This is a genomic window from Candidatus Woesebacteria bacterium, assembly GCA_016700095.1.
In the GTDB taxonomy this organism is placed as follows: domain Bacteria; phylum Patescibacteriota; class Microgenomatia; order UBA8517; family UBA8517.
The window spans coordinates 979,509-1,037,179 of record CP065002.1 but is presented as its reverse complement, the minus strand read 5'-3'; the positions used below and the strand labels follow the sequence as shown (position 1 = coordinate 1,037,179).

Genomic DNA, 57,671 nt, shown 5'->3' with positions numbered 1-57,671 from the left:
ACTCCTTCAAATTCCAAATTCGTTATGCGTTCCAAGTTTTTTAGTACGATTACAACATTTCCCGCACTGGCTCCCTCGGATAACATATTTTGGATTGCTACTTTTTTATCATTGTTGTCGGCAATTCCTTGAGTAAGTTTCACAATGCTTACCTCGACCAAACGTTGATACTGCTTGTCGAGTTTTTTTGCAAGTTCAAGTAATAAAGTTTTTTTCCCAACTCCCGGCATTCCCACAAGTAACATGCTAGATTTTGAGGAAAGGATGCGATCTATTCGCGCCATAACATCATCTCTACCTCGAAGCATGGGAGCTTTACTTCTTTCATATATTAAATCGCTTCCTATCTGGTCAATGACGGGAGTATAACCAAACAATAAATTAGCACCGATGCCTTTTATGTAGGTAGTTGAATTGGAATTGTCACCGGATTCAATTAGTCTACGTGTATCCCAAATCTCTGCGGCAAGCAACATGTCATCGGAGTGTATATCATTGTCGCGCCAGAAATTTTGAGAAAATAACCCACCCTGGATTAAATGAGCAAGTAGTTGTGCATATCCTACGTACTTATTTGAATAATCAAGAGCAATGTGTGATGACGAGCTTGTCAGTACGGTTTCGATATCCAATCCCAAATGATCTAAAACAAATTTTCCGGCTTGATTGTCGAAAATATTTTTTGTCGGATTATCGGATTTGAAGGCTTTGTCGACGATGTCCGCTACGAAATACTCAGGTCTTTTTTGTACACTTTTATATTTAGAATAACTTGCTATCGGAAACATTATCCACATAAGTAGACCAAATACCCCGAAAGTCATTAAAAACATCAGTACAATTACAGCAGTCACAATAAGTGATGTGCGAGTAAGAAAACCTACGACTCGGGAAGCAAAATTGAAGCTTAAATCATCTTTGAATTTGTCCCAATTGAACCCAGAACTTTTTTGCGTTTTGCCGAGTCTCTTCCATGGTGAGAAGAGTGTTCTAAAAAGAATAGGAAAGGAAAAGTATTTGAGCGTGGACTCAAATATATTTTCCCAGCTTTTTAGGTAATGACTAATTCCCTTACTGTAATGCCATCTGACAAATTCCATATTTTCGGTTAATAAAAAAATTATTCACGACCTTTCGGTTGTTACTTATCAAATTCAGTCTTTGACGAGATTAGGTTAATTCAATTCGTCCGTGACTTATTCACTTTTTGTGAATGAATTAAAATGTTAAAACTATTATATCAGGCTCGAGGTGGATCCAGAAATGGTATAACGATTTTGAAATTAGTTGGCGTTAATGTTGTGAGCACGTTTAAATAAATGTACCAAATTAAGTTTGAGTAAAACTTGACATATTTGGTGGATAATTTACAACATCTAATGAAACTCTCTGAGATTGGTGATTTGCCCTCATGTTTGGAGGTGGCATTAAGGATTGGATGTAATCTTTTAGCGCATTAATTTATAATTGCGAATTACGCCGTCCTGTAAATTGAAAAGTAATATTAGTGATTATAATTTTAATATGTATTAATTATGTCAATACTATACCCGTATCAATTTTTCCAACCAGGGAATGTTCTCATTTTTTCTTTTCCACCACAGATCTTCCCAAATATAATGAACCGCCAGCTGTTTAAACATTCCATATTTTTCAAAATGACTTAAGAGTTTTTCAACAGGGATTGGTGTTTCCGGGTCTTGATCAAAAAATACTTTAGAGTATATTTTTTGTTCCCAGGGAGATATGTGATTGAAGAAATCCCAATGATGAAATACGTCAAATAAAAGATACCAAACAGTAGCCGGTCCGACACCATAGAGCTTAAGAAGCTCAGTCCTCTGAAATTCTCTGTCTTTTTTTCTTAGTTCCATTTCATTAATAGTGCCGTTGGCGAAATAATCGTCAATTTTTTTAAGTGATTTTGCGCGGTAGCCTACCTTCAAATTCCTTAATTCTTGTTCAGTTGCGTTTTGCAAATCTCCCTCATTCCAGAAACACCAAAGTTCTTTGTTGTCGTACTCTAGTTTTGTTCCGTAGTTTTCAAGTAAAGCAGTAAACATTTGCATAGATCTTTTGACTGTTGCATTTTGAAGTACTATTCCGATAATCAAGTATTCGTACAAAGAACTGGGATGTCCCGGTCTCATACCGTAAAATTTAGTAATAATTGGTTGAAGTACTTTGTCTTTCTTGAAATGTGTATAAAAACCGCTAAGGTCTAGATTGAGGTTGTATCTGTATGTAATTTCTTTAATTAAAGTGGCAATAAATGATTTTGACAGTTTACGGGAATAATAAATTTCAACTTGAATTTTAGGTGTTTGCACACTTTTGATATTTACGAACTTAAGACCCAAAGTCTTGTTTTGCCAAACAAAAGTCTGCCATTTAACTCCTTTTTCCCAATAATTATCACCACTGGTGAAATGATCAGGTTTATGAAATGTGGCATCAAAATTAAATGGAGTTGTTGGCGTGATTATTGCAGTTTCGACTAGTGTTAATTTCATTTATGTTTAAAGTTGTTTAGAACGATTTTCTTATAAGCAGCTAATGATTTTTCTCGACTAACTTTATATTCAGACAAATGTTTTATAACCTTTTCCTTTCTTTTATAGTTACCGCAATATTTTGATATGTTTTTGTCCAGTCCAACATATTCGTAGATATTTTCCCACACTTTTCTTCTTTTGATAAACTTGTCTACTGAGTCTTGTGTAATTTTCCATACTTTGCCATCCAAACCAACTCTCCAGTAAAGCCAAAGTTGAAGGAAATGAAAAATGTCATGCAATTCTTCCTTCATACCTGATTTGTTAAATCTAACAACCTCGTGAAGATACTCATTTATTTCGGCAATTATGTGTTTAACGGTAATACGGTTTCCTGCAGTGTAATTTTTTATGTAGTTACTAATTTTCATTTGTTTATGTAGTATTTCTTCCCCTTAATTTTTTCGGGCAATAAACTTTCTTGCGTATAAGGCTTGTATCCCTCTCCATACTTTAACTTTTTCATTAATTCAGTTGGAGCATTACGAAGATTAAGAGGAATTGGCAAATTTCCATGTTTTCTAACATCTTCTAAAGCTTTCATGTAGGCATTGTACGCCCTGCGGTCTTTTGGAGATTGAGCCAGATAGACCGTACCTGCCGCTAAATTTTCCTGACATTCGGGATAGCCAATTTGCTGGCAAGCTTGGAAGACTGCGTTTGCAACCACAAGTGCAGTTGGGGAGGCAACATCTTCTGAGGCAAAAACTACCATTCTTCTGGCAATAAACAAAGGATCCTGTCCCGCTTCTACCATGCGAGCCAGATAATAAAGCGCAGCATTTACATTACTCGCGCGCATTGATTTTATATATGCTGAAATTATATTGTAAAAATCTTCACCATTTTTGTCGAAAGTATATTGCCGTTTTTGGAGAGCATTTTCTATCTCCGTGAGTTTAATCGACTCCGATTTTCCAATATTAGCTGCAATTTCTAGTACATTTAAAGCTACCCTTGCATCACCGTTTGCAGAGGTTGTGAGAAATTTTCTGGCGTTAGATTCCATTGTTATATGTAAAAATTTTTCTCCGTTTCGTATAATTTTTCTAATATCTTTTTCCCCAAGCTGTTCTAGGACTAATACGCGGCACCTTGATAGAAGCGGACCAATGACCTCAAACGACGGATTTTCGGTTGTAGCTCCGATTAAAACAATTTCACCTTTCTCCACGTGAGGTAATAATCTGTCCTGTTGGGCTTTGTTAAAGCGGTGGATTTCATCCAAAAAAACAACCGGTGACGCAAAAATAGAAGACTGGTTATGTTTCGTCTTCTCATCTCTTACCACCTTTTGAATATCTTTGACCGATGTGTTTACAGCAGAAAACTCGATAAACTCACGATCGAGTTCATTGGCAATAATTCTTGCAAGTGTAGTTTTCCCTGATCCTGGAGGTCCCCAAAAAACGAGAGAGGGGAAAAAGTTGGTTTTATTGGCGTTCTTAATTAAATTATTAATAATCTTGTCTTTACCCACAATATTTTTCTGACCGATGTAGTGTCTAAGCGACTTTGGTCTAAGTTTTTCGGGAAGTGGGGTATTGTCCATGTAAAAATTATAATCCGAATAAATACCGAAGTAAATAATTATCTCGATTCACTAAATACGCACAATACCTTTTCTAAATTTAAACGTCCGATTTTAACTGTGATGCTAGTCAAAAATTATAATCAACACTTAAGGTGTTTACGTTGAGATAATGATATTATCAATATATGGCAAGCCGACATATAAGTAGCAGATTTTCTCAAATAATATTTACACTCAAAAACATAGCTATAATCGTGTACCGAACACGGCCGAAAATGTTTGTCAGTGTAATACTCCTTAACGCTTTGTGGGGTTTCTCGTCAGTTCCAGGATTTTATTTAGAAAAATTAATGATCGATAACCTAATTAAGGGTATTGGAAACGGTAATCTTCAAGCCGTTTTGATACCGATCGGATTTATTATTTTCGCTTATCTTGTACTTGAATTAACCAGAAATACACTTAGTGGATTTAATAGATTGTTCCAGAGAAATTTATCAAGAATATTGGACGTTGAATTGACAGCCTTAATTGGGAAGAAACTTACCCAAATTGATATGTCGATGATCGAGAGTCCGAAATATCGGGATCGTTTTGAGAGGATTCAGAAAGAGGCGGGAAGGAGGGCTTGGGGTTTGATGTTTGCCTTTTCCGATATTCCTAATTACCTTGTAGGTTTTATTACGGCACTTGTTGTTTTGTTAGTTGTAAATCCCATTGTTTCTTTGGCGATAGTCGTGTTTTCATTACCGAAGTTTTTCGCCCATTCGAAATATATCAAGAAAGATTATGAATTACACAAAGAATTATCCTATCACAGGAGAATTTGGGGAAAGCTCGAATATTATCTATCAGGGAACAATAACTACATGGAATTAAAAGTTCTCAATTTGTCTGACCATCTATCAAACAAATTGCATAACATTTTTAACTTCGTATTGCAGAAGGAAATTGATCATTCAACCAAACGCGAAAAAGCGCGGTCATATACAGATATTCCCTTAATTATAGTGGAGTTCGTGACTTATATATATCTGGCAATACTTGTATTAGTATCGACCATTACTCTAGGTAGCTTTCAGCTCTATATACAATCTTTCAGATCCGCACGTTCAAACTTATCCGGTCTGGTATATGCCTTCCTTGATATTTTTGAAAATTATATTTACGTGAAAGACCTGGTTTGGTTTTTGAATCTAGAACCCAAGATAGAGAAGGATAATCCCGACGCTATAAAAATTGATACGGTAAACAAAATCGAATTTAATAACGTTTCTTTTAGATATAAGAAAAGCTCCGATTGGATATTAAAAGACATTGACTTTCATATAAAAGCTGGGGAGAAAATCGCGATAGTAGGTGAAAATGGTGCCGGAAAAACTACTTTAATCAAACTTCTTGGAAGATTTTACGATCCTCAAAAAGGTCAAGTGCTTATCTCCGGAGAGAATATAAAAAATATTGACTTAACCAGCTGGCGTAAAAGGCTAGCCATCTTATTTCAAATGTTTGAACTTTATCCATTTTCTGCCAAAGAAGCGATTGGATTTGGTGACATCGAAAATATCGACAACATCGACGAAATTAAAAAAGCTGCCGAAAAGTCGGGAATTGACAGGTTTATCGAAAAATTACCTTTAAAATACAATAATCCTGTATCACCTGAATTTGAGCACGGTGTGCAGCCGTCGATTGGACAATGGCAAAGATTTGGTATTGCCAGAATGTTGTTTAGAAAAAATGCCGATGTAATCATACTTGATGAACCGACTAGTAATGTAGATCCGGAAGCCGAGGAAAAAATATTTCAAGAATTAAAGGAATCAACCAAAGGGAAGATATTAATCTTTGTGACACAGAGATTTTCTACTGTAAAGATAGCCGACAGGATATTTGTACTAGATGATGGGAGAATTATTGAAAAGGGGACGCATAGTTTCTTAATGGCTAAAAATGGTAAATATGCTAGACTTTTTAAATTACAGGCTGATAGTTACAAAATGTAAATAGTAATATGAGTGCAATTGATTATTTGGCAGGTAGAAAAATACTCGAGAAAGAAAATTCAAAAGTTAATGGTGAAATAACTGTTGTTAAAGAATTGCTCTGGGGAGTAAGTATCTTTGCAGGTGGCTTACCACAATCAGGAGGTCTTGCCAAAAAAATCTGGATGAAGCCGCTTGTGGAAGTCAAAAAGATTACCAAATCAAATCCGCCCAAAAATGTTTTGATACTTGGATTTGCAGGAGGAGGAATGTCGCATATGGTCCGTAAGCATTGGCCAAAGGCAGAGATTATTGGAATTGACATTGATCCGATCATGGTAAAATTTGGAAAAAAATATTTGAATTGGGAGGAAAGTGGGGCGAAAGTAAGGATCAAAGATGCGATTTCATTTATTGAAGAGACGAAAAAAAATGGCAATAAGTACGACCTGATATGTGTTGATATGTATGTTGGTGCAAGCGTTCCCGAGCAATTCAATACATTAAAGTTTGTAAAAAGTGTTAAAGCAATTATGAGCAATGAAGGTATTAGTGTTTTTAACAGATTATATGGAAAAAACAATCGAGAGATTGCCGATAAATTTAAAAAGATTTTACAAAATGTATTCTCAAAAGTTCGTGCTGTTCGGCCAGAAGCAAATATAATGTTTATTTGTAGCAACATAGTTTAAATCTTCATATACATAAATTTTAATTATTGACACGGATTATTTTTAGTGCTTAGACTAGAGGTAACCAAACTTTTCTTATGAAACCAAAGAGACAAATGTTTGCCACCTTGTGGCATGTATGGAAGATATTGTGGGATACACCGCTTGTATATATTTTCTTTTTATTGCTTCAAGTTTCTTTTGCATTACTTACACCGACATCGGTTGAAGCATCCCCGTTTACATATATAGGTGAGTATTCGACCAATGTAAATGATGCTGACGTTGAAGGAGAATATCTGTATGTTGCGGCGGTTGAAAAAATAGAGGTATTCCAAATCCACAACGAGGATCAGATTACAAAAGTAGCAGAGTACGTAGAGCCAGGGTGTAGCTTTAAAGCGATAGATGCTGTAGGTAAAAGGGCTTATGTAACTCAGGGTGATTACGATTGTAATTACAGCATGGATATAATCGATTTTTCTGAATTTGCAAATCCCCACAAGTTGCTCGATGAATCACTCCCCCGAGGCGCAATTGGTACGCAAGAAATAAAAGTTGTAGGAAATATGGTTTATACTGTGGGCAACCTTTCAATTGTTGATTTTTCAGATATTCATGACCCGGTTGTTTATCCAAAATACACTCCAAGAAATGGACTTACCTTTAATGACCTGGAGGTATTGGGGGATTTGGTGATTATTACAAGTGCGACCGGTGGTTTTTATGTTATAAATATTTCCAATCCTGCAATGCCTTTTGTTGTAACGACTAAAGATTTGCCACCTGGTCAATTAGCTAATCATCATCCTGTCGGTATTTATAAAATTGGCAATTATGGGTATATACCGATACAAGAGAGTGCCTTGAGAGTTTATGACTTATCTGATTTTGGGAATATAAGTCAAGTATCATCGTTAACTATTCCGTCAGATTCAAGATATATAGAAGGATTAGATAATTTTGTATTTGTTGCATCGACAAGATATGGAATAACTGCTGTTGATGTAACTAACCCATTCGATCCGCAATTAGTTGATACATATCTTCAGGATGGTGCAAAATTTCAAAAGTTAGCTTTAGGAAAGGGGTTAATTTTTGGAGTAAACACAAATGGAGGGGTAACTGCTCTCAAGTTTGAAGGTATGGAAACACCACCGGATAATACACCAGGTTTTATGGATTTACCGTGGGACTACACAAGCGATAATTTAAGTTTTTCGCAAGCAGCTCTTGCAATAAATTCTTACTTCGATCATGAATACCCGTTATTAAGTGTGAGACATGTGTTGGAGGAACCTTTAAGCGCAAGATCTTCAGTTCTGCCGTTTTTCAGGTCATCGATTGATCTCAATATCAACTATTCAAGTCATGACGGTTATGATTGGGGTAGAAAAGCCGGTGCTCATTACGGTGATAATATACTTGCAGCAGCGGGTGGAATAGCTACATATACAAATTCCTGTGCGGCTTGCGGCAATGCGGTTTACATCGACCATGAAAACGGCTATCAGTCCCGATACTATCATCTGATGGACGAAGGATTAATCACCAGTAACCTACAAGAAGGCGTGCGTGTTATAAAAGGACAAAAAATTGGACAAGTCGGTTTTAGTGGAAACACCATGCCGGTGGGTCAAAATGGAGCACATATTCATTTCATGGTAATCAAAGATAAAAATGCCGACGGACAGTTTAATGACAATATTCCCGATGGTATTGTTGATCCCTTTGGTTGGTTGGGAGACATACCTGACCCATGGACAAATTACACATTTACACTAAATGGAGTTGTCAAAACTGGAATAGCAAGTGAATATTTATGGTCGCACGATTTGACTGGTAAGAAAGAAAATGTTCCATCGACAGGAAAAGAAGTTCAGATGGAACAAATTAAAGTTGTGTTCCCGGAGAATTCGTATTCGACTAACTTTCGTTTGAATATGAATTCATCTCCGATAGTCGTATTGTCACAAACAACAGAATCAATCGGCCCGGCAGTTAGCTTGGTTGCAATAACACAAGAAGGAGATAGTATTACTCACTTTGATAGTCCGTTTAAAATATATTTTGATTTCAGTAGTTTTGATACCACGGATTACAATTTAGATACTCTTGCAATTTACTCAAGTAATGACGGAACCAACTGGGATAAAGAAGTTACACAGATAAACCAGAATGAGAAAATTGCGTGGATCGAGATAAATCATTTAACGTACTTTGCACTTATGGGAGATAAAAACGATATCGATAAACCACAAACAGCGATTGACATCGTGGGTGAAAAAGGAGAGGGGAATTGGTATTCCTCAAACGTAAGAGTGCAATTAGATGCAACCGATAACTTTTCGGGGGTGGATTATACAGCCTATAAGCTAAACGACGGTGATTGGAAAGAGTATGTTGGTGAAATGGAATTTGATAGCGAAAGCCATTATGTAATTGAGTATTACTCGGTCGATAAAGCGGGTAATGTCGAGGAGAGTAAAATAATTGAATTTAATATCGACAAAACCAATCCCGAAATAAGAGTATATTTCGATCGGATAACTGAAAGAATCAAGGTTATTCCGACTGGCGGAAATGATCAAATAATCAGAGAAAACAAAAAATTTGGAAAAGCTAGATATCGGGCAACAGACATTGCCGGTAATTTTATCGAAGTCGATGTATATGAAATGAACCTACTATTAATTCATGGTTTTAGTATAGATACAATTACATATGATCACGAAGAGACAGTAAACATCAATAATAATTATTTCTCAACTGTGTACGATACAAAAAAGGGAAAGATCATTGTTTTTGGCCAATCGTGGTTGTTGGGTAACAATCTAATTAAATTAGTATATCAACCGCTTAAAAACAAGACTTTGGTAATTGACACATCTGTTTCAAGTAAAATCGAGACGAACGATGGTTTGTCGATGTTGTCAATAACTTCTAATAATGGTAGTTTAAAAGTTGAAAGAGAATGAACAAAAGAATTTTACTAGCCCTTTCAATTATTGTTACTTCCGTTTTGGTATTTAGTTTTCATTTATTTGATACAAACAAAAACAACGAAAACAACATTTCACCAACGCGTGAGGTGTCATCCGGGAAAGAAACAAAAACCTTTACATCGTCAAATGTTTTAAATTTCAGCATAGTGGTACCTAGCGAATATGATGTAACTGAATCCGTAGCAAGTGTAGATATAATAAATAGTAATAATAAAATATCGATAATTCGAAATAGCACTAATCATGCGAACTTAATTGACTATCTGTCGTACCATGATTCACTTAGAAATATTGAAAATACACTTACTATTGAAGAAATGATAGACGGATACGAAAGTGCTGCGAGAATTAGTCATTATACAGATATTGATAAACATGTTAAGTCATATTTTATATTTATAAATAGTGATGTATATATCCTATCCACCGAGGATGAAGAAATGTATGAGGATCTTGACCGAATCGCTAAATCATTTAAATATCTTCCCTGATTTACTTCTTCTCAAAGTGTGTTTGTTTGAAATAAAGTAGCAGTGACCCTAAGCCAACGAGCAGGAAACCAAGGGATGATAAAAATCCAACAACAGGAATAACCTTAAGAATCGAATAAACGAGAAAACCTACTACAAACATTTTCATTGGTGTTTGTGCTTTATTTATTTTCTTCAAAATAAGTGCCCCAACCCACGTCATTGTAAAGAATTTAGCAAGGTAAAGTGCCATGAAATAAGCAAACATTAAAAATGTTGCCGTTGGTATGCCGACGATGGTGATAAAAACTAATATAATTAATATTGGAAGCATAATAAAAGACACGAAACCATACCCCAAACTAAGCCAAGGCTTTTTATCAATTACATTAGCTATATTTGATATGCATTTTGAGAACAATTTTACAAATATTATGCCAAACAAGAATGTACTAACAAACCAATAAACGCGAAATCCATGATTAACCGTTTTTGCTATTGCAAGGTCGTCTTGTGGTGTGGATGGAACAATGGATACTTTTTTCGTAACCGTACCGCCTACTGTTGCAGTTTCGTCAATTGAAGCGTCATAGTAGCTCCAGTAAGTCAGATCTCCGGTAACAGAAGCTTTTGAGGTAAGTCTTAAGTCTTCGACATTTGATTCCACATTACCACCAACAACATTTGACAGCGTGAGAGTTCCGTTACCAGTTTTTATGTCACCATCGATACGACCCGACAAATATGTATTTCCACTTGCCCCGACTATATTTCCAAGTATATGTGCGGATTCAGTCACATTAACATTTCCTGCTCCAAAAGATAGATTGCGCCCTACGTCACCTGTTACACTAACGTTTCCACCGAGTACTCTAACGTTTTGACTCACACTTCCTCCAATGATAACTTCGCCACCGGCGACGAGAACATCTCCGTTTATTTTTCCTTGTACTATTACTATTCCTCCGGCTGCATATACATCACCATTTACCGTACCATATATTTCTACACGCTCACCAAATGCCAAATAGTCACCATCTATTACCTTATCCTGAGAAAGTGAGGTAATTTTAGGAGACTCCGAATGATCACGGGCGTAAATAGCGGTGGTAGTAATTGGCACGACCAGTGATAAAAGTAAAAGGACGATAAATAACCTGAATTTTTTCATATAGTTATCATTTTATTTAGAATACTTAGTTTGGTCAATAGCCACGCACCAAATGATTTGGTACAATGTATTGTTATGTTTACAAATGTTTTCAGCAAATTTCTGGATGTAAATAAAAAGGAATTAGATAAATTACAGAAAACGGTCGACGAGATAAATAAACTGTCAAGCGATTGTAAAAAACTTAAAGATAGCGACTTTCCCAGAAAAACATTAGAATTCAAAAACAGATTAGACAAAGGTGAATCCCTCGAGAGTATTGTTGTTGAAGGGATGGCGCTTGCAAGAGAAGCTTCTTTGCGTAGAATCGGTTTATATCCTTACGACGTGCAAATGATGGCCGCTGTAGCACTTTTCCAGGGAAAAATAATCGAGCAAAAAACCGGTGAAGGCAAAACACTTGCTGCGGTTCCCGCTTTGTATTTGCGAGCTTTAGCCGGCAAGGGTGTTCATCTTGTGACTGTTAACGATTACCTTGCCAGACGTGATGCTGGTTGGAATGCTCCTGCGTTTCACTTGTTGGGGCAAAGTGTGGGGGTAATTGTTCAGGAAGGAAAATCACTTATTTTTGATATCAATTTTATTGACAAAACTCATGGTGACGAAAGACTTCAGCACTTGAAACCTTGTGGGCGAAAAGAAGCTTATGCTGCAGATATCACATATGGAACAAATAATGAATTTGGATTTGATTACTTACGTGACAATATGGTTCAAAGCTTGGAAGACAAGGTTCAGCGTGGCCATTATTATGCAGTCGTTGACGAGGTTGATTCTGTCCTAATCGATGAGGCTAGAACCCCCTTAATTATTTCAGCTCCTGACACCGAGCCTACTGAAAAGTATGTGCAATTTGCCGGCATGGTCGACAAATTGAAACCGGATGTTGATTACTTGGTTGACGAAAAAACGAGAAGTGCCAGTTTAACCGAGCAGGGAATTACTAAAGTAGAAAAACTGATGGGTGTCGATAATTTGTACGAAAATGATTATACAACGATTCATCATATTGAAAACGCGCTTCGGGCAAAATCCCTTTATCGTCTGGATAAAGAGTATGTTATTCAGGAAGGTCAAGTGGTGATAGTTGATGAATTTACGGGTCGCTTGATGCCCGGAAGGCGTTGGAATGATGGCATGCATCAAGCTGTTGAAGCAAAAGAAAAGGTGCATATTCAACAAGAAAGCAAGACATTGGCAACAATATCATTCCAGAATTATTTTCGTATGTATGAGGTGTTATCGGGAATGACCGGAACTGCCGCAACTGAGGCTGAAGAATTTAGGAAAATTTATAATCGTGATGTAGTTGTCGTTCCGACAAACGAACCGGTTGCACGAGAAGATATGTCGGACTTGGTGTATAAAACTTTGAAGGCAAAGCACCAAGCGATCGTGGAAGAAATAGAGATGAAAAGAAAAATCGGTCAGCCTGTTTTGGTCGGAACAACGTCGATTGAAAAAAACGAAATCATTAGTCTTTACTTAAAAAGAAAAAAAATCGACCATAATGTTTTAAATGCGAAAAACCACGAGAAAGAAGCCTTGATTATTTCAGGTGCCGGTAAGCCGGGAGCGATTACTGTTGCAACTAATATGGCGGGACGCGGTGTCGATATTGTGCTCGGAGGTTCAAAACCAGAAAGACAAGATAATCAGAACGAGAGTGTTTATAAAGAATCTAAAGCCTACAAAAAATGGAAACAAGACCACGAGAAAGTTATTAAGGCAGGTGGACTACATGTGATTGGGACGGAAAGGCATGAATCAAGAAGAATAGACAATCAGTTGCGAGGTCGGTCGGGAAGGCAGGGTGACCCAGGATCTACGAGATTTTATTTATCTTTAGAGGATGACTTGATGAGGGTTTTTGGCGGAGATCAAATCAGGTCATTAATGGATAGATTAAAATTGCCGGATGATCAGCCAATTGAAAACAAGCTTATCTCTCGTGCAATCGAACAGGCTCAGGTAAAAGTGGAAGGTTCCCATTTTGATACCCGCAAAAATGTGGTTGAGTATGACGATGTGGCAAACCAGCAACGCGACATTGTGTATAAACTGAGAAACAAGATTCTTGAATCGGAAAATATAAAAGATGAAATTTATGAGAAACTAGAAAAGCAAATTGAAAAAATTATTGTTCTATCGTCAAGCTCCGGAAAATTTGACAGCGAAAAAGCGGTTGTAAATTTACTTGATATCATTCCTTTTGATGAAGCATCGCGAGATAGGGTGAAAATGGAACTTGAAAAAAGGAAATCGGACAATGACAGAAAAGAACTTATCATGAAAGTCGTATCCGATGTATACTCCTCGCGGGAAAAACAAGTTAGTGACAAGGTAATGCGCCAAATCGAAAAGTATTCCTATCTTAGTTCAATCGACCACTTGTGGATAGAGCATATAGACTTTATTGATGGTTTAAGGACGGCGGTTGGACTTCGAGGTGCGGCTCAAAGGGATCCAAAGGCAGAATTTAAAAATGAAGCCTTCAGTGCCTTTGAAGGTTTAATTGATCGTATCGATGCTGAATTAACAAACAGATTGTTTAGGACGCAAGTTACGTCACGTTTCCAGTCCGAGATTCCGCTTGAAATGGCGAGGACAAATGTCGATGCTTCGGACAATACCGGTTTGTCGGGAGATGCCGATTTCACAGCACTGGCGGGAAAACCAGCTTTCAGACCAAGTTCTTCAAAGCAGATACAAAATGCACTTGCCAACAAATCGCATGAGAACAAAAAAGTTAGCTCAAAGGCTCCAGGTAGAAATGATCCATGTCCATGTGGAGCTATTAATCCAAATACGGGAAAACCATATAAATATAAAAAATGCGGTCTAATCAATGCACCGTATCATAATTTATGAGTTTTTATGACAACCAAAAGGAAAGACAATAGTGAGAACATGTCAATTCAAAAAGCTGTTGATCTGGGTGAATATGACCCCGAAGTACTGTCCTTGTGTAAGGAATGGAGTGGTCTTAGTTACCATGCACAATTACAGTATATTAAAGAAGGATTAGACAATAGAAGGAAGCAATTGTTAATGCAATGGGCGGAAATGGATCGGGCTATTGATTTAAGACTAAAACCGAATTTAGAGATTGCCAAACATAATGTGGAAAAACAACTAAAAAAAATTGAGGATGATCGTGAAAAATTGTATTTTGAATATTCGAAAAAGTATTAACGACGTGCGGAGCATGTTGTTTTTTTTGAATGGCACATATTATTAACATAATTTATGGATAAATCAAAAATTCTCATAACCGGCGCCGGGGGGTATATTGGTAGTGTTGCAACTTATCTTGTTTTACAAAAAGGTTACAAAGTAGTCGCTTTGGACAATTTTAGTCGAGGTTACGAGGAACCGCTCAAACTTCTCCAGGACATGTTTGGAAAAGAGAGTTTGTCGATTTATAAAAGAGATCTGCACGATGATTTAACGGATATTTTTGAAAACAATAAAATTAAATCAGTCCTCCATTACGCAGCATATTGTTTAGTAAGCGAATCAATGGAAAAGCCAGAGATGTACTTTACGAATAACGTATGCGGAACACAAAATTTGTTGACAACTATGCTTGCCAATAATGTGACTAACATTGTGTTTTCGTCAACATGTACAGTATATGCACCGGCACAGTATATTCCCATTGACGACAAACACCCAACCGGACCTGAGAGTCCATATGGAGAATCAAAATTAATTACCGAAAAAATAATCGAATGGCATGGAAAAACCAGAGGCTTAAAATATGTAATTTTAAGGTATTTCAATGTTTGTGGTGCAAGCGATGATGGTTTGATTGGAGATTCCAAAAAGCCATCTGTCCTATTAATACAAAACGCTGTCCGCGGGGCGTTAGGTATTGAAGAATTTTTGTTAACATGTCCACAAGTTGACACACCCGACTCTACGCCGATTAGAGATTATGTGAATGTAGTTGATCTCAATGAAGCCCATCTAAAGGCAATTGAGTATTTAGAGAAGGATGGAAAAAATGAAATTATTAATCTGGGAACCGGTGAGGGGAATTCGGTATTGGAAATTGTCAAGGTGGTTCAAGAATTGACAGGAAAAAAATTTGATCTCAAAGCAGGGGAGAAAAGAAAAGGTGAGGCAACCAAAATGATCGCCGATATCAAAAAGGCAGAAAAAATACTAAATTGGAAACCACAAAGAAATGTTAGTGACTCAATTAAATCTTTGATTGCTTGGTATGGCAAACAACCTACCGGGTGGCGTAGCTAGTGTTATACTATTTTCATGACTGCTCGTACGCATGATGTGTTTGCATTTGCTTCACTTCTAACGGTTGCCGGGATATCCCCGCCAAGTGGGATTAATCTGATAACTTTAATGTCATGTCTTGTGGGAAATATTGTTGGTGCGCTTATACCCGACATGGATCAAGCAGGGAACAGACTTTGGGATTTACTGCCTCTTGGTGACCACCTGGCAAAAGTATTTCGAAAAATATTTTACAAACACAGAACACTTACCCACTCATTGGTTGGGATGTTTTTGATATATAAATTGCTTGACTATGCATTGCCGAAATTTATTAATTCTCACATGGTGGATGTAAATTTGCTTACGATTAGTATCATGATAGGCTACATATCTCATTTGATTGCTGACAGTTTGACAAAAGAAGGTCTACCGTTATTTTTTCCGATCGGATTTGAATTGGGTTTTCCGCCAATACGTGCACTAAGAATTACAACCGGCAAATGGCAGGAGAAGTATTTGGTATTTCCCGTAGTGGGAATTTATATTGTTTTCATTAGTTATGTATTTAATGCCGAACTGGTATCCATCCTGAGACAAGTACATTAATTTTATAAATAACATATCACAAAATAGTATTTTAACTTTCCGAATATCAAATTGAAACTTGCAATTGATATTTTCATTCAGTAAGATGGCTAATCTAAATGAAAAGCAAACTTGTTATCGTTGGTGTATTACTACTTACCGTTGTTGGGGGATATTTTTATTATGTAAATAGTGATAATGAAAACAACACGGCTGTTACTGAAAAAATAGGAAGCGAGGAGTTACAGACAAATGTCTTGGAAGCCAATGATCAAAACGAAGAACAAGCTAGTGAAACTGATGTGTATACAATTTCTCAAATAGAACAACACAATAATCCCCAAGACTGCTGGTTAGTAATTGATAATAACGTTTATGATGTAACTAAATTTATCGCCGACCAAAAACATCCCGGCGGCGATGCGATTGTAGAAGGGTGTGGCATTGATGCGACACAATTATTTAATACCAGACCGATGGGATCAGGCACTCCTCATTCCGATAGGGCAAAAGACACGCTAAAAAATTTCATGATCGGGGAATTGTCTAACTAATACTTCACTATAAACTTTTTGAGGTTGTACAATTGTCTAATGTGGGATATAAGACAAGATGCCAAATTCGCCAATTATCTAACGACTCTTAATTGGAATGTTGATGAGATAGGTAACGACTATATATATTCAAAGAAACTCCCGTTTCTGGGTTTGTCGATAATAAAGATACAACGACCTTCAAAAATCATTCCCAATGAAGCAATAAGTTCAGTGTGTGTTAAACGCCGTGGTTTTTTGGTTTATGTCGAACCACGCACCAAAGAGCAATCCGTATATTATTTAAACCATGGATTTGTTGTGTGTAAAACACCTTCTTTGCCCACCAAAACAATACGAATCAATCTACATAAATCCGAGAAGGAACTGCTTACCGATATGCATTATAAAACTAGATACAACGTCAGCTTGTCGACACGTAAAGGATTGTCGTTAGGTATTTCACGAGATATCGAATTATTTGCTCGAAATTGGCAGAATTGCGCCAAAGAAAGGGGTATGTGGATTTCACAGAAGCGTGAAATAAATAACATTTATGCATCATTTGGAAAACGTGCACATGTGTTACTCGCAAACTTAAATACAAATAATGTTGGTGGCATATTGCTTATATTTTCAAACAAGGTCGGGTATTACATGTATGCGTATTCAACCCAGGAAGGCAAGAAGTTATCTGCACCTACATTTCTTGCCTGGAATGCGATTCTTTATTCGAAAGAAAAACAAAATAATTATTTTGATTTTGAAGGGATATTTGATGAACGATACCCTCTTAAATCATGGAAAGGTTTTACGCGATTCAAAAAAAGTTTTGGAGGTGAAGTGATTGACTACCCGGGTATTTATTCGAAATATTACAATCCGTATAAACTTCCAATGGTATATAATAGGACACATGATTAATTCAAATCCTTACAATACTGCTAAAAAACAACTGGATGATATCGTTGACTTAATTGCTAATGATTATCAAGATAAAAAAAAGTTCTCCAATGCTGTTAAACTGCTCAAGGTTCCTCAGAAGATACATAAAAAAAATCTTACGATTAAATTAGACAATGGCAAGTCGAAGAGTTTCAAAGCTTACAGAATGCAACACAATAACGCACGCGGTCCGTTTAAAGGCGGCGTTAGGTTTCATGAAAAGGTTAATGAAGACGAGGTAAAAGCTCTTGCTATGTGGATGACGACGAAGTGTGCTGTTGTTGATATTCCGTTTGGTGGTGGAAAGGGGGGTGTTTGTGTTGATCCTTCGAAACTTAGTTTGTCCGAAAACGAAAAATTATCAAAAGCATATGCTAAATGGCTGGAGTCATTTATTGGTGCATGGGTTGATGTTCCTGCACCGGATGTTAATACCGACAGTCAAACAATGGCATGGTTTTTGGAAAGTTACGAAGAAGCCTTGGGTCACCAAGAACCTGCGGCTTTCACAGGTAAACCTATTGTTTTAGGTGGTTCCTTGGGGCGAAACGAAGCAACCGGACAAGGCGGACTGTTTGTTCTCGATGAATATGTTCGTAACTACAAAATGAAGGCCCAAGAGACAAAAATAGCAGTTATGGGTTTTGGTAATGTCGGATATTGGTTTTCTCAACTTGCGTATGCCGCCGGTTATAAAATTGTGTGCGTATCCGATTCTTCAGGTGCGATATTTGATAAAAAAGGATTAAATCCGGAAAAAATGATGCAAGGTAAAAAAGCTTTAGGATCTTTACAGGAAGTTGGCAAAGTAAATTCCAAAACGCTTTTATCAAATGAAGAGCTAATCGGATTAGATGTTGATGTATTAGTTCCAGCAGCACTTGAAAATGTCATCAACGAACATACTGCACGCAGTGTCAGAGCAAAGGTTGTTCTCGAATTGGCAAATGGGCCGACGACTCCTGAAGCTGATGAGATATTAAGTACTAACAAAATAGATATATTACCCGATGTCCTAAGTAATGCCGGTGGTGTAACGGTAAGCTATTTTGAATGGGTTCAAAACCTTTACGGATATAAGTGGACGAAAGAATATGTTAATGAACAACTCAAAAGTATTTTATCTAAATCCTTCAATGAAATTCATTCCATTAAACTAGATAAAAAAATCACGTACCGAAAAGCCGCATATATTTCGGGTATCAAAAGAATAATTGATGCAATGATTCTCCGCGGAAGAGTTTGATGATGTTGGAATGATCAAATTTATAATTTTTCAATTAACCAACTATGACTAACTGGCAATTTGTCTTGATATACATTTTTGCTTTCGTTGCCTTTGTCTTTTTTGTCAGGGGTTATTATGAATGCAAATATCGGAAAAATACTCATGGAACCTTTCTGCCTATTAATATTATTGGTGCTTTTGTATGGGCTGATGCGGTTGTCTTTGGAATTTTTTGGGTTATCGGTGCTGTAATTTCTCTAGTACTACAAGATTGGATACTTTTTCTATTGATATATTGTGTGTTTTGGGGTGTCAGAGGTTTAGGTGAAACTCTTTACTGGTTAAATCAGCAATATTCAGACAAGGTGAGAAATCCGGTAGAGAGATTTCCGAGATTACTAAAGATATTTCACAACGATTCAATTTGGTTTGTGTATCAGATATATTGGCAATGTATTATGGTGATCAGCATCATTGCTTCAATTTACCTGGGGAATAAGTGGTTAAACCGCTTGTAATTATTTTTGGTATTTTAATTTAATGGTTGGAATTAAATACTCTCCGAAAGTTTTTGAGAAAGTATATTTTGGTTTCCAGTTCCAATCGCGTCTTGCTGCTTGATCATTTGTTGATTGAGGCCAGCTGTCAACAATCGACTGGCGTTTGGCGTCTATTCGATAAGAAATTTTTGCACCGGGAAAGTACTTTTCGACTTGTTTTTTGATTTCATCAGCCGAAACGCTAAATGATGCGACGTTGTAAACATATTGCGTTAAACGGTTTTTGCTGGAGGATGCAATAGTGAGTAAAGCGTTCACCGCATCCGGCATTGCCATAAAGCCAATTGTTGAGGTATTTCTTACAAAACATGCGTAACTCTCGCCTTTGGCTGCATAGTGAATCATCTCGGGGGCGTAATCACTGGTTCCACCCGTTGGCGTGGTCAGAGCGCTTAGTAATCCGGGAAATCGAACCGCCCGGAAATCCAAATATCGTTTGTTGTTTTCCAGTAGCTTGTAGTAATTGCTGATATAATTACCCAAACTTTCACAGTACAACTTATTTACACCATACATGGTAATAGGAGTTAAAAATTCATTCTCCTTAACACTCGTAAATTTATTTTTGTTCTTTAAATTCCCCATACCGTAAACGGCAATAGTTGAAGGAAAGATGAACTTGGTTACACTTTTCCTTTTTTGGGCATATTTATTGGCGAGTGTAAGTAAGTTAAACGTTCCATCGACATTTATTTTGTGAGCATTCTCGGGGTTTTTTTCTGCCGAGGTGGAAAGAAGTGCGGCTAGATGGTAAATGGTATCAAATTTGTATTTGGCAAAAAGTTTGTCTAATTCGCCGCTATCCGTGATATCTAGTTTAATAAACTTAAAAAGCTTATTACGATAATCTTTGTTAACTTCGTTGACATCCAATCCGACAACTTTGGTTGTCGATTTACTTAATTTGTCCAGAAGGCCTATCCCTACCTCTCCGGATACACCTGTTATTAGAATAATTTTGTCCATCTTATGAAATTACTTTTAGTTTATGGCCGACTTCGTCAAAAGCATGCAAAGCTTTATTTAAATCGTCTATGGTATGTGTTGCTGAATTCATGACTCTGATTCTTGCCATGCCCTGAGGTACTGTCGGATAACCAATGGCCATTGCAAAAATACCAGCTTCAAACAATAATTTACTAAATTCTTGTGCAACCTTAGCTTCACCCAGCATAACGGGAATTATCGGTGTTTCGGATTTGCCAATATCAAAACCCAATTTAACCATGCCCTCTTTCATATACTTGGTATTTTTCCAAAGTTTACTTACCAACTTATCCGATTTCTGAAGTATCTTTACGGCTTCAATACTTGCCGCCGTATCGGGGACGGTTAATGCCGATGAGAACAAGAATGGTCTACCTCTTTGCTTTAACCATGCAATTAGCGATTTACTTCCCGCTACATATCCACCAACAACGCCGAAAGCTTTGCTCATTGTTCCAACTTCGACATCAACTTTTCCATGTAATTTAAAATGATCAACAATACCACGTCCGTTTTTCCCAAGTACACCTTCGCCGTGAGCATCATCAACCATAATCAAAGCCTTATATTTATTGGCTATTTTTTGCAATTTATCAAGTGGTGCGATATCTCCGTTCATCGAGAAAACGCCATCGGTTATTACTAAGCGTTTGTCGGATTTGCATGTTTTAAGTTTTGCCTCTAAATCTTTCGGATCGTTATGTGCATATCTAGTCACTTGTGCTCCACTCAACCGGCACCCGTCAATTATGCTCGCATGATTTAATTCATCGGAAAATATTGTGTCTTCTTTGCCAACAAGTGCAGGTATGGTAGCGAGATTTGCAGTAAACCCTGATTGAAATACGATAACCGCTTCACATTTTTTAAATTTTGCCAAGGCGTTTTCCAGTTGATCATGAAGCGACATTGTACCCGCTATCGTTCTGACGGCTCCCGGACCAACTCCGTATTTTTTTATTGAATTAATTGCCGCTTTTTTTATTCGCGGATTATTTGCTAAACCTAAATAATTATTTGAGCAAAAATTAATTAGGTTTTTGCCGTTTATCCGAATGTGGCCACCGATCGGACTTTCGATTGTTCTAATTTTTGTAATTAAACCTTCTTTTTGAAGTCGTGCGATTTCTTTGTCGATCCAAATTAGTTTGTTCATAATTTACGAATATGTATATTGTACACCTCAATGCAAGCGTGTTTAACACACGTACCTTATGATGTGTTTGTGATAACATAAAGTATGGATAAAATTCTGATATTTTTGCCATGGCATTACACAAAGGGGTTGGAGATTTATGTTACAAATTGGTTTAATTCTTTCGATTCGATCATCCAATATTTTTCGCTTCCATTTTTAATCCGTACGGCATTTTCTCCCTGGAAAAGACTGATTGATTTAGAGGAATCTCCCGGTTTTGATCTTCAAAAGATTTTTGAAAAAATTAGTTTCAATCTAATTTCCAGGATTATCGGAGCGATTGTGAGGATCTCGTTGTTTTTGGCAGGATTGGTTCTTATCTTTCTTACTTTTTTGGGAGGTATCTTTGGTCTTTTTGCCTGGTTTGTACTTCCGTTTTTAAGTGTTCCGATATACGTTCGTTGGTCAAAAGATCCGGTGCGTTATGCGCAAGCTTTGCTTAATCAAATACAAAATTCGCAAAGTGATCCGATTGAGGCGATATTTGTTAGCAAAGCGGGTGAATTTGTTTTGGAGCACATTGGTGTTGATGTAAAAACAATTCTAGAAAATGCAGTCCGAAAAGAAATTGCATTTGGCGATTTGGTTGTACCAAACTTCGAACAAATTATCAGGCGATTGGTTGACGAAAAACTATGGTCGGATCAATTCTTTAGAGAATTTGGTTTTACTGATAAGGATCTGTGTTTAGCGGCTTCGCTGTGGGATAAAATGAGGGAAGATGAAAGTGTAGTTATCTCGCAAACCGAGGGGAGAGCAAGTGTGGGGCTTGAAACCATGTTTGGGTATACTCCGAATTTAAACAAATACGTTGAAGATTTAGGTATAAACCGATCTTTTTCCTATAGGTTGGTCGGAAGAGAGCAGGAAGTTTCTCGCATGGAACGGTCTTTAAATGGGGGATCGGGTGTGGTATTGGTTGGGCAACCAGGTGTCGGAAAAAAGACGGTAGTATTGGAATTTGCACGACGAGCTTCAATTGGTCAGTTGGGTCAAAAAATGGCATATCGAAGAATACTTGGGTTTGATTTGAATACATTACTGTCCGAATCTGCCGACATTAATTTCAAGAAAGCTCTCTTAACTCTGGTTCTTAAAGAAGTTGCTTACGCAGGAAACATTATTCTCATGTTTCGAGATTTCCACCGTCTGATAAATAAAGATGCGGAAGGTGTTGATTTTACGGATGTTTTTGAAATGTTACTTGAAAAAAAGAATTTGCAGTTAATTGTAATTACAACTCCGGATGAATACGAGAAATATATAGTCCGAAATAACAGACTCAAAAAGTATCTCGAAACAATTGAAATTAAAGAACCGACCAAAGAGGAGGCAACCTTAATTACACTGGATGTTGCCGTGCAACTTGAAAAAAGAAAAAATATGGTAATCACAATTCCGGCAATCAGAAAGATAATGGACGAATCCGATAATTATCTGACAGAAACGCCATTTCCGGAAAAAGCACTTGAGCTATTAGAGGCGGTTGTTTTGTATGTTGAACAAATAGAAAGGAAAAAGACGGTTCTTGTTGGCGATGTCGATAAGGTCATGGCAGAAAAAACCGGCATATCATTTACGCGTTTAACTGACGACGAGAAAAAACAACTGGGTTCGCTTGAAGAGATAATCCACGAGGGACTTATTAACCAAGAAATGGCTGTTAATTTAATTGCAAAAAGTCTCCGTGCACGGACGATTTCCAAAGACTCCCGACGACCAATCGGTTCATTTCTTTTTCTTGGTCCAACCGGTGTAGGAAAAACAGAAACAGCTAAAGTTTTGTCACGAGTTTATTTCGGCGGGGAAGATAAAATTCTACGTTTTGACATGGCTGATTATGCCGGCAAAGAAGGTTTTGAAAGGTTGGTTGGCTCTGTGGACAGAAATCAACCCGGAACTTTGACTACCGCCATAAAAAATAGACCTGCAAGTTTACTGCTTCTTGATGAGTTCGAAAAATCAAGCAATGATATTTTTAATCTGTTTTTACGCTTGCTTGACGAAGGGCAAATGACTGATGCCTTTGGGAAACTTGTTATTGGAAGAAATTTATTTTTAATTGGAACTTCAAATGCAGGAGCCGAATATATCCGTGAACTGGTAGCTCAAGGAATAAAGGGTGAAGATCTGCAAACTTCTGTTATTGATTATGTCTTAAAAGAACGAATATTTTCACCTGAATTACTAAATCGTTTTGATGGCGTGGTCGTTTATGAACCGTTGAAGGAAGAATACCTGTTGAAAATTGCCAAAATGCTCGTGACGAAATTCTCAAAAAATCTGCTAGAACATAATATCTACCTGGAAATAACAGACAGCTTGCTTGAAAAAATTGCTCATGATGGATTTGATCCGGCTTTTGGTGCAAGGCCTATGTCGAGAATCGTCAATTTGACGTTGGGAGATTTATTCGGAAGAGCAATTCTAAAAGGGGAAATTGTTAGCGGAGATGTCATTAGGGTATTACCCGGAAGTGGCAAGGAAGAATTTAGCTTAGAAAATCTCGGAAAGTATAATAAATAACAATGGTTACCAAAGAACTTCTTGTATATATCAGAAAGCAAATGGCAAAAGACACGTCTCCTGCCGAATTAAGGCTTAAACTTAAAAATGCAGGTTGGAAAAACGAAGATGTTGAACAAGCTTTCAATAATATCTACTCTAAATACTTCATGACCGTGTCCGATACGTTTGAAAGTGTGAAAGAACAGTATACCCGCAAAAAAGTATCGGCATCAAAAATGCTAATTTACTATTTTGTCTTTGGATCATTATTTTTCCTCGTGACGTCCGTATTTTATATTAGATATGCGCGAGAGAACTTTATAACTAATCCTCAGGATGCGTTTTATGTTGCTTCAAAAAATATTACCGAAACAGCATCATTAAGTTATCAGATTCGCGTTAATGCAACATTTACCGACAAGAGCATAGGGAAAGATGATCTGGAATCGGTTGGGTCGTTTACACATGCTTTGGTAGACTTGGCGAATAATACTCAAAGTTATTTTCTTGAAATGACAGGTCAAATCGACAAAGCAACAAAGATGATCTCCTCAGATATTGACTTGAAGCTATCAAGTCCACTCGTGACTTCATCCAAGTTAAAAGGTCAAGCAGTAATAGTTCAGGATAAAATTTATTATCGCTTTGATTGGCCAGAAGCAACAGGAGTTTTTTTTGATGAAAATGAGAGCAATAACTGGTTAATAAATAATGATCTTGATAACTCGAATCCGTTTCAAATTGAAGATCAATCACAAAATATAGAAGTTAAAGTAAAAAGAATTCGTAAAGAAGTTCTTGACGGGAAAAACGTCAACTATTTTGTTTTTGATACCACTATGCGTGATGTTGCGGATTTGATCAGACAATTTCCACTTGCAAGGAATTTGGTCGGTGAAATATTTGGAGAAATTTACCAAACTGATAGTTACAGTATTAGAAACGGAAAAGCTTGGATAGGTGAAGATGGCTTTCTATATATGATTAGTTTTGATATAGTGTCCGATCCGGTAAAAAACTCCGATTTAATTTCCGAGATTCAGGTCGAAATTGGTCTATCGGACTACGGTGTGCCAGTACAAATACCGGTTCCGCAAATTCTTTTACCAGAAAATGATTCGAATTGATTTACTTATATATAGTCTCTTAATTTAGTGTTATCAACATAGCACTTGTCGATAATATCAGTTGCCAAGACCCTCAAAAAAGTATAGTCTGGAATAAGGAGCAATAAACAGCTTCTTTGTTGTCGTATCATTTAACCTACACATACGTGAATGGAAGTATTGAGTAAAATATTATGCGAGTATTAATGATAGGTTGGGAGTTGCCCCCTCACAATAGTGGTGGATTGGGCAAGGCGTGTTTTGGTCTTGCCAAATCACTAGCCGAAAAGGGAGTCGATATAACATTTGTCTTACCCAAGAAGGTGGATGTAATTGCTAATTTTATGAAATTGGTATTTGCGGACGTAATGCCGCTTGGTGAAGAAATGCTTAATCCATATACAACACTTCTCTCATATAGGACATACCAAGGTCGCAAGCTAAACTTTACACCACATGATTACGTTGACAATGTGCTGAAATATGCCGATAAAATGAAAGAATTAATAACTGAATTAACAAAGAGTGGAGAATTCGATGTGATTCATGCTCACGATTGGTTGACAACACCTGCAGCGATCGAAGCTAAAAAAATTCTTGGAATTCCTCTGGTTTTACACATACATGCTACCGAATACGACCGGACAGGTGGAACTGGTCTGAATCCGGCAGTTTACGCTATTGAGAAAGAGGGTGTCGAGCAAGCCGATTGTGTAGTTACAGTCAGCAACTTCACTAAAAACATTCTGGTCGAAAAGTACAACGTAGACCCCAAGAAAGTTAAAGTTATTCACAATGGTGTGAATGAGGTTACGAAAAAGAAAATGCCGTCGGTATTGGGAGATATGAAAAAATATGGCTACAAAATAGTATTATTTCTGGGAAGAATATCTCTAATGAAGGGCCCGGAATATTTTATCCAAGCAGCCGCAAAGGTATTAAAGTATGATAAAAAAGTAATTTTTGTCGTTGCAGGATCGGGTGACATGCAAGGCCAAATGATGAGTGAAGCCGTTAACCTGGGAATAATTAAAAATGTTATGTTTACTGGATTTCTTCGAGGTGAAGAAAAAGACCAGATGTATCAGTCGGCAGATATTTTTGTACTCTCAAGTGTTTCCGAACCGTTTGGGCTTACCACTCTTGAAGCGATTGCCAACGGTACGCCGGTGATAATTTCCAAGCAATCCGGAGTTTCTGAAGTGATTAGTCACGCTCTGAAAGTAGATTTCTGGGATACGGATGAAATGGCAAACAAAATCCTCGCGGCGATTAGCTATTCCTCACTGAGAAAAGATTTATTGTGTGAAAGTACAAAAGAACTGAGAAATCTCACCTGGGATAGCGCTGCCAACAAATGCTTGGATGTTTACCACATCTTTGAATAAAAAATGTCGTCAATCTGTTTATATTTACATGTTCATCAGCCAAGAAGGATTAAAAAGTATCGAATATTTGACGTGGGTTATGACCATGAGTATTTTAATGACGCGTCAGAATCCGATCTAAATAATAAGAAAATAATTGAAAAGGTTGCTCGAAAATCGTATATCCCCACAAACAAAGTATTTCTCAAACTGTTAAAAAAATATCCAAAATTTAAATTGAGTTTTTCATTTACCGGAATTTTTTTGGAACAACTTTTGGAATACGACCCTTCGGTTCTTAAGTCATTCAGAGAGTTAATCGACACGGGAAAGGTGGAGATTTTGTCGGAAACATATTATCACTCACTTGCTTATTTTTATTCAATGGATGAATTTGAAAGTCAAGTTAAATTACATACAAAAACCATTAAAAAGCTTTTCGGCGTAACACCCAAAGTTTTTAGAAATACTGAGCTTGCATATACCAACAGCCTTGCCCAATGGGCGGAAAAAGCAGGTTACAAAGCAATCCTTGCAGAAGGATGGGATGCAGTTCTGGGATGGAGAAGTCCAAATTACGTATACAGTCCGAGTGGGACAGAAAACATTAAGTTACTTTTAAAAAATTATAAACTGTCAGATGACATCGCCTTTAGATTTTCAGAAAAATCCTGGAAAGAATGGCCACTGACAGCGGAGAAATTTGCTCAGTGGGTATCAAATATAAATGGAAACGGTGAAGTGGTTAATCTTTTTATGGATTACGAAACGTTTGGTGAACATCAATGGGAAGACACCGGTATTTTTGATTTTATGATGAAAATGCCCGAAGAAATACTCAAGCATCCGGATAATGATTTTATTACACCTTCGGAGGCGGCAAAAAGATATCCGGCACGAGGAGTCGTGGATGTCCCGGGTGTCGTGACGTGGGCAGATACTGAGCGCGATTTATCGGCTTGGACAGGCAATTCGATTCAATTATCTGCGCTTAATTATATTTATAGCCTCGAAGATAAAGTATTGGCATCCAACGATAAAAAAATAATAAACGACTGGCGAAAATTACAAACATCAGATCACTTTTATTATATGTGCACCAAGTGGTTTGCTGATGGAGATGTGCATAAATACTTTAGCCCGTATGAATCGCCATATGATGCATTTATTAGTTTTATGAATGCGACTAAAGATTTAGAATTTAGATTAAAAGATAATTCGAAAAACAAAGATTAATTTATAACCATGCCCAAATACTTAACTCTCGGAAACGGATCAATATTGGTTGGTCTTGACCAAAATGCGCTTGTTAAAGATTTTTACTATCATTATCCCGGTTTGGAAAATCATGTAAGTGAAGGTTTAATTCATAAAATCGGAGTGTGGTGCGAAGAGCAATTTACATGGTTGGATGACGGCAGTTGGAAAATCGAAATTGATAGTGAGCGGGGGACGATGGCGAGCAAAATTATCGCATCTTCAGCAAATCTGGGACTCGAACTTTTATTTTCCGATGTTGTTTATAATGAAAAAAATGTATTCATCCGCGAAGTGCATGTTAGAAATAAATTTGACAGAAACCGGAATATCAGAATATTTTTTAATCAGCAGTTTTGTCGGATAAAAACCGGTTCGGGAGATACTGCATATTTTGACCCGGGAAATCACACACTTGTGCATTATAAAGGAAGAAGAGTATTTCTCATTAATGCAATTATTGATGTAAAGAATCCTATAAGAAATGCAAAAACCAACAATTCTTTTTCACAATATTCGACCGGAATATTAGGACTGGAAGGAAAGGAGGGAACTTACAAGGACGCGGAAGACGGAGAGCTAGTCAATAATCCAATCGAGCACGGGCAAGTAGATTCTGTATTGCGGATTGATTTGGCAATTGCGCCAAAAAGTGAAGGTAAATTGTATTATTGGATTTGTGTTGCCAAATCTATTATAAAAGCCCAACAACTAAATGATTATGTTATTAACCGCGGACCCGATGCTTTGGTTAAATCGACCAAAGATTACTGGAAAGCTTGGGTACATAATCAGAATTTCAGTTTTTATGGTTTAAGCGACAAGGTAATCGATCTTTTTAACACGTCTTTAGTTCAGATCAGGAGTCATGTTGCACGAAACGGGGCGATTATTGCTTCAAGTGATTCGGATTTATTGAAACATGGCCGCGACACTTACAGTTACGTTTGGCCGAGAGATGCCGCCTTTTGCGCTTTGGCTTTGGATAAAGCAGGTGATTTCAATGCGGCGATGCGTTTTTATGATTTCTGTAACAAAGTTATAACTCCAGAAGGTTATTTTATGCACAAATATTTACCCGATTATTCACTTGGAAGTTCTTGGCATCCGTGGATTAGAAATGGGAAAAAACAGATTCCTATCCAAGAAGACGAGACTGCCCTTGTTATTTACGCGCTCTGGTCGCATTATGAGCTTTCGAAAGACCTCGAGTTTATTGAAAGTATATACAACAGTCTCATTAAAAACGCAGCTGAGTTTATGGTCAATTATCGGGATAAAAAAACCGGACTTCCAAAGCCAAGTTACGACCTTTGGGAGGAAAAATATGGAGTGAGTACATTCACGGCATCAAGCGTATATGGTGCATTAATTGTTGCTGCTAATTTCGCCAAACTTCTTGGTAAAGAACAAAGTGCCCAGCGGTATAAAAGGGCTGCGGACAACGTCCAGAAAGGAATACTTACATATTTATTTGACAAGAAAAATAACGTTTTTTACCGTCAGTTGGAAATAAAAGGAAATGACATGATACCCGACGAAACCGTTGATATGTCCAGTGTTGCGGGTGTTTATAAATTTAAAGTATTAGAATGTAGCGACGAACGACTTAAAAAAGCGTTTGAAGTTACACTTGAAAGGCTACGCGTCCGAACTGATTTGGGGGGTATTGCCCGCTACGAGGGTGATTGGTATCACAGAACCGGTGGGGATATTCCGGGTAATCCTTGGCTTATTACTTCGCTGTGGCATTTACAATACTTAATCGATTTTGTAACCAAAGAAGAAGATTTGCCTGATATCGTAAATAAATTCTCGTGGTTTGTCGACAGATCCCTTCCATCAGGAGTAATGCCGGAGCAATTTGACCCATATACCGGAGTGCCGCTTTCTGCCACTCCCCTGACGTGGAGTCATGCCGAATACGTTATAACCGTTATTAAATACCTGGAGAAGATTGAGGAAATTGGTATCTGCAAAGCCTGCTATTCTCTCAATAAATAATATGTATATTGTTTTTGATATCGGTGGTACAAAAATGCGTGTTGCAAAATCAGACGATTGTATCGCTTTTGATGAGCCGATAATTGTCGATACTCCGGAAAATTTCGAAGAAGGTATGCGCGTCTTTGCGGATGCGATAAATGGTTGTAAGAGTGAAGACACGATTAAATTGGCGGCAGGAGGGATTGCTGGAGCATTTGATAAAAGTAGGATAAATTTATTAACATCACCTCATTTGAGCGGGTGGGCGGGTAAACCGATACATGAAACTCTGACGCAGATAGTAGGTTCCAGAGTGTATTTTCAAAACGATACGACAATGGTTGCGTTGGGTGAAGCTCATGCTGGAGCAGGGAGGGGATATGAAATTGTTGCTTATATCACTATCAGTACCGGAGTTGGCGGAGCAAGAATTGTAAATGGAAAAATCGATGAAAGCACGTATAACTTCGAGCCAGGGCATCAGATAATTGATGCCGATGCGACACTTTGTCCGGACTGTGGTTGTAACTCAAGTGTCGACGGATCCGGCTCTTGGGAGAGTTTAATATCGGGGACCGCGGTTCAACAGCGATTTGGTAAATCTCCCAAAGAAATCACGGATCAAAAAATTTGGGACGAAATTGCACGACTCACCGCTTATGGACTAAACAACACTATCGTTCATTGGACTCCTGATATCGTTGTGTTGGGTGGAGGAATGATGAAAACTCCAGGCATTTCAGTTGACAAAGTTAAAGAAGAACTTAAAAACATACTAAAAATTTATCCTGAGCATCCGATTATCGTGAAAGCACAATTGGGCGATTTTGGTGGCCTTCATGGGTCACTTGCCTATCTAAGACAAATTGTAAAATAACCATAAATCTATTTTTCGAACTCCGTGCATTACAGCAAGAAAAGAAGGTACTAAAAAACTCACTGAAATTTTTATATAACAAAATACACGTTGGAACGGTTATGGCAAGTTTGCCTTATTAATCGGTACACATATACCTAACGTCTCAAAGATTGTGTTATACATCGCAAGTTCGTGAGTATGAAGACAATACTCTCTTATTCGTCGAGGAGGTATTTTTTGTGTCTGCCATGTCTGAGAGATTGACTATCGCTAACCCAATCTACTAAGTAATAATGGATTGAAAAAATAAATAATACTGATATTATGGATAGATCGGTTAACTCATATTTACTTATTTTGTTCGTATTACTAGAGTTGACAGGTATATAGTATTTTAACTATACTCGTTTTACAAATGGAAGAAGGATCAAACATCAGCCAGGAAAGAGAAGATCAGCAAGTTGTAAGATCTGAACAGGATTCCAGTAGTGGCAATCCTAATAAAGTGCGTGATCGGGGAAGTAAAAAAAGGGGTAAAAGTATAATATTTATTCTTATCATTATAATTATTGTTGCAGGACTCGCAGGTGGTGCTTGGTACTTGCTTCGAGAACCTGAAATTGACACCCAATCTAGTCCATCACAAAATTTGACGATGCCGGAAACCAGAACACCTACATCGACTCCCGTTCCCACAGTTGCTCCGAAGGAGGACGTTGACCGCAAAGATGTACAAGTTCAGATTCTCAACGGTACCGGAATAGCGGGTGAAGCCGGTTTGCTGCAGGGCAAATTTGAAGCTTTGGGTTATACTTCCATCGATGTTGATAATGCCGAAGATCAGGACAATGAAGATACGTCAATAACTTTTTCAAAAGAATTACCGGATACCCTCGTCGACGAAATTACCGAAGAATTGGAAAAAGTATTTATTACAGTTAAGACTAAAAAAGCAACTAGTACTACGGAATATGATGTCGTAGTGATAACTGGCTTAAGAGAAGGTCAAACCGGAAAAACAGACGAAACTCCAACCAAAACCGTAACCGCTACTCCTACGGTAAAAATAACAGCATCACCGACCCCGAATTAATAAATTGGTTGACATATCTTGTATATCTGGAAGAATAAATATAATGGAAGAAAATTTGAATGAAACACAAGAGAGTGTGCAAAAAGAAGAGCGTTCTTTAGGTTTTGACGTTAGGCGAATAGCGACTTTTGGATTGGCTCTAATTCTAATAGCAGTAGCAATATTTGTATTTAGCGGGAAAGACACACCGCCGGCAAATACACTTGACGAAGTTGAAAAAACAGTAGATCAATCGGAAGGAGGTGGAGATATGAAAAATACAGATGAATTAATAATCGAAGATAGCGTGGTCGGAGAGGGAGAAGAAGCTGTGTCAGGCAAAGAAGTCACCGTCCATTATACCGGTACTCTTACAAACGGCGAAAAATTCGACAGCTCTCTTGACCGAGGTCAACCATTTACATTTACTTTGGGTGTGGGACAAGTGATTGAAGGTTGGGATGAAGGAGTAAAGGGCATGAAAGTTGGTGGTAAAAGAAAACTTACTATACCAGGTAGTATGGCCTATGGACCAAGTGGAACTCAGGGTATTCCCCCCAACGCAACACTTGTTTTTGACGTGGAATTGTTGGACGTGGAATAGCTTGACAATTTCACCTTCAGACTATTAAATTAATGCAATGCGTCGATTGGTTTTGTGTATATTTTCTTTGTTTCTTTTTGTTTTGGTTGTGCCTCCTATTTATTTGGTTACTGAAGTTGGTGCAACGGATGTGGTTAGTACCGACGTTGCCAAATTGCGCACAGAAGCGAAGGTGAAACGCCAAGAAGAGCTTGAAAAACTTAAATTGGAGAGGGAGGAAAATAAATTGCGTTTACAAGCTGCTAGAGAAGCAGTAAAAGAAAGTAATAAGACAAAAAGAGAAGAATTTAAAAATAAACTTCAAGAAATTAAAGTGGAGAGAAAAAAACTTACACTTGAAATTATTGCCGATAAACTGGATAAGATAAACGACCGTTGGGTAAATCATTGGACTTTGGTTTTAGATCGGCTCGACCAATTGGCGTCAAAGATGTCAAGCAGAGCTGACAGGCTCGAAGAAGAGGGAAAAGATGTAAATGCAGTAAGAGTTGCGGTTAGTGATGCACATTCAAAAATTCTTGCAGCCAGGAAAGCAATTGAGACGCAAGCTGCAAACGAATATGTGATCGAGTTATCCGACGAAGCCGAGATAAAAACAAACGTGCAAATAGTGACTGACAAACTAAGGCAAGATCTCGAGAAAGTAAAGATGGCAGTCGTTGAGGCACGAGAAGCGTGTCGGATAGCGATTGATGCATTAAAAGTCATAGAAGATTAAATGAATAAACAAACACGGGGATTTATAAGTCTTATTCTAGTAATTATCGTGATGCTTATCATAGTCGCTCTTGGATTCTATGCTTACCAAACTATGGGAACAAACAAATTAGCTACACAAACGACAAATGATATTATAGTCTCAGATAGTCTCTCGCAGACAGACGACGTCGCCACGATACAAAAAGAGTTTGATGAAACCAACCTTAACTTGGAATCGCTTGATGCGGAACTTAACCAGCTTGATAGTGAGGCGGATTCACTTTGATTCTTCAGGATGTCGGTTTATATCCAGCACGCTACGTGTGATATGATTTAGTCATGAAAGACTTGGAATCTACAGTTGTTTCGACTCTTCCCTCAACACCCAAATTGCCTGATAGTCAGACGTTTTTACGGACACCATTTGATTTGAATATTGGTGATACCAAACTTCAACCTGAATATTGGCAGGCGATTGTAATTCTTGGACTTGTTTTCGTTCTCGTTATTTCTGCCGCAAGATATAGACACCTTTATGTGAAATGGAATATGAAGAGTTATCTTCCTTCTGTAGCCTTTGGTTTTATCTTGGCAATAATTCTTGAGGGATTTATGATTCTCGGAGGTAGAACTTTGTTTACGGAAATATTAGGTTGGGACAACGCTCCCAAACCAATAAGTACAGCACTAGATGAAGGTAGAAATAAATTAGTAAAAGTGTTGGGTACACAAGCAAATGAAATTCCTGATTCTGTTGCTAGTGAACTTCCGACTTCTCAGTCTGTAATTGAAGACTTCAATTTATTAACCGATGACGAGGCAAATGAGGTTAAAACGAATATCTGTTCACCGGAAAATTAGTTATACAGCTTCTGAAACTGACTTATCATTCTGTCCTGAAAAAATAATCACGAAAGCCAAAATAAATGCAAGCCCAAGTAAAAATATATTTACATTAAGTCTTGCCTTATTTAAATTACTCAATACTTTTTTATGTTTTTTTACTTTAGTCATATTTGTATTATACATTTACATTCATTATCTTCTATTGGCTAGTCTAGTAAGACATTTATGGTTATTTAAATAATATTTCAAATCCTATATTTGCTATACTTCAAGCATGCAGGACACCGATGAGGCAATTAAAGATTTAGCGAGTGACTTTGACAAGGTCAAAGCTTCACTTGATCTTGATAAAAAGAAAGCTCGTATAGTGGAGCTGGAGTCAATGTGTGCCGAAAGTAATTTTTGGAACGACCAGGAACGAGCACGAAATTTAATGCAGGAACTCTCAGACTTACAAAAAGAAATAGAAGAAGTAAATAGACTTGAAAAAGAAATTACAACCCTGACAGGATTGGCGGGAGAATCTGAGTTAGCGGAAGACCTCAAAAACGAAGTTGTCAAAACAAGAAGGCTTTTAAATAAACTAGAAATGGCTTCATTTCTATCAGGACATTATGACAAGAACAACGCTATATTTGGAATTCATGCAGGACAGGGTGGGACTGAGGCGATGGATTGGGCAAATATGCTTTATCGGATGTATACAAGGTTTTTCGACAAAAGAGGTTGGAATTACGAAGTTCTGGATATGACCTCAGGTGAAGAAGCAGGACTGAAAGCAGTGACTATGAAAGTAAGTGGGAGTTTCGCTTATGGTTATTTGAGAAATGAAGCAGGAACACACAGGCTGGTTCGACAATCGCCATTTAATGCCGACAAATTACGTCAAACCTCATTTGCGCTAGTTGAAGTTATGCCCGAACTAACGGAAACGGATGCATCAGATATTGAAATTAAAGATGACGAAATCGAATGGCAATTCTATCGTTCGGGGGGAGCAGGAGGTCAAAACGTAAACAAGGTCAATACCGCAGTAAGACTTACTCATAAACCGACCGGTATAACCGTTACGTCGCAAGCGGAGCGTTATCAAGAAAAGAACCGGAAAAATGCGCTTGATCATTTACGTTCTAAGTTGTGGCTACTAAAACAACAGCAGGAAAAAAGTGAAGCTAAAAATATTAAGGGAGAATATCGACCTGCGTCCTGGGGAACACAAATTAGATCTTATGTATTACATCCTTATAAAATGGTAAAAGATGTGCGGACAAAAGTGGAAAGCTCGGATCCCGATTCGGTTCTAGACGGGGAACTTGAAGAATTTATTGAAGCTGAACTTAGGCTTAAATAATTATTCTTTTCACTTGTTTCTTTTGGGTTTACAATGTTATAGTGAATGTTATGGAAGAAGTGAGTCAGTTGGGCAAAGATGTGGGTATCTCATCACAAAGTGTTGTTGATCCCAAGTCTCAGACAGTAGTTGAAAAAAAGGTTATGAAAGAATTTCCTAAAAATAAAACAGGCAAGCAAACGATGATGCTTGTCGTTGGTGCTCTTGTAATAATACTTGCGGGAGTTGGGACAGGGTGGATTTTAAGTAACGCAAAAACAACCGGTGGACCCGGTGTCGTTGCCGATGTTGCACCTGGTGCGAAAGACAATGAAGATGAAGCGGGAATCATGGACGAAAGTGGCTTCGAGAAAGAAGCACCTGAGGGTATTCTTAAAGAAGGTGGAATTAACGGTGAGGGAACACATTATCTGGATAGAGGCCTTGGAGAAGAAAAGAACGTCTATTTGACATCGACCGTATTGGATCTTCAAAGTTTTGTGGGTAAAAATGTCAAGATTTGGGGAAACACCGTTGCCGCTATCGACGCTCCTTGGTTGATGGATGTCGGGAAAATAAAAGTAGTTAAATAAAACCATTGTCCTAACTGATATAATTTGGTAACCTTAAGCCAGAAACTGCCATGCTTGAAATCAAAAATGTCACTAAACGATTCGGGAGTACATTAGCTTTGGATGATGTTTCTTTCATCATCGAAGAAGGTGAATTTGTTTTTTTGACCGGACCGTCAGGTTCGGGAAAGACCACGCTCCTGCGATTGATTATGCGTGATTTGATTCCCGACATGGGTGAAATTCTTCTGGCAAAGGAAAATATTATTAATATTAAAAGTAAAAATATTCCCAAACTCCGACAAAAAATGGGTGTTGTGTTTCAGGATTTCAAACTTCTCCAGGAGCGTACAGCGAGAGAAAATGTCGAAGTTGCGTTGGCTGTTATTGGATTAGACCAAAAGGAATGGAAAGAGAGAGTTGACCACGTCTTATCTTTGGTTGGACTAAAAGACAGATCGGAATTTTTCCCATCTCAACTATCGGGTGGTGAACTGCAACGCATTTCTCTCGCGCGTGCACTTGTAGTTAATCCCAAAATTATTTTAGCCGATGAACCAACGGGGAATTTGGATTGGGAAACTGCACAGAAACTTATGGATTTATTTGAGAATATAAACAAAGAAGGTAAAACTATTGTTATGGCAACGCACCATAAGGGGTTGATAGATAGTATGAAAAAACGAGTTATTGTTTTGGAAAAGCCAACAAACAAGATACCCGCCAAAGAAACTAAAGACAAAAAACCAAAGAACAGCGAAACCAAGAAAAATAAAAAGAACTCAAAGGAGAAAAAGTAATGTCACATATATTTTTCAAAACAACTTGGAGCTATATTCGCAGATCGCCATTTCAGGCTCTTGCTGCAATTTTTGTGTTGGCGAATACATTTTTTGTAGTTACAGTACTTGCAATTAGTGTTTACTCTTCGGAGAAAGCGATTAGTTACTACGAAACAAGACCGCAAGTGATTGCATTCCTGAAAGACGAAGCTCCATTCGAAGAAGTGACCCTTCTTCAGGATACCCTCTTGAGGGATGTAAATGTTAAAAATGTTAAATACGTTTCGAAAGAAGAAGCGCTTGGAATTTATAAGGAAGCAACAAGCGACAATCCACTGTTATCGGAATTGGTTAGCCCATCTATATTTCCCGCCAGTATAGAATTTTCGGTTGCAGATTTGTCGTACCTTGGGGATATTATCGCAAAAGTTGAAACAGAGGCAATTGTCGAAGAGGTTGGCTATTCGGCAAGTTTACCCGGTGGTCAATCAATTTCCGACGTTGTGGATAATCTGAAAAATATAACAAATTATATCAGGTTGGGAGGTGGAGTTTTTGTGTCAATTCAGCTAATTTCATCTTTCTTAGTCTTGATCGTGATTATTATGATGCGGCTTTCTGTTCGGAAAACAGAAATTGAAATTCTAAATTTGATTGGTGCGACCAAAGGATTTATACGCAATCCGATAATTTTAGAGGCACTGTTTTATGCAATAATCGGTGTTTTAACAGGTTGGATAACCGCATTGCTAATTGTTCTTTACGCAACTCCGTCAATTATTCGCTACTTTGGCGAGATACCTGTTCTTCCTCGCGATACCATATCTTTGATGAGCGTTTTTGGTGTAATTTTAGCCGGTGAGCTGATAATTGGTATCACGCTAGCGTTAACAGGAAGTGTATTTGCAGTATCTCGAGCGAGCCGCAAAAGAAGATGATTTCAATACATGATATCTCCAAACGAAAACTGCCGATAACAAAAAGTATCATTGCGGTTTTATTCTTCTTTCTAATAATTATTTTTACCGGTAATAATGTATTTGCCCAGGAAGTTCAAGATAAGTTAAACCAGCTCAATAAACAAATTGAGGATTACCAGACGGAAGTATTACGATTAAATGCCGAAGCCAATACGCTCTCAAATCAAATTGCCCAGTATAATGCACAGATTAATTTAACGACACTAAAGATTTCTCAAACCGAGGAAAAGATTTCACTTCTTGGTGGTAGAATTGATCAATTAGAAGCCTCGCTTGATTCTTTAAGCAGCGCATTTACATCCCGGGTAAATCAGTCCTATAAACTTAGTAGGATAAGTGATCCTTATATCGTCCTTTTATCTTCAAATAGTTTGTCGGGCGCGGTTTCAAATTTTTATTATCTTGAAAAAATCCAAGAAGCCGATCGCAACCTTTTAATTAAACTGGAAGATGCCCAATCAAACTACAAAGAGGAAAAGGTTGATCAAGAAGACTTACATGTGGAGCTTGAAAATCAAAAGTCGGTGCTTGGCACACAAAAGACAGCAAAAGCAAAATTACTCGATATTACAAGAAATGACGAGAAAAAATACCAAAGCCTTTTGGTCCAAGCACGAGCGGAAAGGGATGCAATCCAAGACATTATAGCCGGTAAAGGAAAAGAGACCGAGGTAGGCGATATAAAAGAAGGCAGCCGAATAGCAAGTGTGATTCCCGGTGCATCGGCATGTTCCAGTGGTGCCCATCTACATTTTGAAGTTGTCAAAAGTAACACCCATCAAAATCCAACTTCTTTTTTGACTCCAAAATCTGTGATTTGGGATAACTCACCCGATGGCCAGTTCGGTTTTTCGGGAAATTGGCAATGGCCGATAAATGACCCCGTTAGAATTACGCAAGGTTATGGTATGACTTATTATGCAGTAAACCTGAGATATTACGGAGGTGCGCCTCATACCGGAATAGATATGATTAACGCCAACAATGATATGACAGTTAAGGCTGTGAAAGATGGTAAGCTCTTTCGTGGTGCTATCGCGTGTGGCGGAGGAACACTGCGTTATGTAAGAGTTTCACAAAGTGAAGGAATTGACACTTATTATCTACACGTCAATTATTGAACTTTTAACTTGCTTACTACTTGGGTAAACTACATATAGTGTACCGAATAACAATTCTTGCATGTATAGTATTTTTTATATTTCCTGCGACAGCCAATGCGCAGGTGTTTCTAAATGAGCTTTTTCCAAATCCCAGCGGCGACTCGTCCGAGGGATCTGAATTTATTGAAATATACAATAATTCGGATAAAGAAGTGGATATTACGAATTACATAATTGAAGAGACAAAAACATATACCATAAAAGACAAAAAAATACCCGCATATGGATTTGTTTGTTTTTTAAGATCGGAAACAGGGTTAGCTCTAAATAATAATGGTGATAAAGTAACACTTAAGGATTCCGGAGCCAATATAGTCGACTCATTTGAATTTAAAGAAACACTCGAAGATAAATCATGGGCGCGTTATCCTGACGGAACAGGCACGTTTTCAAACGATGTTACACCAACCCGGTGTGAACGAAATACTCCCGGTCCAAGTGCGACTTTGGTGCCAACAAGTGCCTTGAGTCCAACAGACTCGCTAAAAATAACTGAAACCGAAGAAATCGTACCGACTAGTGGTGTTTTGGTTGAGGATGATATGCCCGACTATTCGAATGATATTGCGATTAATCAAAATGTGATAGATAAATCAAGTAATGTAACAAGAGCAAGTACTGATCAAAGTGAACCCGGAAAGTCTGATTATCGATATATAATTACAATTTCTTTTGGTTTAGTATTAATAGTGTTTTCCGGATATTTGCTTTACAAAAAGTCAACATGACAAAAATATTTTCTCGTAACTTTTTATTTTCTCTTTTCGTAATACCACGCGATTTGTCGCGTGGAGAAAGAATTGTCTCAACGCCGAAGACGGAAAAGACGCCACGGTCGTTGGTTTGTGAAATGGTGTTAAAACTTGGTTACGCGTGGACTCCGGTTGTACTTTGGGCTTTGTGTATTTTTTATCTGTCGGGAAAATCCATGGGTACATCCGATCTCCCACTTCCCGATTATGTATTCCATAGTGCTGAGTATTTTATTTTCGCAACCTTGCTTTTTCGGGCACTAAAGCTCATGCAAGTTAATAATATTGTGCTTTGGGTTTTTACACTATCTTTGATGTATGCGATTTCTGATGAATATCATCAGTCGTTTGTCCCAGGTAGATATTCGGATTACCTAGATGTAATTTCTGATACAATTGGTGTAATATTGGCCTTGATTAATCTATGGATATTATTACCGAAAATGCCCAGCAAACTAAAGAAGTGGGCCAAAAAATTGGATCTGATTTAGATAGAGGCCAAATTATTGCATTGACGGGAGAATTGGGTTCAGGTAAAACAACTTTTGTTCAGGGATTGGCATTGGGTTTAGGTATTGATAAAACGCTTATTTCGCCAACTTTTATTCTGATGCGTCAATATAGAATTCACAGAAATGGATTGGATAAGCTTTATCACATTGATCTCTATCGACTTGACAATAATATAACAAGTGAGATTGTCAATCTGGGTTTTAGTGAGATTGTTGAAGCGGGTGATAATGTAATTGTTGTTGAATGGGCGGACAAGACAAAAGATATATTCACCAAAAATACTACCTGGTTTGAATTTTCTTATATCGATGAAAGTAAACGAAGAATAATCTCTTATCGAGTAAAATGAAGTTATATATTGACACCTCTGACAATAGAAAAATCGTAGTTGGCTTGGATCAGGATTTATACGAAACTGCAACAACAGATAAATCGCAAAAGTTACTTTACGTAATTAATGAAATGCTTTTGAAGAAAAATGTTTCAATCAAAGAAATCTCATATATTGAAGTAAACATGGGACCTGGATCATTTACAGGATTACGGGTTGGAGTTACGGTTGCAAGTGCTATTGGATGGGTGTTGGGAGTTCCTGTTAACGGAAAAGATATGAGGAAAGGTGAAATAATTGATATTACCTACTAAAGTTGATATATTTCAACATATGAAGAACGTTTCGATAATTGTAGCCTTTGGAATTTTGCTTTTCGGAATATACTTTAATCAAATAAACAAACCCACAATTGAATTCAAGAGTGATACTTTATCAGCCGAAGACGAAAAAGAAGTTGAAAAGACAAATGAGAAGAGTGTAACTCCGCTACCAACAACTGAAGTCAACCCGACACAGGGAGAAATAATTCAAATTACGAAAGCTCCGTCACCTTCAGTCGGTGCTATTAAAAGCGATAATTATTTGACAATCTTTATATATCCCAATTCCAAAGTCGTTAACGAAAGTGAAGTTATGTTAACTCTGGAAAGTACAGATAGTCCTAATACAATAACCGAGTGGTATAAAAGTATGATTAAAAACCGGAATATGTCAATAAATTCATTTGTCGTAACCAGTAATAATGATAATATTTCAAATAAGCTTGTTGGTGTAAGTGGTACTACTAAAATAGAAGTGGACATTAATAAAAATGCATCAGCAAGTACTACGACTATTAGTGTTAGAAATGATAGTTAACAAAACACTTTATTTCATTAAATTAGTCATACTTGATGCTTGACAACAAGTACCTGCTTCGCTAACATACCATCAATAATCTGAATCTGCCCCGAAAGGGGCTTTTTGTATTTTATAACCATGAAGACAATCGAAGTAACTTTACCAACAATTAAAGATTTAGAACTCCAGGAGAAAATGACCAAGGTGTCAAATATAACTTTAAGTGTGCTAAGAACACTAACACAAAATACAAAAACATTTACCTCAAAAGCATTCAGTCAATTAAAGAGTATTTCAGTCGTCTCGTTCAAGGCATTAAAAAGAATATCTTTTAGGAAAAATAGAAATTTAGGTGAAAATATATCACCCGTTTCGAGTCAAGGGGAATACAACGAAAATTATAATCAAACAAAAAAAGCAAAGCTTAGATTTCCCAAAGTTAGTAAAAAGAGTATTAAAAGAATCGCTTTACTAATATGTGCATTAATTGTTTTAGGAGGATTAGGCAGTTTGGTGGTAAATAAGACTTCGACTGATAGTCGAATAGAAATAGAAGGAGCCAAGTCAGCTCAGGAATTAAACAAGGAATTTTCCTTTCCATTGCGTACGGCAGACAATGAAGTCGTAAGTGATTTTAAATATGAAATACTCACTGTTGAAAAAAGAGATGAGATAGTTGTCCGTGGACAAAAAGCTACCGCGGTAAAGGGTAGAACATTTTTAGTTTTAAATATTAAAATTACCAACGTATATACTGAACCAATTGATATTGACACAATCGACTATGTGAGATTGGCTGTTAATGGCAATGAAGAAGAACAGATGGCAGCGGATATTCACAACGACTCGGTTTCGGTTCAACCTATTTCGACAAAGTACACAAGGATAGGTTTTCCGATTAACGACACCGATACAGATTTAACTCTTCGCATTGGTGAAATTAATGGCGAGAAAGAGTCAATAAAACTTGATCTCTAATACCAACAATAATGACTGTGGATTACTCAACAAAAAAGGTGTCGAAATCTTTGCTTTCAGAAATCAAAACAGCACTTGAAAAGGCTGGAGGTTTTGGTAGCGTCGAGATATATATACAAAATAATATTGTGACGCAAATCACAACTAGAAATATCAGAAAAACAAGTAAAATATCCGGTAAGTCTTTATAAAATACGGGATAATTATAAGGAATTATAATATTACTTATAATAAATGGAATAAAAGTATTGACAAACGCACGAAATGGTGTTTATATAAGTACAGTAATAAAATACAAAGCTGTATTGTACGACTAAGAAAAGGCTGCCCTAGTATAAAAATATCTTATAAGTAATATAAAAATACGTATAAGAGCTTTATACTATATTCAATAAGAAAATAACTATAAACGAGAGTTGACCGCAAACGGAGGCTCTCCAACCCAAGTTAGACTTGGATTGGGGCGCCTCCGTTTTCTGTTGAAGAGAAGGCTTTTCGCCTTAGGGCTTTTTGACAGGAAATGGACGTAAGGTGAAGTGCCCTCGCCGTTGGCGGGGTCCATAAAAGAAAGGGGGTGATAACTAAATATGACAAAACTACAAAAGAAAGTCGCATCATTAACTGCAGCAGCAGCAATGTTTGCGCAACTTGCAACTCCAGCATTGGCAGGCACCACAACCCTAGAAATTACGGGTAACGGAGCAGATACCTGGAATAATGTTCAGTACAATAGTGGAAGCACTACTACTGTTACACAAGATAATAATGCAAACGTTAATAATAACGTGCAAGTATCATCAAACACAGGTGGCAATAATGCCAATCAAAATACTGGAGGAGACGTTTACACTCAAACTGGAAATTCAACCGTGGTTACAACAGTCAAAAACAACCTCAACAGCAATGCTGCGGATGTAGAAGATTGTAATTGTGATCAAGATACAGAAGTTGTTGTTTCCGGAAATGGATATGATTCAAACAACGTTGTAAAACTTAATGACAAAAGCGAAACAGGTGTTTATCAAAACAACAACGCTAATGTCAATAATAGAGTAAATGTTGATTCAAAAACTGGTAGAAATGATGCAAATCAAAATACCGGTGGAGATGTTTACACAATGACAGGTAGCTCAACAGTTGGCGTAGGTATCCTAAATGAGGGTAATTCAAACGTAGCACGTGTTGGTGGAGGTAATGGTTTAGGTTCAGTTTTGAGTGCAAGAATCGTTGATAACGGTGCTGACACTTGGAACAAAATTGAATTGAACATGGGTAAAAATACCGAATTAGTTCAAGACAATTCAGCCAGAATCAATAACTTCGTTACAGTAGATTCCGAAACTGGTAAAAATGATGCAAATCAAAATACCGGTGGAAACGTGGGTATCCAAACAGGAGATTCTGATGTTTACGCAACAGTTGACAATTCAGTTAACTTTAATTACGCAGACGTCGATTGTGACTGCATTCAAGATGTTCACGCAAAAATCGCTGGAAACGGCTATGATGCCAACAGTGTATTGAAAGCTAATTTAGGTAACGATCTTGGTGTTTGGCAAGATAATACTTGTGGAGGCTATATGCCTCGCGTTTATCCTGGTAAACTCAATATGTTGGGACAATTCCATATGCCACAATTTGGTGGAGGATGCGATACCAATATGTACCTAGATGGTGACACAGGTCACAATGATACCAATCAGAACACAGGTGATGCTTATGGTGATCCTGGAGTAATGACTGGTGATTCATGGGTTGATAGTGCTGTATATAATGACAGCAATTCAAATATCTTTGGCGCAACTCCTGACCAATCATTTGATTGGCCAACAACAGGTTTAAGCTTTAATTTTTCATTCAGCTTAGCTGATTTAATGGCTTACCTTGGAGCATAGCTAACCTAAGGGAAGCAGGGTGCATCTGCTGGCACTTCGGCGGATAACCCTGCAACCGAAAGGAAATTTTTATAACAAATTAACATAATAATGAAAACAAAATATAGGATTAGACAAATAATAATTACGCTATTTACAGCGGTATTTTTACTAACAAATACCGCGAGTGTCTATGCTTTGGAGGCACCAACACCGCCAACCGCACCGGCAGCACCTGGTACACCGACGGCACCAACACCGCCCGCTTCTCCTTTGGTTCCAACGCCACCGAGTAATCCGAGTCCGGCACAGGTAAGTATTACTCCGTCGCCCACGGGTTCTCCAGCGTCGCATGGTCATGATACGAATAATGATAATACTCAAAATCAACAGGAGGAAACGAATGGTGGAACAAATAATTCCGAAAGTTACGTCTCACCTACACCAACACCAACGAACACACAGAATCAAAGTGAGGGTGAAAGTAATATCCAGACAGGCGATGCAACAAATGATACGACAGTCATCACAACAGGAAATAATAACATAGCTACGTTAGGTGGCGGTTCTGCGGGTGGTGCATATGTTGCAAATACAGGCAACGGAAGTGGTTCTACCAACAACGGATCGGCAACGATAGCAAATGATAATGTGACCAATCAAAATAATTCTGCCGCTGTGGCAAACAACGTGGATCAGGAAACGATCACCGGGCAGAATTCGTCAAGTTTCAATACAGGAGATAATTCATTTATTCAAACAGGTAATGCAAATACGACTGGTACAATTATAACCTCGGTTAATACCAATGTTGATGGCGTAGCTGTTTCGGAATTCAACATCGCCGATGATCACGTAGGTGACATTATTTTAGATTTTGGAAGTAATTGTATACAAGGATGTGACGGTCAATCTAGTGTGACAAATACAGCAAATGGTGCCAACTCAACTAACGAAGCCAATCTTACTGATCTTGACAACGATATAACATTTCAAAATAATGACGCAACGGTTGAAAATAGTCTAACTCTTCTTGCTGATTCGGGTAATAACAGCACATCGTACAACACCGGCGGGGATAATTTAATTGATACGGGTGATGCAAATGTAGCTGCCAACGTATTGACTTTCGCTAATAACAATATTGCGGGAGATATAATTTATGGTGTAGTAAATATATTCGGTAATTTGATTGGAGATATTATTATGCCGGATGGTTTTTCACTGGATTGTTGTGGTTTGGGTACGAGTGTGGCCAATAGTGAAAATGGTACGGGTAGTACCAATCTCGCTAATGCAACAACTGCGACAACCGATAGTACCTACCAGTTTAATAATGCAGACATCGAGAACAATCTAATCTTCGATGCCCAAACAGGTGATAATAGTTTAGCGCAAAACACAAATGGTGATAATTATTTATCAACAGGTAATTCAAATGTGGATGCTCAGGTTCTCAATGTAGCAAATACCAATATTGATAGTGGAAATTGGTGGTTGGTAATTATTAATGAGGCGGGAAATTGGATCGGCAAGATTATGGGAGCACCGGATGGATCTAACCTTGCAGGGTCTGATGGATTCGAATTTCAGATTGGTGAAAACGGTGAAGTCAATGTAAGTAACGCAGATAACGGTAGTGGTTCGACAAACACAGCAAATGTAAATCAATCTTCCAATAGTACGACCGTTCAAGATAATGATGCCAAGATTGTAAATAACGTTAATTTAACTGCCAATACGGGTGGAAATACGGCTAATGCCAACACAGGAGGAACTAGTGGAATATTAACGGGTGATGCAAATATAATTGCCAATATTGTAAATTTTGTAAACAATAATATTGTCGGCGAAGGTAAATTGGTTGTCACGGTTGTAAATGTCTTTGGAAGTTGGCTTGGGGATTTTGTAACTCCCGGTAATTCTAAAACAGAGTCTACGGCTGAAATATATAATCAAAATACTGCAATTGGTGGAGCAAATGTTGACACCGGGTTTAATACTTCCGACAATGACGATATTACCGATGAGGTTAGTAGTCAAAATGACCAGGGAGGCGGCAGTGTAGCAGTAGCTTCTTTAGTCTATAAAACTACCGGTAAATCCGAAAAACTTAACAAACAAGTTGCCGGAGTGGCAATAACGTCTACTCCAGACAATGAAAGTATTGCAATGGTAGGAAGCGAATCGATAACAAGCGGGCAAGCTGAAACGGCGGAAGGTATTTACAATATTAATCTTGCTTGGTTAATCTTTACTTTGCCCGCACTTGCCATAATCGCATTTGTTAAAAAAAGCAAACTAATTGTCGTAAAGACTAGATAAATTTCTTCTGCCAAAAATTTCTTCTGCCAAACGGTTAATGAAAAACATTATTACATTAATTCTCGCCATGTTGATATTGATATCGTATCCGGTTCGCCTGGTTACGGCTCTTGATATCACCATTACCGGCAATGGTTCGGATACTAACAATGAAGTAAATATTCAAGTTGAAAATAATCAGAATGTTGTTCAAACAAACACTGCAAATATCGATAATAATATTCACATAGATTCAAACACGGGCGGAAATACCGCTAGTGAAAATGGTGGAGAAGTTGAAATTGTCACCGGGGATACTTCGCAAACTGTCGTAGTCGAAAACAATACAAACACTTCTCTTGTGGATACCGGTGATTGCTGTCAAAACGAAACAGAAATTACCATAGTGGGCAACGGAAATGGTTCTACTAATACTACTTCGGTTTTCCAAGAACTAAATACACAGGTAGTGGTAAATCAAAATACGACTATTAAAAATACTATATATGGAAATGTAAATACGGGTAACAATGTAGCAAATCAAAATAACGGCAATGTAAATATTTCCACCGGTAGTATAACTGTAGCGGGCGGTATTAATAATGGCCCAATAAATATTCACGATGTCAAAGTTAATTCAGATAAAAGTACAAGTACTAACATGGTAATTAACGAGAATGGAGTAAACTCATTCAATTCGTTAAATTACACCAATACCGCAAACGATACAACTTATATATTTAACACTGCAAATATATTAAATAATGTTTTATGGGATCTCAATACCGGTAACAATCACGCGAATGGTAACAGTGGAGACGTGAGTATTCTAACCGGGGATATTGACTTTAATTTCTATATTGATAACGGTCCTATTAATTTTGGCTCGATTACTATTGATGATTGTTGTATCATCGACGATCCGGAAGACCCGGACGATCCGGATGATTTTAGCGACCCCGTTGACCCCGGAGATCCTATTGGTGGCAGTACGAATAATACCCATGCAGTTCAGGCGGCAGTTTATTCTGTAGCTATTGATGCTATTGAAATCTTAGGGCTTTCCGATACATCAAGTAATTTAGTTAATCCATATATCTATTGGATGGGAGTTATCTTTGTCGGACTTGGATTAAAAACTGTCGGTAGCTCTGTTAATAAAAAATACAAATATCGCTAAACTAAAAGTAAACACCTCAGTTTCCTTATGTCAACTTGAATACACCAGATTGCTTAATTACCCGGCACGATAAACATTCATAAATAATATTTTGCAAATATTACTAATATCCTCTAAAATCACGCTAGAAAATGAATTCAATCAATAAAATCAAAAGAACAACACTTCAGATACATGTTGAGAAAGTAATTGCAGGATGTGTGATTCTATTAATCGGAAGCTTGCTAATATTCTGGAACAATATATTTATTACTCAACCGGATAATTATGCATACAACGACGAACCGATATCGATGGAAGGATTTCGAGAGACGGATAATGATAGTGAGACACCTACTCGGATAATAATACCAAGTGTAAATATTGATTTAGAAGTTAAAACGGCAGAAGTGATAAATGGATATTGGGAGGTATTTGATGATAAAGCGGGTTGGGGAAAAGGATCAGGCATACCGGGAAAAGCAGGGAATCAAGTTATATTTGCACACGCCAGAGAGGGTCTTTTTGAACCACTCAAGAAAGTAAAAGTGAAAGATAGTGTATATGTGTTAAGTGTGTCTGACATAAGGGAAAATGGTGTAGATAATAATTATATCTCAAGCGAAGTGTCTACTAAAGCATGGCATGCATACGAAATCACTAGTATTACAGAAGTCTTTCCCAATGAAACTCAAGTGATAAAACCGACCGAGGATGAGACGCTGACACTGTATACTTGCTCCGGTTACAAGGACAGCAAAAGACTAATTGTAGTTGCGAAACCCAAAAAATAGTTGTATTTGTTTAAATAATTAGATGGTATTTCGTTCTCAGTAATATCATCGATATGCTAGAGCGGGATAACAAGTATATTTTTCACAAGTGATAAATGATGCAGCATGTTATTCAATCAAATGAATTAAGCTAAGGTTTGGAAAAATATGAAAACCAGTCGTTATTTTCACTCAGGACCAGTATGTTAGTATCATCTTTCGGTTGCCAAACAAGCGTTGTTATGGTGTGTACACCGCTAAGCTTGTAATCGTCGAAAGCTACTACTTCATAATATTCATTAATAACAGGTTTAATTTCGCGGTTAATTTCACTGGTAAAATAATCATTTAATATTATGTAGTCGAATGCTTTTTCACTGATAGCCATCTTCATTGCGTCTACGCCAAATTTGCCTTTGTATTCTAAATGCCAAGTGGAAGGCCACGCGGATGGATCTTCAAAACCTTCAAACATATGAAATTTATAAATGGCTGCAGCTTCGGCAAATATTTTATCATCATTTTTCCTATGCTCTCTCAAGTATTCTAATGTTGCAGTACTGCTTGGCCATGATCTTTGGAATTGCCAGTGTTTGGCAAAACTTAACCATGTGTTGGTGATAATAAGAATAAATAAAGTTGTCCAAATCAGTTGATAAGAATTATTAATAAAAGTAAAACTATTGGAAACTTGAGTTAATTTGGTATAAATTTTGTTTAATATCCACCCTGTTAATGGCACCCAATAGAATAAAGTAAAAACGAGATGTTTTGGAAAAGATCTAATATTCATCGAAGATAGGTGATATAAGATTGGAGCGAGTCCTCCGATAAACAATACTATAACTAACCATTTTTTCTCCCCCTTAACTTTAAGCAAAGCATATACTAGGGAAGTGGTTGCTCCAATGATTATGAAGTTAGTTGATTGTATTAGCGTTGTAAATATGGTTAGTAAGTTTGAAGGCTCAGAAAAGAAATCGCCTTCAAAAAAATTAATTACTTGTGAGTAGTTGACAAATACATACCAACCCACTAGTGCTGTAAATGGAAGAGACCAACACAAAATATATACAGTAAGTTTGGGAATATGTTTTATAAACTCTGTTGTATTTTTTACAGTCGGAATAATAGCTAAAATAATTGTGGGTACAAATAAAATTGCTACATACTTGCTAAGAACAGCAAGTGTCATAAAGAAGGATGATAAGATAAGTAGTAAAAACTTACGTTTACCAATGTGATATCTGGAGGTAATTACGCAATAAAATGAAATCGACATGCACATAAGACTAGGTGTGTCGTAAGTTCCAAGTTGTCCCAAGTTTAGAGAAAGTGAAGAAAATAAAAAAAAGATAAGCGCCGCAAGAGAACTATATTTTCCGCCAAGCAGTCGAGCTAATTTAGCGGACAAAACACCCGCAGTTAATACGCATAATGCTGAGAACATTCTTATTCCTTCCAGTCCATAATACCGATTAATAAACCCGCTAATAACTGGATAGAGATAAGATCCACCCATCCATGAAATTGCATTCTCCCAGTATATTTTTCTAAGTACCTCTTCACCGATAGTTGCATATATTGCTTCGTCGACAAATGCCGTATTAAACTGCATATCTTTAATCAAATAAAGCAAGAATACGGATATTAAGCTTAGGTAAGCAATCTTAAGTTTAGTGATGCGAAATTTTACTTTGTTAAATGACAGTTCCATGGTTACTTGTTACTATTTGAGTGATAATCAGTACTTTTCGTGTAAGGTACATGGTGAGTGTTGTCTGGTGTGTTGAATCCGTGACTACGATTAATCAATGGAGTAGATCCAAATATGTTTTTCAGCTTGTCAAAATTTGGAAACCAATTAGGCAAACCACCAATTGTTATAGCCTCGATACTTATGTCGGGTATCCAATTCCACATCGACACTCGAATAATTTGTAGATAAAAAGAAGCCAGATAAAAACCCCAAAAAAGCGCAGCCCAATCAAAACCGGAATACAAGGGAGTGCCCAATATATTTTTTAGAAGAGCGACTACAATTAATACAAGTAACACTAATTGCGGCAACACCATATGTAAATAGTTACCAACTTTATTTATTTTTCTGGTTACTTGGTAAGTAGGTTTTTTCTTGGGACCGTACAACAAAGCTTGTAATGATGTGATAATAAAAACGGGGGCAAGACCAACCCAAAACTGTCTAATTCTTCTAAACGGAATTGTGTCTGCTAACAATAAAAAATATATCTCCATGGTTATAAATGAAGGAAAGATAAATAAAGCGTGTGTTAAGGCACTGGAGGTAGTTGGCCAAACACGAAAATATAAACTCGCTGAGACTGTAAGTACAAATGCGATACCTGCATATCCGTTTAGATAAAATAACGGTGTTTCAATAAAATGAAGTTTTTGCCTCAAAGTTAACCCTTTTTTGAATAATGGATTATCCCAAAAGAATAGCCTCATGTTGTCAAGTGCCCAAGTACTTCTTTGTTTAATAAAATTAGGTAAATCTTCCGGTGCGATGCCTTTAGACAATGCTTCGTAATGGTAGGAAGATTTCCAGCCCGCGGCAAGTAAGTTATATGAGGTAGTAAGATCCTCAACTAAATTCCATGTAGCAAAGCCACCAATTGAGCGAAGGGCGCTAATCTTCCACACTACTCCTGACCCACAAGCAAACATTGCATTATCGGCATTTCTACTTGCTGCCGTACGACAGTACCACATCAGATCATGGTTGCCGAAAGGATCGTGTTTATTGACATCTGCTTGTTTAATTGTTTGAACATATGCAATTTTGGGATCGTTGAAATATCCCATCGTGGCTTTTAGTAAGTCGCAATATGCTATTTCGTCAGCATCCTGTGTTAATACATGATCAATCCATGGATATTCTTTAGCCAAGAAATCTAGCGTAGCATTGAGATTTCCCGCCTTTGCATTATTTTGTTGATTGGAAAATAGTAGATGTATATTTTTTCTTTGATGTTTAGCGGATTTTGTTGAAATATTAGCGTGATCACTGCAAACAGTATTGACCATATCTATAAGCTTTTGGGTATAGGCAGTTTCTTTGAAATTGCCGTTATATCCCTTACTAACAATGATTACCAAGTCCTTGTCGTATGATATATGTAGTAAAGATTTGAGAGTACGTTGTATGATGTCGATAGGCTCTTCGTAAACAGGTACGACGATTGCTACACATGGTAAATTGGTTGGCAGTGTGGGTCTAACGGTTTCATATTTTGCTTTCCAGTTGTTTATAACGGACAACGTCACAAGCATAGCTGTATACGCTTGAGCAAAAAAGAAAGGCAAACTTAGCCACCAATCCTGGTAGTTAAGATGACCATTAAGCCAAAAAAGATATACAACGGTTGTAACAATATAAAGTATTCCCGCAACACGATATCTCCGGGAATTGTTGATATATTTCAAATAATTATTAGCCATATGAATTTGCATGAAAAACTTGACGCACTTTGTGGTACAAAATATATTCCTAAAACAAACGCTTAAAATACTACAGGATATTATAACACATTTCGTGGCTAGAACGTTACCGTTGCTGTGCTAGTAGTAATCGAATTATATCAATGCAAACTGGATACATTTGGTGTATAAACACCCTGCAATCTAGTTAAAACTATATGTAGTAAATATTGATTACCTTTGGTTATAAAGCTAATATGTATATATGTTTACATATTTGTCGCATTTGATAATTCCCAGGCATTCAAATAATCACAAGGCTAAATTGCTACACTCTTCAACCCTCTTTCTTATAGGTTTTTGCGTACTCTTATCCCAGCTGGCTTTGACAATTATTCCAAGGCAGGGTGTTAAAGTCCTTGGTTATGCTGCGAATATTTCAATAGATGAAGTAGTAAATCTTACAAACCAAAAAAGAAGGGAAAATGGTGTGGGTAACTTAGAAGTTAGTCAGGTACTAAATAAAGCTGCGTATCTCAAGGGGCAAGATATGTTGGCGAAAAACTATTGGGCGCATGTTTCGCCGGATGGTACGCAACCATGGAAATTTTTCATAGACGAGGGCTATGTGTATCGATATGCGGGCGAGAATTTGGCGCGTGATTTCTCAAACCCGACAGCAGCGGTTGAAGCCTGGATGGCATCGCCTTCACATCGGGAAAATTTACTTTCGTCAAAGTACGAAGAAATTGGAATAGGTGTTGTTGAGGGTGATATTGATGGTGTAGATACAACTATTGTTGTCCAATTTTTTGGAACCAGGAGTGCCAAAGACAAGACAAGTGTTCCTGTGGCCGCGGCTTATACCGTAGATGAAACAGTAGTCACGCCAACGACGCAACCGGTGACACCAACTGTAAGTAAGGAGAAGCCGGTTGTTGTAGGAGATATTCAAAACGGAAAAACCGCAATGAACAGCAAGTCTTCATCCTATGAAATTTCACCATTTTCTGCAACAAAAACTATTTCACTTACTATTCTCGGACTACTGTTAGTTGTGATGGTCGTTGATAGTGCTATTGTATTGCACAAAAAAGTTCCCAGAAAAAGCGGTAGACTGATTGCACATTTGACCTTTTTGGGAATGATATTTGTAATTGTCCTTATTGTTAAAGCCGGTAAGATTCTTTAAGCTAACTAATGATGAGTAAAATCAAGATTGTTTCAAGACACGTGAATCATTACATACCCCTTGTTGGTATTATTTTGTCAGGTTCCCTTGGGATTATTCATTTTTCTTACGATAGAATGTTTCAGGCATCACTGGCGGTAGCGGTAGCATTTTCTTATTTTGTATGGGGAGTTATACATCATTACTTACACCAAGACTTAGATGTTTCAATTCTTGTTGAATATTTGGCGATAGCAACTCTTGGACTGATGATAGTTCTGTCGGTTCTTTTTAGATTTTAAACTTTCTTACATCTATTACCCTACCAATTATGAGTTTAATTTCCCCTTGGGAAATATATTAGTTAATACATAAAGGTATAGTTTGGTGTTTAATATAAACGGAGTATGTGTGCTTTTAGTAATTTAGTTAAATAGAGATTTTAATTTTTCTGACAATACTTACACCCTCTTTGTAGGTTTTGTACAAAATAACTATAATAAGGTGATAAATTAAAGTTACTCCTGTGAATGTTCGTATTGGTAGTGACATAAGCTAATTTAATGAATTGAACTGAATTTCTGAAATGAATAACGAGCAGTATCCCAACTCGCACTAAGTTTTCTATCTCTACCCAAGAATACTATCCCATAATTTCTGATAAATATCAAGCTACTAACTGCTCTTAAGAAATAAAAATGCGGAATATAGAGAAGTATTTTTGGGGATGCGAATTTACTTGCCACATATAAAGTAGAGGGTAGAACAAAAAGAAGAAAATCGGTAATAATAGCGTACAGAAATAAATAATTATGATGTCCAATAAACAGAAATACAAGTAAAGGCGATGATAAAACAAACAGTCCGCTAAATATCCCCTCCATGCACAGCAAAGATACTTCCAGATCCAATAGTTGTCTTCCTGTGGGGATGTTGTGTTTGATTACACATTGCCAAAAACCTGTGTACCAACGGTTTATTTGTTGTATGTAACTTTTTAAATTCTTGGGATCTTGAGTGTAAGCGAGTGATTGCGGTTCATAAACAATCGTACCAAGTTTTTTTCTATGAATGTAAAATGTTAGATCCATATCTTCGGTGATTGTACCCTTGGGGTAATTAATTTTGTAAAAGATGCTTGATCGGAAAACACTGCATGGTCCAGGACATACGGTTATTGAGTTAGTTATAGACTGTGCAGATTTGTGTATTAATTGCGTTATTTCATATTCCCAGAGTCGATAGGCGGTTAACCAATTTATATTGCTACCAACTACTTTTCCTGCGATACCGGCTATTTTTCTATCCTTATCCATCTCAAAAGTTTCAATAATTTTGTCAAAAAACTTTGGATGTAAGATTGAGTCGGCGTCGTTTGGGGTAATATATTTATATTTCTGACAAAGCCGAAAATTCTTTATTCCGTATTGCAATGAACTGCCTTTACCACTGTTAGCTTTTGTAAGAACATTGGGTGTATATTTTCTTGCTATTTGAGCGGTTTTATCTACGCTTCCATCGTCAACCACATAAATATCGGTTGCAGGTATTATCTTTGACAATCTTCTGAGAGTTTTCCCGATAACCCTTTCTTCGTTGTAGGCAGCAATAACAATACATACTTGTCGTTTGGTCATATGGATTTTTCAAGTATCTGGGTAGGTAGCACTATTTGAATATTGGAATTATCAACCAGATCAACTATGCTTCTGTATGTGACTGGATCTATACCGTATCTTGTATCGTCGTTATCGATCTGATGGAACATTAATATCAACCACTTGTTGTCTTTTTGAGCAACCCTAATCCATTTTTCGACATCACTTACCGTAGTGTGTCTACCGACTTCTTGGATTTTTATTCCAAAGGGATCTTCAACGGGAATGTCGTTAAATCCCGCCTCGATTAATCTCTGATACTCGTAGTGATACAAAACCAAACTATTTGATATTTTAGATGTAATACCACATGGAGGAAGATAGATATTTGTACGAATACCATGGGCTTCGAGATCTTTTTTCGATCCTTCAATCTCCTCATTCAATGAATTGAAGTCCAAGTTGTCGGTACTACAGTCGTGAGATCTACTGTGAGAAGTAATTTCCCACCCCTTCTCGCGCAATTTAATTACTTGATCCCAATCCATATAAGCGTCAAATCCGACCAATTTTGTTGGTACGGCAAGCGCTGCGTTAATATGTCGCTCGTCAAGTATGTCAAATGCAACATCGTATTGCGATTTCCATGCATCATCGAACCAAAATGTAATTGCTCCATGACCCGTTAATTTAATCTTAGGAAAATCCTCAAAATTTGCGGTTGTCTCGGAAAGTACAATTTCACGAGGAAATTTCATACCACTTCCAGAATTTAGTAAAAAACCGATCAATAAAATAATTGCCACAAGTGGGGGCACACACCACAGTAACATGGTGGGGCGAATACCGATATTTTTTTTAGTCATCGTAATGTAAAAATTGTGTGAATATTATATCACAACACATATTAATTATAGGATACGTTAACTGTTCACCAAGGGTTGCAGAAACTACATTTACTTGACTTGAGATGATTGGAGGATGATTGCATTGAGTGTGTATAATGATATTTGTTATATTACAAATACCTATAGAATACTTTATGGAGTTTAGTAGCTATTAAATTTATACTTAATAGAAGGTAAGTTGTAAGCGACATTGGATTAGTATGACTATATGAAAGCAATAATACCTACAGGAGGACGAGGAACGCGAATGCAACCTCTGACTTTTTCTACCAATAAACATTTTATTCCAGTAGCCAATAAACCATTGATTTTCTATCCAATTGAATCTGTTGTCGAAGCAGACATAAAAGATATATTAATTACCTATAACCCCGGTTGGCTAGATGTGGTGAAGTCGTATTTAGGTGATGGAAGTAAGTGGGGAGCGAAATTTACCTACGTATTACAAGAAAAACCAATTGGACTGGCAAACGTTGTCCAAGTATGTGAAGAGAAATTGAATGGTGATAGTTTCGTATACCATTTAGGCGATAATATTTTTACAAAAGGTATTAAAGAAGTTACTGACTACTTTCGGAAAAACAAGCCAAATGGCATGGTGACTATGGTACATCATCCTGAAAACTCCCGTCTTGGTGTCCCTTATTTCTCGAAAACAAACAGACTTATAAAATATGTGGAAAAACCAAAGAATTCCCCACACGACTTTGCTGTCCCCGGATTATATTTTGGTGACCATAATGTTTTCAAATGCTTCACGGGAAAAAACAAGATAGTACCATCAGCGCGTGGAGAATATGAAATACCATCAGTTTTCCAATGGTTAATTGACAATAAATATCGGGTCGATGTAATTGAGTATAAAGGAAAGTGGTTAGACCCTGGTAAATTTAATGACTGGATAGAATCCAATAGATATTTGTTAGATGAATACCTGGTAGATGATATGGGGTCAAAAATCGACAGGAGTACGAAAATAATCGGTAGAGTGAGTGTGGGAAAAAACTGTAAAATTAGAAATTCAGAAATAAAAGGCCCTGTGTCAATAAGCGACAATGTTGAAATAAGTGATTCGTATATTGGTCCATATTCATCTATTAGCAGTGGATGTGTAATTGAAAAAAGTCATTTAGAAGATAGTGTATTGATGGAAAATGTAAGAATAATAAACGTCAAACAACCAATTAACGAAAGTATGATTGGCAACGAAGCCGAAGTTTATGATTTGGAAGATCCCACTCATTGGATAAAATTGTTCATTGGAGAAAAATCCAAAGTAAGAGTTTAATATTTCGGCAATAAAACTTAATTATAATTAAAAGTGCGGGATTTATAAGCTTGCTTTCAAAGTAAAGCACTATTAATTAATTATCATTTTATGAACAACCTATGAGATTGCTTGTAACGTCAGGGGCGGGATTTATAAGCTTGCTTTCAAAGTAAAGCACTATTAATTAATTATCATTTTATGAACAACCTATGAAATTGCTTGTAACGTCAGGAGCGGGATTTAAAAGCTTGCTTTCAAAGTAAAGCACTATTAATTAATTATCATTTTATGAACAACCTATGAGATTGCTTGTAACAGGAGGAGCGGGATTTATCGGCAGTAACTTTATCCGTTACTGGCTAAAAAAATATCCAAAGGATCAAATAGTAAATTTAGACAAATTAACATATGCCGGTCATTTGACATCGACGAAAGATTTTGGGGGTAATTCTAACTATACTTTTATTAAGGGCGATATCTGCTCGCCTACGACAGTGTCTCATGCAATGAAGGATGTCGATGTCGTAGTTCATTTTGCTGCAGAAAGTCACGTCGACCGTTCGATAATTGGACCAAAAGTGTTTATAAAAACAAATGTCATAGGTACTCAAGTTTTATTGGATGAAGCGGTAAAACGCGGCGTTAAACGATTTCACCATGTGTCTACAGATGAAGTGTATGGTGCTCTACCGTTAAGTGGTGTAGAAAAATTTAGTGAGAAATCATGTTACAAGCCAAACAGTCCATATTCGGCGAGTAAAGCAGCATCCGACCATCTTGTTCGGGCATATCACACTACGTATGGTTTGAATATAACTATCACTAATACTTCCAATAATTACGGTCCTTTTCAAGATCCCGAGAAGTTGCTTCCCAGATTTATCACAAATCTAATTGATTCGAAAGATGTACCGATTTATGGGGACGGAAAGAATGTAAGAGATTGGTTGTATGTC

55 protein-coding genes (2 of these 55 cut by a window edge) are annotated in these 57,671 nt (G+C 37.3%); 43 read left to right on the top strand and 12 right to left on the bottom strand.

Annotation, left to right across the window (positions count from 1 at the left end):
* From IPM62_05135 to IPM62_05120, 4 genes are all read right to left on the bottom strand, one after another.
* Positions 1 to 1,100, bottom strand: partial view of an ATP-dependent Clp protease ATP-binding subunit gene (locus tag IPM62_05135; protein QQS38740.1) — the 5' portion only. Its footprint begins 1,333 nt before the window's first position; 1,100 of the gene's 2,433 nt are visible here — the first part of the coding sequence; the start codon lies at positions 1,098 to 1,100; its stop codon lies beyond the left edge, outside the window.
* A gap of 444 nt (positions 1,101 to 1,544) precedes the next feature.
* Positions 1,545 to 2,513, bottom strand: a complete 969-nt coding sequence (locus IPM62_05130; protein ID QQS38739.1) for a hypothetical protein — start codon at positions 2,511 to 2,513, stop codon at positions 1,545 to 1,547.
* Complete coding sequence (locus tag IPM62_05125; GenBank protein QQS38738.1) at positions 2,510 to 2,926, bottom strand: hypothetical protein; 417 nt, start codon at positions 2,924 to 2,926, stop codon at positions 2,510 to 2,512. Before IPM62_05125 ends, IPM62_05130 begins: the two co-directional genes overlap by 4 nt.
* Positions 2,923 to 4,107, bottom strand: coding sequence for a replication-associated recombination protein A (locus IPM62_05120; protein ID QQS38737.1), 1,185 nt, complete (start codon positions 4,105 to 4,107; stop codon positions 2,923 to 2,925). The genes IPM62_05125 and IPM62_05120 overlap by 4 nt, the downstream gene beginning before the upstream one ends.
* 167 nt (positions 4,108 to 4,274) lie before the next feature.
* Here IPM62_05120 and IPM62_05115 point away from each other — a divergent pair, with 167 nt between their 5' ends.
* The 4 genes from IPM62_05115 (at position 4,275) to IPM62_05100 (ending at position 10,241) form a co-directional block, all read left to right on the top strand.
* On the top strand, positions 4,275 to 6,095 hold the full coding sequence (locus IPM62_05115) for an ABC transporter ATP-binding protein (protein ID QQS38736.1): 1,821 nt from the start codon (positions 4,275 to 4,277) through the stop codon (positions 6,093 to 6,095).
* 8 nt (positions 6,096 to 6,103) lie between these two features.
* Positions 6,104 to 6,766, top strand: a complete 663-nt coding sequence (locus tag IPM62_05110; protein QQS38735.1) for a fused MFS/spermidine synthase — start codon at positions 6,104 to 6,106, stop codon at positions 6,764 to 6,766.
* 77 nt (positions 6,767 to 6,843) lie between these two features.
* On the top strand, positions 6,844 to 9,723 hold the full coding sequence (locus IPM62_05105; GenBank protein ID QQS38734.1) for a peptidoglycan DD-metalloendopeptidase family protein: 2,880 nt from the start codon (positions 6,844 to 6,846) through the stop codon (positions 9,721 to 9,723).
* A complete protein-coding gene (locus tag IPM62_05100; GenBank protein ID QQS38733.1) occupies positions 9,720 to 10,241 on the top strand; it encodes a hypothetical protein in 522 nt (173 codons plus the stop codon). The genes IPM62_05105 and IPM62_05100 overlap by 4 nt, the downstream gene beginning before the upstream one ends.
* Position 10,242: 1 nt before the next feature.
* On the opposite strand, the gene IPM62_05095 is transcribed toward IPM62_05100, so the two are convergent.
* Positions 10,243 to 11,391, bottom strand: a complete 1,149-nt coding sequence (locus IPM62_05095; GenBank protein ID QQS38732.1) for a polymer-forming cytoskeletal protein — start codon at positions 11,389 to 11,391, stop codon at positions 10,243 to 10,245.
* A 75-nt stretch (positions 11,392 to 11,466) separates the two neighbouring features.
* Between IPM62_05095 and secA the strand changes: the two genes are divergently transcribed.
* The 8 genes from secA to IPM62_05055 all read left to right on the top strand — a co-directional run bounded on the left by secA (position 11,467) and on the right by IPM62_05055 (position 19,442).
* Complete coding sequence (gene secA / locus IPM62_05090; protein ID QQS38731.1) at positions 11,467 to 14,262, top strand: preprotein translocase subunit SecA; 2,796 nt, start codon at positions 11,467 to 11,469, stop codon at positions 14,260 to 14,262.
* Positions 14,263 to 14,268: 6 nt separating this feature from the next.
* The gene (locus IPM62_05085) at positions 14,269 to 14,586 is read left to right on the top strand and encodes a hypothetical protein (protein QQS38730.1); all 318 of its coding nucleotides are present in this window, start codon (positions 14,269 to 14,271) and stop codon (positions 14,584 to 14,586) included.
* Positions 14,587 to 14,640: 54 nt separating this feature from the next.
* Entirely contained in the window at positions 14,641 to 15,651 is a 1,011-nt protein-coding gene (gene galE / locus IPM62_05080) for a UDP-glucose 4-epimerase GalE (protein QQS38729.1), read from the top strand.
* A gap of 15 nt (positions 15,652 to 15,666) precedes the next feature.
* Positions 15,667 to 16,239 (top strand): metal-dependent hydrolase, encoded by a 573-nt coding sequence (locus tag IPM62_05075; protein QQS38728.1) that lies wholly within the window; start codon positions 15,667 to 15,669, stop codon positions 16,237 to 16,239.
* 98 nt (positions 16,240 to 16,337) lie between these two features.
* A complete protein-coding gene (locus IPM62_05070) occupies positions 16,338 to 16,772 on the top strand; it encodes a hypothetical protein (GenBank protein ID QQS38727.1) in 435 nt (144 codons plus the stop codon).
* A gap of 39 nt (positions 16,773 to 16,811) precedes the next feature.
* Positions 16,812 to 17,675 (top strand): peptidoglycan bridge formation glycyltransferase FemA/FemB family protein, encoded by an 864-nt coding sequence (locus tag IPM62_05065; GenBank protein QQS38726.1) that lies wholly within the window; start codon positions 16,812 to 16,814, stop codon positions 17,673 to 17,675.
* The gene (locus IPM62_05060; GenBank protein ID QQS38725.1) at positions 17,668 to 18,942 is read left to right on the top strand and encodes a Glu/Leu/Phe/Val dehydrogenase; all 1,275 of its coding nucleotides are present in this window, start codon (positions 17,668 to 17,670) and stop codon (positions 18,940 to 18,942) included. The genes IPM62_05065 and IPM62_05060 overlap by 8 nt, the downstream gene beginning before the upstream one ends.
* A 44-nt stretch (positions 18,943 to 18,986) precedes the next feature.
* A complete protein-coding gene (locus IPM62_05055) occupies positions 18,987 to 19,442 on the top strand; it encodes a hypothetical protein (GenBank protein QQS38724.1) in 456 nt (151 codons plus the stop codon).
* On the opposite strand, the gene IPM62_05050 is transcribed toward IPM62_05055, so the two are convergent.
* Both IPM62_05050 and IPM62_05045 read right to left on the bottom strand, forming a co-directional pair.
* Entirely contained in the window at positions 19,443 to 20,450 is a 1,008-nt protein-coding gene (locus IPM62_05050; protein QQS38723.1) for an NAD-dependent epimerase/dehydratase family protein, read from the bottom strand. It abuts the gene before it with no gap.
* Between the two features lies 1 nt (position 20,451).
* Entirely contained in the window at positions 20,452 to 21,627 is a 1,176-nt protein-coding gene (locus IPM62_05045) for a glycine C-acetyltransferase (protein ID QQS38722.1), read from the bottom strand.
* 84 nt (positions 21,628 to 21,711) lie between these two features.
* Here IPM62_05045 and IPM62_05040 point away from each other — a divergent pair, with 84 nt between their 5' ends.
* The 11 genes from IPM62_05040 (at position 21,712) to IPM62_04990 (ending at position 33,988) form a co-directional block, all read left to right on the top strand.
* Positions 21,712 to 24,195 (top strand): ATP-dependent Clp protease ATP-binding subunit, encoded by a 2,484-nt coding sequence (locus IPM62_05040; GenBank protein QQS38721.1) that lies wholly within the window; start codon positions 21,712 to 21,714, stop codon positions 24,193 to 24,195.
* A 2-nt stretch (positions 24,196 to 24,197) separates the two neighbouring features.
* Positions 24,198 to 25,304, top strand: a complete 1,107-nt coding sequence (locus tag IPM62_05035) for a hypothetical protein (GenBank protein QQS38720.1) — start codon at positions 24,198 to 24,200, stop codon at positions 25,302 to 25,304.
* Positions 25,305 to 25,477: 173 nt separating this feature from the next.
* Positions 25,478 to 26,671, top strand: a complete 1,194-nt coding sequence (locus IPM62_05030) for a glycosyltransferase family 4 protein (protein QQS38719.1) — start codon at positions 25,478 to 25,480, stop codon at positions 26,669 to 26,671.
* A gap of 3 nt (positions 26,672 to 26,674) precedes the next feature.
* Positions 26,675 to 27,886: a polysaccharide deacetylase family protein gene (locus tag IPM62_05025; GenBank protein QQS38718.1), complete on the top strand. Its 1,212-nt coding sequence runs from the start codon at positions 26,675 to 26,677 to the stop codon at positions 27,884 to 27,886.
* Positions 27,887 to 27,895: 9 nt separating this feature from the next.
* A complete protein-coding gene (locus IPM62_05020; protein QQS38717.1) occupies positions 27,896 to 29,911 on the top strand; it encodes a glycoside hydrolase family 15 protein in 2,016 nt (671 codons plus the stop codon).
* A 1-nt stretch (position 29,912) separates the two neighbouring features.
* Positions 29,913 to 30,770 (top strand): ROK family protein, encoded by an 858-nt coding sequence (locus IPM62_05015; protein ID QQS38716.1) that lies wholly within the window; start codon positions 29,913 to 29,915, stop codon positions 30,768 to 30,770.
* A gap of 397 nt (positions 30,771 to 31,167) precedes the next feature.
* Positions 31,168 to 31,845, top strand: a complete 678-nt coding sequence (locus IPM62_05010; GenBank protein QQS38715.1) for a LytR C-terminal domain-containing protein — start codon at positions 31,168 to 31,170, stop codon at positions 31,843 to 31,845.
* Positions 31,846 to 31,888: 43 nt separating this feature from the next.
* A complete protein-coding gene (locus IPM62_05005) occupies positions 31,889 to 32,428 on the top strand; it encodes an FKBP-type peptidyl-prolyl cis-trans isomerase (GenBank protein ID QQS38714.1) in 540 nt (179 codons plus the stop codon).
* A 37-nt stretch (positions 32,429 to 32,465) separates the two neighbouring features.
* Positions 32,466 to 33,146, top strand: a complete 681-nt coding sequence (locus tag IPM62_05000; protein ID QQS38713.1) for a hypothetical protein — start codon at positions 32,466 to 32,468, stop codon at positions 33,144 to 33,146.
* A complete protein-coding gene (locus IPM62_04995) occupies positions 33,147 to 33,413 on the top strand; it encodes a hypothetical protein (GenBank protein QQS38712.1) in 267 nt (88 codons plus the stop codon).
* A 53-nt stretch (positions 33,414 to 33,466) separates the two neighbouring features.
* Positions 33,467 to 33,988, top strand: coding sequence for a hypothetical protein (locus IPM62_04990; GenBank protein ID QQS38711.1), 522 nt, complete (start codon positions 33,467 to 33,469; stop codon positions 33,986 to 33,988).
* Here the strand turns inward: IPM62_04990 and IPM62_04985 are convergent, their stop codons facing one another.
* Positions 33,989 to 34,141: a hypothetical protein gene (locus IPM62_04985; protein QQS38710.1), complete on the bottom strand. Its 153-nt coding sequence runs from the start codon at positions 34,139 to 34,141 to the stop codon at positions 33,989 to 33,991.
* 106 nt (positions 34,142 to 34,247) lie between these two features.
* Here IPM62_04985 and prfB point away from each other — a divergent pair, with 106 nt between their 5' ends.
* The 16 genes from prfB (at position 34,248) to IPM62_04905 (ending at position 48,348) form a co-directional block, all read left to right on the top strand.
* Entirely contained in the window at positions 34,248 to 35,324 is a 1,077-nt protein-coding gene (prfB, locus tag IPM62_04980; protein ID QQS38709.1) for a peptide chain release factor 2, read from the top strand.
* Between the two features lie 50 nt (positions 35,325 to 35,374).
* On the top strand, positions 35,375 to 35,896 hold the full coding sequence (locus IPM62_04975) for a hypothetical protein (protein ID QQS38708.1): 522 nt from the start codon (positions 35,375 to 35,377) through the stop codon (positions 35,894 to 35,896).
* A gap of 50 nt (positions 35,897 to 35,946) precedes the next feature.
* A complete protein-coding gene (gene ftsE / locus IPM62_04970; protein ID QQS38707.1) occupies positions 35,947 to 36,675 on the top strand; it encodes a cell division ATP-binding protein FtsE in 729 nt (242 codons plus the stop codon).
* Complete coding sequence (locus IPM62_04965; GenBank protein QQS38706.1) at positions 36,675 to 37,595, top strand: hypothetical protein; 921 nt, start codon at positions 36,675 to 36,677, stop codon at positions 37,593 to 37,595. The genes ftsE and IPM62_04965 overlap by 1 nt, the downstream gene beginning before the upstream one ends.
* A complete protein-coding gene (locus IPM62_04960; protein ID QQS38705.1) occupies positions 37,592 to 38,758 on the top strand; it encodes a hypothetical protein in 1,167 nt (388 codons plus the stop codon). The genes IPM62_04965 and IPM62_04960 overlap by 4 nt, the downstream gene beginning before the upstream one ends.
* Positions 38,759 to 38,796: 38 nt before the next feature.
* Positions 38,797 to 39,528, top strand: a complete 732-nt coding sequence (locus IPM62_04955; protein QQS38704.1) for a lamin tail domain-containing protein — start codon at positions 38,797 to 38,799, stop codon at positions 39,526 to 39,528.
* Complete coding sequence (gene vanZ, locus IPM62_04950) at positions 39,525 to 40,043, top strand: VanZ family protein (protein QQS38703.1); 519 nt, start codon at positions 39,525 to 39,527, stop codon at positions 40,041 to 40,043. Before IPM62_04955 ends, vanZ begins: the two co-directional genes overlap by 4 nt.
* Complete coding sequence (gene tsaE / locus IPM62_04945) at positions 40,016 to 40,414, top strand: tRNA (adenosine(37)-N6)-threonylcarbamoyltransferase complex ATPase subunit type 1 TsaE (protein ID QQS38702.1); 399 nt, start codon at positions 40,016 to 40,018, stop codon at positions 40,412 to 40,414. Before vanZ ends, tsaE begins: the two co-directional genes overlap by 28 nt.
* The gene (locus IPM62_04940) at positions 40,411 to 40,710 is read left to right on the top strand and encodes a hypothetical protein (GenBank protein ID QQS38701.1); all 300 of its coding nucleotides are present in this window, start codon (positions 40,411 to 40,413) and stop codon (positions 40,708 to 40,710) included. Before tsaE ends, IPM62_04940 begins: the two co-directional genes overlap by 4 nt.
* A 19-nt stretch (positions 40,711 to 40,729) precedes the next feature.
* Complete coding sequence (locus IPM62_04935) at positions 40,730 to 41,257, top strand: hypothetical protein (GenBank protein QQS38700.1); 528 nt, start codon at positions 40,730 to 40,732, stop codon at positions 41,255 to 41,257.
* A 120-nt stretch (positions 41,258 to 41,377) separates the two neighbouring features.
* Positions 41,378 to 42,217: a hypothetical protein gene (locus tag IPM62_04930; GenBank protein ID QQS38699.1), complete on the top strand. Its 840-nt coding sequence runs from the start codon at positions 41,378 to 41,380 to the stop codon at positions 42,215 to 42,217.
* Positions 42,218 to 42,228: 11 nt separating this feature from the next.
* Positions 42,229 to 42,408: a DUF2292 domain-containing protein gene (locus tag IPM62_04925; protein ID QQS38698.1), complete on the top strand. Its 180-nt coding sequence runs from the start codon at positions 42,229 to 42,231 to the stop codon at positions 42,406 to 42,408.
* 396 nt (positions 42,409 to 42,804) lie between these two features.
* The gene (locus tag IPM62_04920; protein ID QQS38697.1) at positions 42,805 to 44,112 is read left to right on the top strand and encodes a hypothetical protein; all 1,308 of its coding nucleotides are present in this window, start codon (positions 42,805 to 42,807) and stop codon (positions 44,110 to 44,112) included.
* 90 nt (positions 44,113 to 44,202) lie between these two features.
* Complete coding sequence (locus tag IPM62_04915; GenBank protein ID QQS38696.1) at positions 44,203 to 46,416, top strand: hypothetical protein; 2,214 nt, start codon at positions 44,203 to 44,205, stop codon at positions 46,414 to 46,416.
* Positions 46,417 to 46,453: 37 nt separating this feature from the next.
* Positions 46,454 to 47,575, top strand: a complete 1,122-nt coding sequence (locus IPM62_04910; protein ID QQS38695.1) for a hypothetical protein — start codon at positions 46,454 to 46,456, stop codon at positions 47,573 to 47,575.
* 131 nt (positions 47,576 to 47,706) lie between these two features.
* Positions 47,707 to 48,348, top strand: coding sequence for a sortase (locus IPM62_04905; GenBank protein ID QQS38694.1), 642 nt, complete (start codon positions 47,707 to 47,709; stop codon positions 48,346 to 48,348).
* Positions 48,349 to 48,478: 130 nt separating this feature from the next.
* On the opposite strand, the gene IPM62_04900 is transcribed toward IPM62_04905, so the two are convergent.
* Entirely contained in the window at positions 48,479 to 50,044 is a 1,566-nt protein-coding gene (locus IPM62_04900) for a glycosyltransferase family 39 protein (protein ID QQS38693.1), read from the bottom strand.
* 2 nt (positions 50,045 to 50,046) lie between these two features.
* Positions 50,047 to 51,789: a glycosyltransferase gene (locus IPM62_04895; protein ID QQS38692.1), complete on the bottom strand. Its 1,743-nt coding sequence runs from the start codon at positions 51,787 to 51,789 to the stop codon at positions 50,047 to 50,049.
* A 244-nt stretch (positions 51,790 to 52,033) separates the two neighbouring features.
* Between IPM62_04895 and IPM62_04890 the strand changes: the two genes are divergently transcribed.
* Positions 52,034 to 52,960 carry a hypothetical protein gene (locus IPM62_04890; GenBank protein QQS38691.1) on the top strand — a complete coding sequence of 309 codons (927 nt, stop codon included), beginning with the start codon at positions 52,034 to 52,036 and terminating at the stop codon, positions 52,958 to 52,960.
* Positions 52,961 to 52,968: 8 nt separating this feature from the next.
* Positions 52,969 to 53,241, top strand: coding sequence for a hypothetical protein (locus IPM62_04885; GenBank protein ID QQS38690.1), 273 nt, complete (start codon positions 52,969 to 52,971; stop codon positions 53,239 to 53,241).
* A gap of 258 nt (positions 53,242 to 53,499) precedes the next feature.
* On the opposite strand, the gene IPM62_04880 is transcribed toward IPM62_04885, so the two are convergent.
* Both IPM62_04880 and IPM62_04875 read right to left on the bottom strand, forming a co-directional pair.
* Positions 53,500 to 54,576, bottom strand: coding sequence for a glycosyltransferase (locus IPM62_04880; protein ID QQS38689.1), 1,077 nt, complete (start codon positions 54,574 to 54,576; stop codon positions 53,500 to 53,502).
* Positions 54,573 to 55,403 carry a polysaccharide deacetylase family protein gene (locus IPM62_04875; GenBank protein ID QQS38688.1) on the bottom strand — a complete coding sequence of 277 codons (831 nt, stop codon included), beginning with the start codon at positions 55,401 to 55,403 and terminating at the stop codon, positions 54,573 to 54,575. Before IPM62_04875 ends, IPM62_04880 begins: the two co-directional genes overlap by 4 nt.
* Before the next feature lie 250 nt (positions 55,404 to 55,653).
* On the opposite strand from IPM62_04875, the gene IPM62_04870 reads away from it, so the two are divergent.
* Both IPM62_04870 and rfbB read left to right on the top strand, forming a co-directional pair.
* The gene (locus IPM62_04870) at positions 55,654 to 56,733 is read left to right on the top strand and encodes a glucose-1-phosphate thymidylyltransferase (protein QQS38687.1); all 1,080 of its coding nucleotides are present in this window, start codon (positions 55,654 to 55,656) and stop codon (positions 56,731 to 56,733) included.
* A 281-nt stretch (positions 56,734 to 57,014) separates the two neighbouring features.
* A protein-coding gene (gene rfbB, locus IPM62_04865) for a dTDP-glucose 4,6-dehydratase (GenBank protein ID QQS38686.1) crosses the window boundary here: on the top strand, positions 57,015 to 57,671 show its 5' portion. It continues 348 nt past the right edge of the window; the window shows 657 of its 1,005 coding nt (coding positions 1–657); it begins with the start codon at positions 57,015 to 57,017; its stop codon lies beyond the right edge, outside the window.

What these genes read in the sequence shown, in the direction of transcription:
- IPM62_05130 (QQS38739.1), bottom strand. Translation starts at nt 2,513, where the DNA reads ATGAAATTAACACTAGTCGAAACTGCAATAATCACGCCAACAACTCCA.
- IPM62_05125 (QQS38738.1), bottom strand. Translation starts at nt 2,926, where the DNA reads ATGAAAATTAGTAACTACATAAAAAATTACACTGCAGGAAACCGTATT.
- IPM62_05120 (QQS38737.1), bottom strand. Translation starts at nt 4,107, where the DNA reads ATGGACAATACCCCACTTCCCGAAAAACTTAGACCAAAGTCGCTTAGA.
- IPM62_05115 (QQS38736.1), top strand. Translation starts at nt 4,275, where the DNA reads ATGGCAAGCCGACATATAAGTAGCAGATTTTCTCAAATAATATTTACA.
- IPM62_05110 (QQS38735.1), top strand. Translation starts at nt 6,104, where the DNA reads ATGAGTGCAATTGATTATTTGGCAGGTAGAAAAATACTCGAGAAAGAA.
- IPM62_05105 (QQS38734.1), top strand. Translation starts at nt 6,844, where the DNA reads ATGAAACCAAAGAGACAAATGTTTGCCACCTTGTGGCATGTATGGAAG.
- IPM62_05100 (QQS38733.1), top strand. Translation starts at nt 9,720, where the DNA reads ATGAACAAAAGAATTTTACTAGCCCTTTCAATTATTGTTACTTCCGTT.
- IPM62_05095 (QQS38732.1), bottom strand. Translation starts at nt 11,391, where the DNA reads ATGAAAAAATTCAGGTTATTTATCGTCCTTTTACTTTTATCACTGGTC.
- secA (QQS38731.1), top strand. Translation starts at nt 11,467, where the DNA reads ATGTTTACAAATGTTTTCAGCAAATTTCTGGATGTAAATAAAAAGGAA.
- IPM62_05085 (QQS38730.1), top strand. Translation starts at nt 14,269, where the DNA reads ATGACAACCAAAAGGAAAGACAATAGTGAGAACATGTCAATTCAAAAA.
- galE (QQS38729.1), top strand. Translation starts at nt 14,641, where the DNA reads ATGGATAAATCAAAAATTCTCATAACCGGCGCCGGGGGGTATATTGGT.
- IPM62_05075 (QQS38728.1), top strand. Translation starts at nt 15,667, where the DNA reads ATGACTGCTCGTACGCATGATGTGTTTGCATTTGCTTCACTTCTAACG.
- IPM62_05070 (QQS38727.1), top strand. Translation starts at nt 16,338, where the DNA reads ATGAAAAGCAAACTTGTTATCGTTGGTGTATTACTACTTACCGTTGTT.
- IPM62_05065 (QQS38726.1), top strand. Translation starts at nt 16,812, where the DNA reads ATGTGGGATATAAGACAAGATGCCAAATTCGCCAATTATCTAACGACT.
- IPM62_05060 (QQS38725.1), top strand. Translation starts at nt 17,668, where the DNA reads ATGATTAATTCAAATCCTTACAATACTGCTAAAAAACAACTGGATGAT.
- IPM62_05055 (QQS38724.1), top strand. Translation starts at nt 18,987, where the DNA reads ATGACTAACTGGCAATTTGTCTTGATATACATTTTTGCTTTCGTTGCC.
- IPM62_05050 (QQS38723.1), bottom strand. Translation starts at nt 20,450, where the DNA reads ATGGACAAAATTATTCTAATAACAGGTGTATCCGGAGAGGTAGGGATA.
- IPM62_05045 (QQS38722.1), bottom strand. Translation starts at nt 21,627, where the DNA reads ATGAACAAACTAATTTGGATCGACAAAGAAATCGCACGACTTCAAAAA.
- IPM62_05040 (QQS38721.1), top strand. Translation starts at nt 21,712, where the DNA reads ATGGATAAAATTCTGATATTTTTGCCATGGCATTACACAAAGGGGTTG.
- IPM62_05035 (QQS38720.1), top strand. Translation starts at nt 24,198, where the DNA reads ATGGTTACCAAAGAACTTCTTGTATATATCAGAAAGCAAATGGCAAAA.
- IPM62_05030 (QQS38719.1), top strand. Translation starts at nt 25,478, where the DNA reads ATGCGAGTATTAATGATAGGTTGGGAGTTGCCCCCTCACAATAGTGGT.
- IPM62_05025 (QQS38718.1), top strand. Translation starts at nt 26,675, where the DNA reads ATGTCGTCAATCTGTTTATATTTACATGTTCATCAGCCAAGAAGGATT.
- IPM62_05020 (QQS38717.1), top strand. Translation starts at nt 27,896, where the DNA reads ATGCCCAAATACTTAACTCTCGGAAACGGATCAATATTGGTTGGTCTT.
- IPM62_05015 (QQS38716.1), top strand. Translation starts at nt 29,913, where the DNA reads ATGTATATTGTTTTTGATATCGGTGGTACAAAAATGCGTGTTGCAAAA.
- IPM62_05010 (QQS38715.1), top strand. Translation starts at nt 31,168, where the DNA reads ATGGAAGAAGGATCAAACATCAGCCAGGAAAGAGAAGATCAGCAAGTT.
- IPM62_05005 (QQS38714.1), top strand. Translation starts at nt 31,889, where the DNA reads ATGGAAGAAAATTTGAATGAAACACAAGAGAGTGTGCAAAAAGAAGAG.
- IPM62_05000 (QQS38713.1), top strand. Translation starts at nt 32,466, where the DNA reads ATGCGTCGATTGGTTTTGTGTATATTTTCTTTGTTTCTTTTTGTTTTG.
- IPM62_04995 (QQS38712.1), top strand. Translation starts at nt 33,147, where the DNA reads ATGAATAAACAAACACGGGGATTTATAAGTCTTATTCTAGTAATTATC.
- IPM62_04990 (QQS38711.1), top strand. Translation starts at nt 33,467, where the DNA reads ATGAAAGACTTGGAATCTACAGTTGTTTCGACTCTTCCCTCAACACCC.
- IPM62_04985 (QQS38710.1), bottom strand. Translation starts at nt 34,141, where the DNA reads ATGACTAAAGTAAAAAAACATAAAAAAGTATTGAGTAATTTAAATAAG.
- prfB (QQS38709.1), top strand. Translation starts at nt 34,248, where the DNA reads ATGCAGGACACCGATGAGGCAATTAAAGATTTAGCGAGTGACTTTGAC.
- IPM62_04975 (QQS38708.1), top strand. Translation starts at nt 35,375, where the DNA reads ATGGAAGAAGTGAGTCAGTTGGGCAAAGATGTGGGTATCTCATCACAA.
- ftsE (QQS38707.1), top strand. Translation starts at nt 35,947, where the DNA reads ATGCTTGAAATCAAAAATGTCACTAAACGATTCGGGAGTACATTAGCT.
- IPM62_04965 (QQS38706.1), top strand. Translation starts at nt 36,675, where the DNA reads ATGTCACATATATTTTTCAAAACAACTTGGAGCTATATTCGCAGATCG.
- IPM62_04960 (QQS38705.1), top strand. Translation starts at nt 37,592, where the DNA reads ATGATTTCAATACATGATATCTCCAAACGAAAACTGCCGATAACAAAA.
- vanZ (QQS38703.1), top strand. Translation starts at nt 39,525, where the DNA reads ATGACAAAAATATTTTCTCGTAACTTTTTATTTTCTCTTTTCGTAATA.
- IPM62_04940 (QQS38701.1), top strand. Translation starts at nt 40,411, where the DNA reads ATGAAGTTATATATTGACACCTCTGACAATAGAAAAATCGTAGTTGGC.
- IPM62_04935 (QQS38700.1), top strand. Translation starts at nt 40,730, where the DNA reads ATGAAGAACGTTTCGATAATTGTAGCCTTTGGAATTTTGCTTTTCGGA.
- IPM62_04930 (QQS38699.1), top strand. Translation starts at nt 41,378, where the DNA reads ATGAAGACAATCGAAGTAACTTTACCAACAATTAAAGATTTAGAACTC.
- IPM62_04925 (QQS38698.1), top strand. Translation starts at nt 42,229, where the DNA reads ATGACTGTGGATTACTCAACAAAAAAGGTGTCGAAATCTTTGCTTTCA.
- IPM62_04920 (QQS38697.1), top strand. Translation starts at nt 42,805, where the DNA reads ATGACAAAACTACAAAAGAAAGTCGCATCATTAACTGCAGCAGCAGCA.
- IPM62_04915 (QQS38696.1), top strand. Translation starts at nt 44,203, where the DNA reads ATGAAAACAAAATATAGGATTAGACAAATAATAATTACGCTATTTACA.
- IPM62_04910 (QQS38695.1), top strand. Translation starts at nt 46,454, where the DNA reads ATGAAAAACATTATTACATTAATTCTCGCCATGTTGATATTGATATCG.
- IPM62_04905 (QQS38694.1), top strand. Translation starts at nt 47,707, where the DNA reads ATGAATTCAATCAATAAAATCAAAAGAACAACACTTCAGATACATGTT.
- IPM62_04900 (QQS38693.1), bottom strand. Translation starts at nt 50,044, where the DNA reads ATGGAACTGTCATTTAACAAAGTAAAATTTCGCATCACTAAACTTAAG.
- IPM62_04895 (QQS38692.1), bottom strand. Translation starts at nt 51,789, where the DNA reads ATGGCTAATAATTATTTGAAATATATCAACAATTCCCGGAGATATCGT.
- IPM62_04890 (QQS38691.1), top strand. Translation starts at nt 52,034, where the DNA reads ATGTTTACATATTTGTCGCATTTGATAATTCCCAGGCATTCAAATAAT.
- IPM62_04885 (QQS38690.1), top strand. Translation starts at nt 52,969, where the DNA reads ATGATGAGTAAAATCAAGATTGTTTCAAGACACGTGAATCATTACATA.
- IPM62_04880 (QQS38689.1), bottom strand. Translation starts at nt 54,576, where the DNA reads ATGACCAAACGACAAGTATGTATTGTTATTGCTGCCTACAACGAAGAA.
- IPM62_04875 (QQS38688.1), bottom strand. Translation starts at nt 55,403, where the DNA reads ATGACTAAAAAAAATATCGGTATTCGCCCCACCATGTTACTGTGGTGT.
- IPM62_04870 (QQS38687.1), top strand. Translation starts at nt 55,654, where the DNA reads ATGAAAGCAATAATACCTACAGGAGGACGAGGAACGCGAATGCAACCT.